Raw genomic sequence first — 57,671 nt, forward strand, 5'->3', positions numbered from 1 at the left:
AATGTACATGCTTTATTAGGGGAAGGGGGGAGTATGTTGATAGAGTTTCGTAATGTAAATAAATATTATGGTAACTTTCAAGTTTTAAAAGATATTAATGTACAAGTGAAAAAAGGTGAAGTGGTAGTAGTTGTTGGGCCGTCTGGATCAGGAAAAAGCACGTTGCTTCGGTGTATAAATCAGCTAGAGACAATTACAGACGGAGAGTTAATGGTACAAAATACGGAGGTACACAATGTAAAAACAGATATGAATGAATTACGTCGAAATATCGGAATGGTCTTTCAACATTTTTATTTATATCCACATAAAACGGTTCTTCAAAATATTACACTAGCACCGATTAAAGTAAACAAAGTTTCAAAAGAAGAAGCTGAGAAAACAGCGATGTTTTATTTAGAGAAAGTAGGAATCCCGGAGAAGGCTAGTGTATACCCGCATCAATTATCCGGAGGACAACAGCAAAGGGTAGCAATTGCTAGAGGGCTCGCAATGCAGCCGGAAATTATGCTATTCGATGAGCCTACATCTGCTCTTGATCCAGAGATGATTGGTGAAGTACTTGATGTTATGAAAACGCTAGCTAAAGAAGGGATGACGATGGTCGTTGTCACGCATGAAATGGGATTTGCTCGAGAAGTAGCAGATCGGATTTTATTTATGGATGATGGCAAGATCATTGAGGATACAACACCAGCGCAATTCTTTGTAAGTCCTGAACAAGAAAGAGCGCGTCTATTTTTAAGAAGAGTGTTAAACCATTAAAGGAGGAATTTCATGCTTAAAATGAAAAAGTTGTTTACCTTAATTGTATTCTCATGTTTATTCGTGCTTGTCGTTGCTGGATGCGGAAGTAAAAAAGATGAGGCGAAAGAAACGAATACGAAGCAAGGCGGGGCCGTGGAGCAAATTAAAAAGCGCGGGAAATTAGTAGTTGGGGTGAAGAATGATACGAACTTATTTGGATTGAAAAACCCTTCAACAGGGCAGGTAGAAGGATTTGATGTTGATATCGCAAAGGCGCTTGCGAAAAAAATTCTTGGAGATGAAAAGAAACTAGAATTAAAAGAAGTAACGTCTAAAACGCGTATTCCACTACTGAAAAACGGTGATATCGATGCAATTATCGCAACAATGACAATTACGGAAGAACGTAAAAAAGAAGTTGATTTTTCAGATGTATATTTTAAAGCAGGGCAATCGTTACTTGTGAAAAAGGGAGTTGATATTAAAGGTATTGATGATGTGAAAAAGGGTGTAAAAGTGTTAGCTGTAAAAGGTTCAACGTCTACAAATAATATTCGTCAAAAGTCACCGGAAGCGACCGTATTAGAATTTGAAAATTACAGTGAGGCGTTTACGGCGTTAAAAGCAGGGAAAGGCGATGTTTTAACGACAGATAATGCAATTCTTTACGGAATGGCAAAACAAGATTCTAATTATGAAGTTGTAGGGAAAATTTTTACGGATGAACCGTACGGAATTGCAGTGCAAAAAGGTGCAGGTGATTTAACGAAAGAGATTAATAGCTTGCTAGAAAATATGAAGGCGAGTGGGGAGTACGACAAATTGTATGAGAAATGGATTGGGCAAAAACAAGAGAAGTAAAGTGAAACTTTAATTAGTGGGTCTTTATTTCTAGTGAATAGTAAGAGTGAGAGGATGAGGGATGCTCATCCTCTTCTTGTAAAGAAAGAGGGGAGAATATGTGCCTGATTTTTCTATATTAACGAATAACATTGATATGTATGTAGAAGGCTTTAAGTATACAGTTATGTCTAGTGTAATCGCATTAATAGGCAGTTTTATTTTAGGTGTAGTATTGGCGATAATGCGTATTGCACCGATCCGCATTTTAAATTGGTTGGGAGCCACTTTTGTAGAGTTTGTAAGAAATATTCCGCTCGTATTAATTGCATTTATATTCTATTTTGCTTTACCTGTAATAGGAATCACTTTAAATGGTTTTGTAGCAGGGACAGTTACGCTTACTGTATATACTGCATCGTTTATTGCAGAAGTTATTCGCGCTGGTATTCTATCAGTCGCGAAAGGTCAAATGGAAGCAGCACGTTCCTCAGGATTGACTTATACGCAAGCAATGTACCATGTCGTTTTACCTCAAGCGATGAAAATCGTAATCCCTCCTTTAGGAAATCAATTTCTCAATTTAGTAAAAAACTCTTCCATACTCGGAATTATAGCTGGTACGGATTTGATGTATCAAGGAGATTTAATTTCAACGAAAACGTTTGTTACGTTTGATGTCTATATATTTGTCGGGATGTTTTATTTAATATTAACAATTCCGCTCAGTATGCTAGTGCGTTATTTAGAAAAACGCTTAGCAAAGGAGGCGGTGTAAATGGATTTTAAGGGAGCAATTACAGGAGATCATATTCTGTTTTTATTAAAAGGATTGCTTATAACATTAGAGGTAGCGCTCGTAGCAATTGTGCTTAGCTTTATTATTGGTAGTGTAATAGGGATATTGCGCTACATGAAAATACCTGTTGTCTCACAAGTCTTAGGAATTATCGTTGAAATGATTCGAAATTTACCACTACTTTTAATTATATTTTTCACATATTTTGCACTGCCAGAAGCAGGATTGAAATTAGAAATTATAACAGCTACAATTGTTGCTTTAACAATATTTGAAGCAGCAATGATATCTGAAATTGTTCGAAGTGGTCTATTATCTATTGAAAAAGGACAGATTGAGGCTGCAAAATCTTCAGGATTAACGTATGTTCAAGCACTTTGGCATATTATTTTACCACAAGCATTAAGAAGAATGGTCCCGCCGCTTGTCAGCCAGTTTATTTCATTGCTGAAAGATACAGCGCTTGCAGTTGTTATATCATTACCAGAGCTTATGCATAATGCTCAAATTATTAGCGGGCAGAATGTAAATTATATGATCCCAACGTTTATAGTAGTAGCTTGTATGTACTTTATCGTAAATTATAGTTTATCAATTTTATCGAGAAGATTAGAACTTCGTTAACCCTTACAATATATGTAAGGGTTTTCCCTTGTTTATCCTTATTTTCCTCTAATTAGAATCTTAATCTCGCGATAAATCAATTTTTTATATTATTTTATCAGAAAAGTTTTAATTTTATATAGAAATTGTAACCGCTTTCGTGTATATTTTTATTATCAGAAAATTTTAACAAGATATAGGGGTATCGGTAGGGGGAGGATTTAGATGCAGCAACCAACGAATGAGAAATTACATCGTACGATGAAGAGTAGACATTTATTTATGATCGCACTAGGTGGTGTAATCGGGACTGGTTTTTTCTTAGGTTCAGGTTACACCATTAATCAGGCTGGACCAGGGGGAGCCATCCTTTCATATTTAGTGGGCGGATTTATTATGTATTTAACAATGCTTTGTCTAGGAGAGTTAACGGTAGCAATGCCAGTTTCAGGTTCTTTCCAAAAGTATGCGACGAAGTTTATTGGACCAGGAACGGGCTTTATGATTGGCTGGCTATATTGGCTTGGTTGGGCAGTAACAGTAGGACTAGAATTAACGTCAATCGGTTTAATGATGAAAAGATGGTTTCCAAATGTTGATGTTTGGGTATGGTGTCTTGTATTCGGCGTTATTTTATATGCTTCAAATGCAATTTCTGCGAAAAGTTATGCTGAATTAGAATTTTGGTTCTCTAGTATTAAAGTAGTTACAATTCTTGCATTTGTTGTTCTTGGTGGTAGTGCATTATTAGGGTTTATATCATATGACGGAAAAGAAGCAGCACCTCTTTTCTCTAACTTTGTAAGCGATGGTGGATTATTCCCGAATGGACTAGCTGCCGTATTACTTACAATGATTACAGTTAACTTCTCGTTCCAAGGAACAGAGTTAATCGGGATTGCAGCGGGAGAAAGTGAAAATCCAGAAAAAACAATTCCACGTGCGATCCGTAATACAGTATGGCGCATTATGTTATTCTTCATTTTAACAATGACGATTTTAGTAGGATTAATTTCTTGGAAAGAAGCAGGGGTAATTGAAAGTCCATTTGTAGTTGTATTTGATAAAATCGGTATTCCATACGCAGCTGATATTATGAACTTCGTTATTATTACAGCGTTACTATCAGTAGCGAATTCAGGATTATATGCGGCAACTCGTATATTATGGTCACTTTCAAATGAAGGAATGGCACCAACATCTTTCAAGAAAGTAAATAAGCGTGGTATTCCAATTACAGCGCTAGTCGTAACGATTGCTGTAGCTGGTCTTTCTTTATTCACAAGTTTCCTTGCAGAAGATACAGTATACATGTATTTATTATCTATAGCTGGTTTATCAGCTGTATCAAGTTGGATCATTATTGCTTTATCGCAACTTCGCTTTAGAAGTCAGTATATAAAAGGCGGAGGAAAGTTAGAGGACTTAAAGTATAGAACACCACTATACCCGATTGTTCCAATTTTAGCTTTAATTACAAATAGCATCGTTGTTATTAGTTTAGCGTTTATTCCTGAACAACGAATGGCGTTATATTGTGGTATTCCATTTATCATTTTCTGCTATATATATTATTATATGAGTAAGAAACGGAAGAAACCGATGAAAGTGGAGATGGAAACGAAGTATGAAAATAAAAATTAAGCATGATGATATAGAGGCAGATTTATCGTATGGTCCATTAGCGATTGGAAAAGAAAATGGGTATTCACCGTTACAATTACTCGTTTCTTCTATCGCAGGATGTAGTGCAATTGTCTTTCGAACAATTTTAGAAAAGAAACGCATTACATACGATACGTTTACAATCGAAACGGAAATTGGTAGAAGTGAAGCTTTATCAAAACCAGTTGAAAGTATTCATTTGCACTATAAAATTAAAGCGGAAAACATTACAGAAGAGCAATTGGACAAGGCGTTGCAGCTTGCAGTGAAAAATTGTACGATTGTTCAATCGATAAAAGATAGTATAAAAGTTACGGAAACAATTGAACTAATAAAGTAAAACATAAAAACGTGAGAATACGACTCTCACGTTTTTATGTTTTTAATAAAGGGAGAAATATGATGGAATGTTTAGGGTGTAAATTAGCCAACGAAGAAGAAATTATATATAAAATATATGAAGATGACTATGTAACATGCTTTTTAGATCATGAACCTTTCTATTCAGGTCATACTTTAATTGTGCCAAAGCAACATGTTGTAGAAGTAGACGAATTAGAGGATGTTGTAGCGAAATCGATTATGGATGCTTCAAAGCTTATTACAAAAGCGATTAAGGCATTATATAAACCAGACGGAATTACAATTTGTCAAAATGGTGGAGTATTTAACGAGTTAACACATTACCATATGCATGTCGTACCAAGATATAAAGAGCGCTCTTTTGCTGAGTTTTATATGGTACAGCTAGGAGAGAAGGAGAATTATAACTTGGAAGAGACAAAGCATTTGTTAAAAGAAGCGATAGAGCGAATACTGCTTACTGAAAAGGCGTAAGAGGGATGTTCTTAATGGAACAGTCAGGAAAATTCTAATATAAAAAATCCCAATTTCTCAGTTACAATAGAGAAATTGGGATTTTGTTTATTCTATTATTAAATTTTATATATAAAAAGATTTTGCAGTGTCACAAAGTATAGCGCTCATTCGTTATATAGAGTGAGAGGAGGAATTATATGAAAGTTATAAATAACGATTATGAAAAGATGGAAGAGCTATATGAGTTGTATGAACAAAAAATTTATTATGTAGCGTATTCTATTTTAAATAATATTCAGCAGGCTGAAGATGCGGTTCAAGAGACGTTTATTACTCTTTATAAGAACTTGGAAAAGCTCCATAGCTTGAGCACTGAAGAGCTTAAACGCTACATTTTGAGGGTCGCGAAAAACAAGGCGATTGATAGTTATCGGAAAAATAAACGACATGAAACATTTTTAGAAGAATATGAAAGAGAATCAACAGAAGCAGTAGATGAAAATATTGAAGAGTGGGAAAAACGTAAAATGTCTGAGGTTCAAATTGATACATTGCTAAAAGAGTTAAATGAATCTAACAGACAGGTGTTTAAGTACAAAGTCTTCTATAACTTAACGTATCAAGAAATTTCAAGTGTCATGGGGATAACGGAGGCAAATGTCCGTAAACAGTTTGAACGCGCTCGAAAGCGAGTCCAAAATATGATAGGAGGTATACAACATGACGAATTCAAAGAACTCCAAAGAAATATATGAACTTGCTGAAAAAATTGCTTTAGATGATTTTGATAAACTCGAAGAACAACATGAATTTTCACATACATATACGCGCAAAAAGAAATTGTTTATGGAAGAAATGAAGCTGAAGGGCGAGCGACCACAGAAAAAGCGTAAAAGACATCGTATGTTAATCGCTGCTGCCTGTTTATTAATTGGTATGCCGACAACTGTTTTTGGTGCAGTGAAAGTCTATAATATGATTGTTCAAAAACAAAATTACGAAGTAAATGTTTCCTTAACAAATAAGGATTCGAAAAAGAGTGATCAGTGGTATAAGTTGAAGGTTGGTAAATTGCCAGAAAATATGGAAGCAATTGATGACACTGCTATGAAATATTCATTTAAAGATAACTACGCAAAGGGTGGATTTTCATTCATTCTTTGGAGAGTAGGAAAAGATTCGAATTTTAAAACACTGTACTCAAAAAGCTACGAAGAGAAAGAGATACATGGCAAGAAAGCAGTGATTGTTAATAAAGAAAATGGAAACAACAATTTAGAGTTTAACAGAGAGGTCTTTCTCTTTTTTGAGAAAGAGGGGATCATGTTACAAAGTTATATTGGAAACGATATAAACGAAGAACAAATGGTGGATGTGTTAGGGAACATTTCCCTTGAGCCTACGTCAAAAGAAAAGGCATCACATATAACAGATTATGATAAAAAGTATTTTAGCGAAGAAAGTAAGCCTAAAAAAACTAAGGTGATTCCTTTGAAAAAAGATAGTAAACGACTATTTCATATAGGACAAAAAGTTCCAGTAACGATTATCATGGATAACAGTAAAATTGAATATGTGATAGAAAAAGTTGAAGTTTTTGATTCCATTAAAGATTTTAAACAAGAAAACTTTAATGAACTTGGTTTAGGAATACTAAGCGAGAATCAGGCTTTGGATCAAGCTGGACAATTGATACCATATAGACGGGATGAATATAAATTTGGAAATGGTAAAGATTCAATTGATCAATTAGTAGAGTCAAGATTAATTCAGCCTAAATTTGTCTACTTGACAACAACAGTGAAAAATATAGGTAAACAGGAAACAAAAGAAATCTATATGCATCCATCCATACAAGTGCTTAAAAGTAAGGGGAATGTATGGAATTACGCTGAAAGAGCTGGAATTGTGGAAAAAAATATTATGACGGGCGAAGTTGATTATTTAGAACCCCACGGAGACGGGAAAAGCTTTTATAATATTGGTAGTATCCGACCGGGACAAACGGTAAAGGTTAACCTAGGTTATTTTGTAGATGAGGACAAGTTAGATTCAATCTTTTTGGATGCTTTCCGTTACAGTGGGTCTAGTGGCACTGAGAATATGAATGAGAAAAATCGTTGGTGGTTCGATATTCGTCAACAGTCAAAATAATAGAAATAAATCGACGAAAAAAGCTGCTTATATTTAGCAGCTTTTTTCGTCCCCATACATATGTAAAATTTCTTTCGCACGTATACGTAAACCATCTATCAATTCTTTCGGTTCTAACACTTTTGCATCTTTTCCAAGCCTATAAAATAAAGGCGTAATAAAATTAATTTCACCTTTATCAATTGTTGAATGTATATATCCTGTCCCGTCTTCGTTTATTACAACGAGCTCTTCAAGGTAAGGAACGCTTTTACATTGGCGTAAACCTTCTGTCGTTAGTAAAACATGTAACTGAGTAGGACTGTGTACTACGTTAGAGTTAGAGATAAACCACTCTTCTAAATTCATGAATGTATCTTCATTTTCTTCTGTGGATAATATAGAGAGAATGCGGTCGACGCGATACAGTAATATTTTTTTTCTACTAAAGTCGTAGGATGGTAAGTACCATAGCCCGTCATGCGCATATACACCGATAGGATGAACATGTTTTGTTTTTATGCCCGATTTAGATTCGTATTGAAAGTGTAAATTTTTATTTTCAATGGCCGCGGTTAACACTTCGTTTAAAAGAGGTGTATCAATAATTCTCTTCGGATTCCAAAAAGCAATATAAGAACGTATTTTATCAACTTTCGCTTTCGCATCATCTTGTAGAGAGCTATACAGTTTATGCGTAACGGAATTGATTTCTGTGTTAAATGGTAAGTCTCTGTAGTAGCTTAAAGACTGAAAAGCAAAAAAGATGGATACTGCTTCTTCTTCCGTAAATAAAATAGGCGGAATGACTCTATTCGTTAATACTTTATATCCTCCGTTACGACCTTGTTCAGCATAAATGGGTAACCCCATATCACTTAAATCTAAAATGTATCTATGAACTGTACGAACGGAAATATTAAATTCATCAGCTATTTCTTGAGCTGTAAATGTCTTTTTGGCAGAAGCAAATATAAGAATATCTAATAAGCGTTTAGCTTTTGACAAATGTATCACCTTTTTCTTTTTAACATGACATAAAATGTCATGTTTTATTGTTAGTATATTGTTTACATCATATGTTATCAAGATGAGATGCAAGGAGGAAAAGATATGTCACGTGAAATTGTTTTATTTATAGCGGCGAGCTTAGATGGATTTATTGCGAAAGAAGATGATGATTTACAGTGGTTAATGGAAACGGAAGGAGAGGGAGATAACGGTTATACAGAAATGTACGAAACAATTGATACGATAATTATGGGAAAGAGAACGTACGATTATGTAGTAGACCATACGGAAACATTCCCATACTTAGATAAAAAATGTTATGTCTTTTCTAATTCAGAAAAAGGTTCAAACGAACATGTAGAGTTTGTAAATGAAGATGTATTGGAGTTTACAAAAAGGTTGAAAGAGCAGGAAGGATCTAAAATATGGATGGTCGGTGGAGGAAGTCTACTGAGTGAGTTCTTTAAAAATAATCTAATTGATGAATATGTCGTTACGATTACACCGCATATATTAGGTTCTGGAGTTCCATTATTTCAAGACAAGAATCCGGAAATTAATTTAACTTTAACGGATACGGAACGTTTTGGGCAATTTGTAAATTTATACTATAAAGTAAAATGATAAAGAAACACGACTACCATCAATAGTCGTGTTTCTTTATAGATGGTAATGAAATGATAAAGCAAGACCCGTGATCGACTTTACTCGTGACAGTAATCGTCCCGCCGTGTAATTCTACAATTTCCTTCACGATAGAGAGTCCTAAACCAGTTCCGCCTGTAGCGCGTGTTCTTGCTTTATCAACCCGATAAAAGCGGTCGAAAATGTGAGGGAGATCTTCAGGTGGAATACCTTCACCTTCATCTTCAATTGTAATGGAAATACGTTTATGTTCTTCTATAACAGAAATGTTTATATGAGAATGCTCCTTTGAATGTCTATACGCATTATTTAAAATGTTCACCACAACTTGTTCGAAGCGTTGTTCATCTAAGTTTACTAGCAGTGTAGGAGGACAAGAAAAAGAAACTGTAATGCATTTTTCTTTATATATGGCGTTTACTTTTTCGGCTATGCGAGTCAGGAAGGTGTGTAAATATACTTCCTTTACTTGAATAGAAAAGTTATGTTGTTCCATTTGTGCAAGTGAAAATAAATCTTGAACTAAGTTTGTAATGTAATCAGACTCATCTTTTATAATAGATAAATATCGCAAACGTTGCTCAGGAGATGTGGTTTCTTTTAAAGCAATGTCAGCATAACCTCTTACGTATGTTAACGGTGTTCGTAATTCGTGAGCAACGCTTGCTAGAAATTCACTTCGCTCTGTTTTCATATAATGTAAATCATTTGCGAGCGTTTGGATAGATGATGCTAGTTCACCAACTTCATCATTTCGAGTAGTCGTTAATGAAACAGATAAATCGCCTTTACTCATTTTTTCAGTGGCATGTTTCATGTGTAACAATGGTTTTGTTAACAACCGTGATAAGAGAAAGATGGTGATGGCTGTTAATAGAAAAGTAATGGCTCCGGCAATAATGAATTGTCTTGTTAGCCCGTTAACCATTCCCTCAATTGATTCCGTTCCGAGAAACATATATACGTAGCCTTCCGTTTTTCCTGCGACTATAATGGGGCTAACTGTACATATATAATTAGATGTTTTCCAATGATTCTCTATAATTGCTCCGTCATGATCTGTCCGTGTTTGCATCTTTTCAATATGCGTTTTTATAGTAGTATTTATTTCATTGGATTTAGCTAGTACATCTTTATGTACATTTGTAATAACAACAGTAGTTTCGGCTTCGGATTCCATTAGTGCAACATGGGAGATTGTTTGCTTATCAAAATACTTTTCAAGGACATCTCGGTGACTATTTCCGCGCTTTAATAAAGCTGTCATTTCTTCATTTACTCTATTGTTGACAAGGCTATAATAAAGCAAGACAAATAGAACACTTTCAATTAAAAGTGTGACGATTAAAAAATAAAATCCGAGTTGAATAGAAATTCGCTTCATCGTTTTGCTCCTTAATCTAGAGTATCAACCCATCGATATCCGACTCCGTAAACAGTTTTTAAATGGTGATCAATAGGGAAATTTACTTTTCGTAATTTATCACGCAAATTACGAATATGTGAATCAACTGTTCTGTCTTCTGTATTTGTATTTAATCCCCAAATTCGTTCAATGAGCTGATCACGGCTTAATACGTAGTTCACATGACGCAAAAATAAGCCGAGTAAGGAGAATTCAATTGGTGTGAGAAGGAGTTCTTCATTATGTACAGAAACGAAGTGCTTCGCTTCATCCCATACAATACCGTGATACTGTATTTGTTTATGTTCATTTGTGCGCCTTAAAACAGCTTCAATTCTTGCGAAAAGCTCCTCTTCATGGAAAGGCTTCGTCACGTAATCATCTGCTCCAAGTTTTAACCCTTGGATGATATCTACAGTTTGATCACGAGCAGTTACCATAATGATAGGAACGTTACTAAATGATCGAATTCTTTTGCACGTTTCCCATCCATCCATCTTTGGCATCATAATATCGAGTAAAATAAATTTGAAGTTTCGATTTTCTATATGTGAAATAGCTTCTTCTCCGGACAATGCACATACGCAGTTATATCCGATTGGAGTAAGATAAAGTGTTAATAATTCAAGCATTCTCGGTTCATCATCTACGAGTAGTATATCGATCATAGAGTACCTCCGCATTTGTAGTTATTACTTAAATTGTAAGTCAAAATCATGAAGAAATGGTGCAGATTATAATGCATCTGCATAATTTCTTCAGAATTGCTTGTTATTGTAAAGTTGAAATTCTATTTTAGGTAATGATATTGGCTCGAAAATGATTCATATGGAGGCGGTATAGTGAAAAAAATGACCCGAGTTTTTGGGATAACAATAATTACAGCAGTTGGTCTTGCGGCATGTGGACAAACGAATACAGATCATAAAAATCATGAATCTAAAGAAGAGAAGAAAACAGAGCAGAAGGAAATGAAAATGAATCAGGAGGTAACTGCGCCGAAACAAATGAATCAAGGTGCATCGAATGATTTATTAACGACAAGTTTAAAAAATATAACGAGATTAAATACAAATGATCCTCTGCAAATGGCAGTATTAACTTCGCAAACGATATGGCCAGCAACGCATAAAGAGAATCAGCCAGGCGCTATTATTTTAGTACCAGTAAACGAGTGGCAATTAGGTATTGCGAGTGCAGACCTTATTCATCATCCGAATAACGGACCGATTTTATTTATAGAAAAAGAAAAGATACCCGAAATGACGTTAAAAGAAATAAAACGGCTAAATCCGCTCGGAACGAAAGATGGAACACAAATTATGGTGATGGGGGATGTAGGTGCATCTACCCTTGAGCAATTAAAAAATTATAAAGTAAAACAAATAAAAGAAACGGATCCAGCTATATTTGCTAAAGATGTGGATAAAGAATACGCCGATATAACAGGAAGCTACCCAAATAGTGTTATTATCGGTTCGTCTGAAGAAGAAGGCCGTTTATATACAATACCAGCTGTAAACTGGATTTCTCATATGCCAGAGCCACTTTTATATACAGAAAAAGATAAGGTGCCAGAAGCGACAATAGAGGCATTAAAAATGAGAAAAGATAAAGCCAATATATATTTACTAGGGCCAGAAAAAATTGTTTCAAAAGAAGTAGAAAAAGAGTTAAGCAAATACGGGAAAGTAACGCGTATTAGTGGAGAGACCCCTACAGAAAATTCGATTGCTTTCGCTAAATTTAAAGATGAAAAAACAAAATTTGGATGGGGGTTCACAAAACCAGGTCACGGTTTATCATTTGTTTCAAGCAAAACACCAGACTTAGCAGTTGCGGGAGCACCTTTTTCACATATGGGTAAACACGCACCTGTTGTATTGTTAAAAGAAGGGAAAGCTTCACAACCAGTGTATGATTTCCTTGCAAGCATTCAGCCGAAGTTTAAAGATGATCCAACACTTGGACCATATAATCACGGATTCTTATTAGGAAGTACGAGTGATATTTCATTTGAAACACAAGGAATACTGGATGAGAGGTTAGAAATTGTTCAGGAAAGTGGTCAAGGACACGGTGGACATTAATAAAAGGAGTAAAGGCGCTACTAAGGTAGCGTCTTTTTCTTTAGGAAACTTTTACATAGCAAAAAATCTTCTACTCGTTATATAATAGCTTTCGTGCAGTCGGCTTAGATTTTCTTATGGAGAAAATCAAATGATAAATGAGTAGAGGAGTGGTATTTTGTTTCAAACGATAAAAAATGATTGGTTCTCCAATGTGAGAGGGGACGTACTATCAGGAATTGTTGTTGCTTTAGCGTTAATCCCTGAAGCGATAGCCTTCTCTGTTATTGCAGGCGTGGATCCGACAGTTGGACTATACGCAGCCTTTTGTATTGCGGTTACCATTTCATTTGTTGGCGGAAGAACTGGAATGATTTCAGCTGCAACAGGTGCAATGGCATTATTAATGGTAACGCTTGTTAAAGATCACGGTTTGCAGTACTTATTTGCTACAACAATATTAACAGGTATTGTCCAAATTATTTTTGGCGTGTTCAAACTGAGCTCATTTATGAAGTTTGTTCCGAAATCTGTTATGAGTGGTTTTTTAAATTCACTTGGAATTTTAGTTTTTACAGCGCAATTGCCGCATTTTAAAAATGCAACTTGGCAAATGTATGCACTTGTCGCATTAGGACTTGTAATTATATATGTATTTCCACGTATTACGACGGCTGTACCGTCTACACTTATTTCAATTATTATTGTGACAAGTATTGCAATTATGAGCGGATTACAGTTAAAAACAGTAGGAGATATGGGAAGCCTGCCGAAAGAATTACCGTTCTTTAGCATTCCTGACGTGCCTTTTACACTTGAGACATTAGGGATTATTTTACCGTACGCAGTTATGCTTGCAATTATTGGTTTACTAGAGTCTTTACTAACAGCTTCAGTTTTAGATGATATGACGCATACGGAAAGTAATAAGCATAAGGAAGCACGTGGGCAAGGTATTGCAAACATTGTCGCTGGTTTCTTCGGAGGAATGGCAGGATGTGCAATGATTGGTCAATCTGTTATTAATATTAAATCAGGTGGACGCGGCCGATTATCAACATTTGTAGCGGGCGGATTTCTAATCGTATTACTATTCGTTTTAGGTGATTATGTCGTTCATATTCCGATGGCAGCTTTAGTTGCAGTTATGATTATGGTTTCAATCGGAACGTTTGATTGGAACTCTGTAACAACGATTCATAAAGTACCAAAAGGGAACGCATTTGTTATGATCGTAACAGTTGTGGTTGTCCTAATTACACATAACTTAGCGTTAGGTGTAATTATCGGAACAGTAATTAGTGCGGTTTTATTTGCATTCAATATGGCAAAGATTCACGTGAAACATTTATATATTGAAAATAAGAAAATATACGAAATTCACGGTCAACTGTTCTTTGCATCTACAGCAGACTTTATAAATAACTTTTCATTCAATGAAGATGTAAAAGAAATTGAGTTGAATTTTACCAACGCACACGTATGGGACGATTCAGCGGTAGCCGCAATTGATAAAGTTATCATGAAGTATGAGCAAAGTGGCGTGAAAGTAAGTATAACGGGATTAAATGAACGAAGCTCGAAAATCATTTCAAATTTAGCTACTTATAATAAAAGAATTGCAAGTTAGAAGCCTCCTTTTTAGGGGGCTTTATTATATAATACGAGTAGGATAACGAAAAGGGGATTCAGCATATGTACAAACAAATTATATTAGCATGTGACGGTTCTGAACATGCACTTCGAGCAGCGGAACATGCAACATATATTGCGAAATTTAATGAAGAAACAAATGTTGAAGTTGTGTACGTAGTAGATAATAGAACGGCAAAATCAGATATTATACAAGGGCAAACAGATTTAGAAACAATATCGGCTAGTCGAAAAGATAAATTAAAAGAGATTGAAGGTTTATTAAAGAAAGAGAACATTTCTTATACAATTACGATATTACATGGTGATCCTGGAGATACGATCGTTCAATATGTAAATACAGGAGATATAGATCTTGTTATCGCTGGAAGTAGAGGATTAAATACACTGCAAGAGATGGTGCTTGGTAGTGTCAGTCATAAAATAGCAAAACGTGTGAAATGTCCGGTAATGATTATAAAATAAATTGAGTGAGATATTCTGTAGTGTAAGCAAGACCTTGATGTAATTCGAGGTCTTTTTTTGCGTATAAAGTGAGAGAGTGTGGACATACTAGATATATAAGTTTAAAGAGAAATCGTTAACTTACAAATTTGTAAGTTTGTTGTCAGAAAAATCGATGTTATGAAAATTATTCCATTGGTAAAATAAAAATAACGAAGGAGAGATAGGGAGGATGAAAAAGATGAAAACACTTCAAAATTTATCATATAGCCAAGGTGTCGGTCTTATTTGTTTAGGGGGATTTGTTGCATCTGTTACGTTAGCCGTTGTAATAAAGATGATTCATCAAATTTTTTAATCTTAGAGTAGGGAAGGAATTGGTTGTTATAAATAGTAAGAAAAGGATTGTAAATAAAAAATAGCTCCTGGCATGTATCTCAGTGCCAGGAGCTATTTTATTATTTCTCTGTTTCTGCTTTATCGCTTGTTACGCTAACTTTACCCCATTTATATTGATCTTCTGGTGTATATTTATAATCTTTTACGCGATTATTTACACCTTTTAAGTCAAATTTATAATGAAGTGGAATTAATGGTACTTCATCATGAACTAATTTTTGCCATTTGTCGTAGACATCTTTACGGTACTTTTCATCAGCAGCTTCTGGAGAAATACCTTGTTTTAATAATTCTGTGTTTTTGTCAGTAGCCCAACGTGTGTAATTGAACGATGCGCCTTTAGCCCAAATACCAGAAGGATCTGGATCAGATGCAGTTCCCCAAGCGGCCGCGAAAAGATCTACTTTTGGATCATCTTTTTTAATCATATCGTAGAATGAGTTGAATTCATGTAAGCGACCATCAAGCAGCTCTACTTTTAGACCGATGTCTTTCCAAGATTGAATAAAGAATTTTGCAAGTGGTTCACTTACATCGCTACCACTCATTGATAAGAAATTAGCTTTAAATTCTTTACCATTCGGATCTTCACGGAATCCATCTCCGTTCGTATCTTTATAGCCAGCTTCATCTAATAATTTTTTAGCTTTCTCTACATCTTTATCATAGGCACCAATTTTATTGTTATGATATTTTGGTAGAGATGGTGGGATTGGTGAGTTAGCTGGATAGCGTAGGCCATGATATAACTTTTCACCAATTTCTTTTCGATCAATAGCATACGCCATTGCTTGACGTACACGAACATCTTTAAATTTCTCCTTATCCATCACTACTTCTTCTTTTTCTTTATCCATATGTCCTAATTTAAAGCCGATATAACTATAGTATAAATCGGTTTTACCGACTAATTGTGCATTTTTTAATTTACTTACATTTGGATACTGATCTGCACTTACTTCAGCAATGTCAATATCACCATTTTTTAAGGACGCGTTAACAACGGAAGGGTTAACAACTTTTAAAACCATACTTTTTAGTTTCGGTTTTCCGCCATAGTAGTCATCAAAACGTTCAAATTCAACAGATTCTCCTGGTGTAATTTTCTTCACTTTAAAAGGTCCGAAACCAATTGGATTTTTACGAATTTTATCAGATTCTGCTAATTTATCAATTGGTACATCTGCTAAATATTTTTTATGAAGAGGGTATGTCCAAAGTCCCGTTTTCACTGAAGGATTCGGCTCTTTAAATGTAATCGAAATTGTTTTCGGATCCGTTACCTTAATACCCGAAATTTTTTCGGCTTTTCCATTGTGGTAATCTTCCATACCTTCAATCATTTGCATTTGAGTGTCATAGCGAGAACCGGCATATTTTTTACTACCAATCACTAGATAAGAGTATTCTAAATCCTCAGCAGTAACAGGGTTTCCATCATGCCATTTTACATTATCTTTGATTTTTAGTGTAATTGTCTTTTTATCTTTAGAAATTTCATATGTAGCAGCGCCATCATTCGTGTATTCCCAGTTTTCGTCATTTGATAATAAAGATTCATCAAAAATTGTAATGACTTGGTTATCAGGATCTCCTTCATATACAGCGAAATTTAAAAGTCCTTCAAATGGTGTGTTAGAAACAAGACCATATGTTAATGAACCATCTTTAATTTCCTTTTTATCATTTTTAACAGATGCACTAAATTTATTTGTATCTACTTTTTTTGTGCTGCTCGTTTTTTCACTACCACCACTGCCCCCACATGCTGAAAGTAGTAATGTTGAAACTGCAAGTGTACTTAATACTTTGAAAAACTTTGGCTTATTTGTCATTTCTTCCACCCCTTATCCTTTTCTTTGTCTTGCGTCGGCCGAACGACGTAGCGCTTGACCAATAAAATTTATACACAGCATCAATGCTAAAATCATGATTGATGCGGGTAACCAAATCCACCATTTCTCTTGTAATACATCTGGATTTCTAGCATAACTAACAAGTGTACCAAGGCTTGGTGTACTTTCTGGTAGACCAAATCCTAAGAATGTTAGACCAGATTCAATACCGATGTTTCCAGCAAGATTTAATGTAACGCTAACAATGATAATGGAACTTAAGTTAGGTAGTACTTGGAAAAGAATGATTTTCCAGTTTGGTGTTCCTAAAGTTTTAGATGCAGAGACATAATCTAGTTCTTTTTCAGTTAATACTTTTGAACGAATTAATCTGGCCTTTCCTGTCCATAAGAACACGCTCATAATTAAAATGAAAGTGAAAATATTGAATGTAGGAACAAGTGTAATGAATACAATTACAAGCATTAAAAATGGTAAAACCATAACAAAGTCGATAATGCGCATAATGATATTATCAATAGCTCCTCCAAAATACCCGGCAATTAATCCAATTGAAAGTCCAATTAAACAAGAAAGAATAGTAATTGCTAATCCAATTGTAAATGAGTTACGTGTACCAATAATAAGTTGACCGAAAATATCGCGTCCTCCGTAATCTGTTCCTAACCAATGTTCAGCAGAGGGAGGAGCATAAATAGCGAATAGATCAACTCGTACAATATCTTCTTGTTTCATAATAAAAGATGTTGCGTAGACTGCTAGTAATAAGATTGCTAGGAAAATAAGTGAAAACATTGCCAATTTATCTTTACGAAGTTCTCGCCACATAATAGAGAAACCAGAAGGGCTTTTTTCGTAATGAATAACTTCAGTTTGTTTTTCAGGGTTTGCTAACATAACGTCATCTCCTTTCTTTAATCAATACGAATACGTGGATCGACGATGCTTAGAATAATATCTGAAAGGAGAGTTCCAAGTAACGTTGCAAATCCAGTAAACATAACGAGTGCAGTTATTACACTAAAATCACGTTGAGAGATAGATTGTATAAATAGTTGTCCAATTCCTGGATAGCTAAAAATACTTTCTAAAAAGATGGCACCGCCAACTAATCCCGTAATTTCATAGCCTAAGAAGGCTGCAATTGGTAAGAATGAATTTCGTAAAATATGTCTAGAATAGATTTTTGATTCTGGAACACCTTTTGCCCTTACTGTACGAACAAAATCTTTATGTTTCGTATCAATAATTTCGCTTCGTAAATATTGAACAGTACCAACTGTTGCAATTAATGCCCCGGATAAAGCTGGTAGTAGCATGTGATTCAATTTGCTTAAATAGTAAGCAAATGTACCTGTTGCAACTTGAGGATCTACGCTACCGCCGGTTGGGAATATTGCAAACTTAAATCCAAATAGGAAGAGCATAACTAGTGCAAATATAAATAGTGGTGTAGCAAAACCTAGATAGTTGTAAATGGTAATGAGTCGATCAGCCCATGTATCATTCCACCGTCCACTTATAACTCCCAGTGGTATGGCAATTAAATAAGTAAGAATAAGAATAACAAGTGCTAAAGATACTGTATTTCCAAGTCGTTCTCCAATTAACTCGGTTACTTTCATTTTATGTGCATAGGAAATACCAAAGTCACCTTGGACTGCATTTTTAATCCAGCGAACATATTGTGTTGTAACTGGGTCATTTAATCCAAGCTTTTCACGTTGTTCTTCAATTACTTTTGGATCCGCTTTTGGATTCATTGCTCTGCCGGTTAAGGCATCGCCTGGCATTGCCTTAGCTAGTAGAAAGACAAGTACACTTAACACGAATAATTGCGGGATCATTACTAAAAATCTCCGTAATATAAACTTCCACATGATTTATCACTCCCTTATGGTAATGCCACCCGATGCGTTGGCGAGATTGGTTTTAAATCGTAAGCACGGCCATTTTCATTGAAATAATTTTCGTATGATTTTTCGTATTCAGTGCTGACCTCACGACGTAATTTACGTTGTTGTTCTCGATTTTCAGGACGAATATCAGGAATTGCTGATATTAGGCGCTTCGTATAAATATGTTGCGGATTACTATAAATTTCTGCACTAGTTGCTTCTTCGACAATGCGTCCACGATACATAACACCGATACGGTCACACATATGACGAATGACACCTAAATCATGACTAATGAATAAGTATGTTAGTCCGAGCTCAGCTTGTAGATCCTGCAAGAAGTTTAATACTTGTGCCTGTACAGAGACGTCAAGCGCAGATACAGGTTCATCAGCGATAATAAGCTTCGGTTTTAATGTAAGAGCGCGTGCAATACCAATCCGCTGCCTTTGCCCACCGGAAAATTCATGTGGATATTTATAAATTGACTCTGGATTTAGACCAACTTTATCAAGATATTCTTGAACTGCTCTACGTTCTTCATCAGGTGAGAGCTTCTCAAAATTTCGAAGAGGCTCAGCAATAATGTCGAGAACACGTTTCTTCGGATTTAATGATGAATATGGATCTTGGAAAATCATTTGAATATCTTTTCGTTGTTCACGTAGCTCAGAGCGACTTAACTTTGTTAAATCTCTATTATTAAAATGAATGCTACCCTCTGTTGCTTTCGTTAAATGCATAATTGCTTTACCCGTTGTTGATTTGCCACTTCCTGACTCACCAACGATCCCGTATGTTTCACCCGGTTGTAATTCAAAACTTACACCATCGACAGCACGCACGTGATCTAATGTGCGGCCGAAGAAACCACCTTTAATTGGGAAATGTACTTTTAAATCTTCTACTTTAAGCAGTGCCATGAGTTACGTCATCTCCTTTCTTATGTTGGAAGTTGAAATGCTTGTAGCAAGTACAACGCACCCAATGGTCTGGTTTTACTTCGTGTAAAATTGGATTTTCCTCGTGTTGATCAGGTCTAATCCATGGAATTCGAGCTTGGAAACGGCAACCTGAGCGAGGAAGCTTCGCTAACGAAGGAACTACGCCTTGAATTACATGTAATTTTTCTTTTTCACCATATGCAGATGGAATTGAGTTTAATAGAGAACGAGTATAGGGGTGAAGAGGATTATTAAAAATCTCTTCAACTTTACCTGTTTCTACAACTTGTCCAGCGTACATAACGACGATACGATCAGCTGTTTCTGCAACAACACTTAAATCATGTGTAATTAAAATGATGCCCATTTTTGTTTGTTCTTGAATAGACTTTAGTAAGTCTAAAATTTGTGCTTGGATGGTTACGTCAAGTGCCGTTGTTGGCTCATCCGCAATAATGAGTGCTGGGTTACAAGCAATTGCAATTGCGATAACAATTCTTTGTCTCATTCCGCCAGATAATTCGTGTGGGTATTGTTTATATGTAAGTTCTGGTTTTGGAATACCAACTTGATGAAGTAGTTCTAAGGTGCGCTCTTTCTTTTCAATTTTTGAAAGGCTTGTGTGGTAGTCTAAGTTTTCTTCGATTTGTTTTCCAACTGTCATAAGAGGATCGAGTGCTGTAAGAGGTTCTTGGAAAATCATACCGATGTTTGATCCGCGTACTTTATTCATTTCTGCGGTCGACATAGTTAGTAAATCCTTATCTCTATAGTTAAGCTGCCCTTGTAATTTTGTATTTGCTTCATTATGCAGTCGCATAATAGAAAGGGCAAGTGCACTTTTTCCGCAACCAGATTCACCAACTATCGCGACAATTTCATTTTCATGGACAGTTAACGAGACATCATCAACTGCTGCATGATAGTGATCTTGTATGCGAAAGGAAGTTTGTAAGTTTTCAATGCGAAGAAGTGGATTCTTCATGGCTATCCCTCCATCTTTTCAGAAAAGACTAAATATTTTGTATGTTGTTGTTATTTTAATATAAATTGACAATGTTTGACAAGGATAAGTTGAAAAAATATTCAAAAATCTTTTTATATAGAGATTGGATGCAGTTGTATAAGTGGTTGGAGTGATTTGAAAACGCTAACATGAATAAGAGAGGGAAATAAATCTTTTGTAAGAAAAAAGTATTATATGTAGAAAAAAGAGAGGTGTTCTGGAAAGAACAGTCTCTCTTTTTTTGATAAGAATAATATTAGTAATTAAGCTTGTTTTGGTTTTGCAGATCCTGTCTTTAAAGTAAGAGCAAGGAAGAACATTGCAAGTACACAAGATACAAGTAATAAGATGAATCCGCCATCCCATCCGAATGCATCTACGATAAAGCCCATAGCTGCGCTAGCAAAAGTAGCTCCACCTAGGTAACCGAAGAACCCAGTTAAACCAGCAGCAGTTCCAGCAGCTTTTTTTGGTGCTAAGTCTAGTGCGTGTAGGCCGATTAACATAACAGGTCCATAAATTAAAAATCCAATTGAGACAAGTGCGATACTATCAACCATTGGATTACCAGGAGGATTTAGCCAGTAAACAAGAACGGCGATAAATACACCAACCATAAATAAAATACCGGCAGGTGCACGGCGCCCTTTAAACAGTTTATCACTCATCCAGCCGCAAAGAAGTGTACCTGGAATACCAGCCCATTCGTATAGAGCATAAGCTGTACGAGAGCTACTATGAGTGAAACTTTTTTCCTCTACTAAATAAGTAGGAGCCCAGTCTACAACGCCGTAACGTACGAAATAAACGAAAACGTTCGCGATAGCGATGTACCATAAGAATTTATTGTTTAGTACGTATGTAAATAAAATTTCTTTTACTGAAAGTTCGCGTTCTCGATCTTTTACTTTTTCATCTGATGGATATTCTCCAGTATGTTCTTCAATAGAAGGTAATCCACAAGATTGAGGTGTATCTCTCATCGTAATTAACACATAAATACCAACTAAAATTGAAAGAATACCTGGGAAGTAAAAAATACTATGCCAGTCATTTGCAAAGAAATATAACCCTAATGTTACAAGAGAAGGCATAAGTGCGCCACCGACATTATGAGCAACGTTCCAAATAGACATTTTTGTACCACGTTCACTAATAGAGAACCAGTGAACCATCGTACGACCACAAGGAGGCCAGCCCATACCTTGTACCCATCCATTTAAAAACTGAAGGACAAACATGAGTATAATGCTCGTTGTAATGAAAGAAAATGAGCCGAAAATAATATTAATGATACCTGATAAAAATAGCCCAGCTGCTAAAAAGTAGCGAGGATTACAACGGTCGGATACGATACCCATAAGAAATTTACTTAATCCGTAAGCGATAGATACTGCTGAAAGGATAACCCCAAGTTCTCCTTTACTAAAGCCTTGTTCGATTAAGTATGGCATTGCTAGTGAAAAGTTTTTTCGAACAAAGTAGTAACCTGCATAGCCGATGAAGATACCCAAGAATACTTGTAAACGTAATTTACGGTATTCGCTATCAACGCGATCAGCTGGTAAGCGTTCCGCGTGGGGTGCAGGTTTAAATAATTGTGTGAAAAACATAAAATGAAAATCCTCCCCTAATGAATTCGAAATGTTGTAAGTCAGAGAGAATATAAAAAGGCCATGAAATATAAAAAAGTTTCCTTTTTTATGATTCATAGCCTTATACTCCGATTCTCCGTGACTGTCAATATTAACTTCGTCGAAAATTATACAACTTTGTGACAGAAATGTAAACGTTTTTATAAATAAAAAGTGTTGACGTATTTTATTCGTGGTATTAATATTTAAATACGTTAAATATTTTATTGCTTAAATAAGAGGTGGATAACATGCCAAATGATATGACGCATATCGATAAAATTCAAGCTCTTGCCTTTTCGATTGGAAAGAAAATGCAGACGGAGTTATTAGAACAAATGCAAGCAACAGGACTTACACCACCGCAGTTTTATATTTTAAAGATTTTAGATCATTACGGTGCTTCAAGAGCGACAAAATTAGCAAAAAAGATGTATGTAAAGCCTAGTGCAATTACAGTGATGATTGATCGCCTAATTGACCAAGAGCTTGTAGAGCGCTATCACGACAAAGATGACCGTCGTGTTGTCATCATTGAGTTAACAAAAAAGGGGAAAGCAAGAGTAGAAGAGGCAATGACAGCTCGTAATGAGCATATTGCAAAATATTTCTCACATTTAGAATTACAAGAAAGAGAAGATTTGTTACGTCTCTTTGAGAAGTTAGAAATAATTATTTGCGGGACACAAGAGAAAAAAGAGAATAACTAAGAGGAATTGAGGAGATTACATGGAGCAACAAGAAAACATAAATAGAAAGTTGCTGTTAATCGGTTTAATAATCGCGATGCTATTTGCTGCATTAGATGGAACAATCGTTGGTACAGCAATGCCGCGTATCGTCGGTGAACTAGGCGGATTAAGCTTAATGACGTGGTTAACAACAGCTTATATGTTAACATCAACGACAGTGGTACCAATTGCAGGTAAATTAGCGGATTTACTTGGCCGTCGTAACGTATATATTACAGGACTAGTTATCTTTATGATTGGTTCGGCGTTATGTGGTATGGCAAATGGTATGACAGAATTAATTATTTTCCGTGGTATTCAAGGTCTTGGTGGCGGTATTATGATGCCAATGGCTATGATTATTATCGGAGATATGTTTACGGGAAAAGAACGTGCGAAATGGCAAGGTATTTTTGGTGCGTTATACGGTCTTGCTTCTGTAATTGGACCACAAGTGGGTGGTTGGATTGTAGATGCGGTGAACTGGAGATGGGTATTCTACATTAACTTACCAGTTGGTATTTTAGCGACAATCTTTATTGCAATGGGATTAAAATCACATAAACAAACGGGACCAATTAAAATTGATATCGCTGGAATCTTTACGATGATTCTCGGTGTTGTAAGCTTATTACTTGCGTTAACGTTTGGTGGAAAAGATTACGCGTGGGATTCTTGGCAAATTATCGGGTTGTTTGCATTAGCTCTAATTGGTATTGTTAGCTTTGTTATTGTTGAAACGAAAGCAGAAGAACCAATTTTACCGATGCATTTCTTTAAAAATCGCACATTTACAATACTGAATGCGATTGGTTTCTTTATGAGTATCGGAATGTTTGGTGCTATTATGTTCGTACCATTCTTTATGCAAGGAATTGTAGGAGTAAGTGCTGCTGAATCAGGAACAATTATGACACCAATGATGATTACAATGATTGTGATGAGTATTATCGGTGGTCAACTTGTATTAAAAGTTGGTGTGAAACCACAAATTATTACAGGGATGCTTATTATGGCTGGTGGTTTCTGGTTATTAACAACGATGGATATGCACACGACTAAACTTACTGCTACTTTTTATATGAGTATTATCGGTTTAGGAATGGGTCTTGTAATGCCGACATTAACATTAGCTTTACAAGAAAGTTTCCCGAAAAAAGATCTTGGTGTCGTAACATCATCAAGTCAGTTCTTCCGTCAAATCGGTGGAACATTTGGTATTACAATTTTAGGGTCAATCATGAATAACACTTCAGGTACAACATTAACAAATAAATTAGTACCTGTATTAGATACATTCCCGAAAGAAGCGGGACAAATGGTAACAAAATTTAAAGATATGATTCATACAGATCCACAAGGTTTATATTCGATGCTATTTAGCCCAGAGGCATTAAAACAAATGCCAGAAGCATTCGCTAGCAGCATTGTACCAATCTTGAAAAATTCTTTAGTAGACTCACTTCATACTGTATTTCTAACAGGATTAGTATTCATTGTAGTGGGCGCTATCTTTACGATTTTCTTACAGAAGATTAAACTATCGGATCGTAAAAAAGGTGCTGAAGAGCCAGCCGCAGAAGAAAAAGAACAAACTGTATCATATTCGTAATGAAAAAGCATCGCCTTATGGCGGTGCTTTTTTGAGTATAACCTTAAAAGCTTTTTCGTGAGAAATGATTGACGTATTTATAGAAATACGTTATATTATTTTCTGTAAACGGTTACATGAAATGGAGAGGGAATAGAATGAGTACGATTAAAGACGTTGCGAAATTAGCGGGAGTATCTGTTGCGACCGTTTCCAGAGTGTTAAATAAAAATGGATATGTTCATGAAGATACATTAAAGAAAGTAGAGCGAGCAATTGAGATGCTAGATTATAAACCTAGTACAGTAGCGCGTTCATTGTATAACAAGAAATCTCGTTTAATTGGCTTAGTTGTTCCGAATATCGTGAATCCATTCTTTCCAGAAGTTGCACGTGCCGTAGAAGATGTAGCGCATCAGCAAGGATACACAGTTGTCCTTTGTAACTCTGATGAGAGTCTAGAGAAAGAAAAGCAATATATTGATGTACTTAGGCAAAATAATGTGGATGGATTTATTGTAGCAACAAATCCACAAAATAGTGTTAATTACATGAAGTTGTCTGTTCCAGTTGTTGCAATTGACCGTATGTTTAATGAGCGTATTCCTACTGTATATGCAGATAACTATGCGGGAAGTCAGGCCGCGACAAAGTTATTAATAGATAAAGGCTGCAAACATATTGCACATATTCGCGGACCGCGTGACGTAAGCACAGCGAATGAACGTTTTGAAGGCTTTGTAGACGTAATTACGCAAAATAATCTTTCTTATATGATTGCAGAGAGTACATTTGATCCAGCTAATAGTGAGCGTGTAGCGGTGGAACTATTAGAAGAATACCCACATATTGATGGAATTGTTGCTGGGAATGATTTAATTGCAATAGGTATTGTAAAGGCTGCCCTTCAAAAGGGAATTTCTATTCCGGATGATTTACAAATTATCGGATTCGATGGAATTTCTTTAACAGAGATGATGTATCCATCTATTACAACTGTTGCACAGCCAATTTATGAAATGGGGAAAATTGCAACAGAACTGCTGTTAGAGCAGATGGAAGGAAATATATTAGAAGAGAAACACTATCGTTTACCGATTGAAATTATAGAACGAAATACAACGAAGTAAGGAGATGAAACAGATGCCAAATATTGCAGTAGTAGGCAGTATTTCAATGGACTTAGTGGCCGTTTCAAAAAAACGTCCGAAAGCAGGGGAAACAGTAATTGGTGAAGCATTTCATACAATTCCAGGAGGAAAAGGAGCCAACCAAGCGGTTGCTGCAGCTAGATTAGGCGCAAATGTAGCGATGGTTGGAGCGGTAGGAAACGATAATTATGGAACTGTAGTTAGGAAAAATTTAGAGAACGAACGCGTTTTTATCGACTATGTGGTACCGGTTACAGATGTGGCGACAGGAATTGCTCATATCGTTTTAGCAGAAGAGGATAACAGTATTGTTGTCGTGCAAGGGGCGAATGTTCTTGTAAATGAGTCGGTTGTAGATCGTTCAAAAGATCTTCTTATAAAAGCAGATATGGTTGTTCTTCAACTAGAGATTCCACTTGAAACAGTAAAATATGTATTGTCTATTTGCGAGGAACACAAAATCCCGGTTATGCTAAATCCAGCGCCAGCACAAGTGTTATCAGAAGCTATTTTAGAAAAGGCAACTTATATTACGCCAAATGAACATGAGTGCCGTATCGTGTTAGATGATTTCACATCACCAATTGAAGATTTACTAGCTAAATATCCAAATAAATTATTGATGACAGAAGGTTCTAACGGTGTTCGTTTCCATAATGGTACGGAGATTGTACATGTTCCTAGCATTGCTGTTGATGTAGTAGATACGACTGGAGCTGGTGATACATTTAATGGAGCATTAGCAGTTGCGCTTTCTGAAGGAGAAGCACTTCAAAAAGCAATTCGTTTTGCGAATATTGCTGGTGGTCTTTCTGTAACGAAGCTTGGGGCGCAAGGTGGTATGCCAACGAGAGATAAAGTATGTGAAGTGCAGGTGATTGTCGGATGAAAAAGCACGGTGTATTAAACAGTGAGATGGCATCAGTCCTTGCTTCACTCGGGCATACAGATACGATTGTAATCGCTGATTGTGGTTTACCAATTCCTGACGGAGTAAAACGAATTGATTTAGCTGTTGAGCTTGGAAAACCAAGTTTTTTAGACGTATTGCAAGTGGTAGCTGATGATATGGCAATTGAAAAAGTAACATTAGCAGAAGAAGTCATTAACAATAATGCGGAAGTAAATAAAGAAATAGAGCTGAAACTAATAGAACCAGCATTTGAATATGTATCTCATGAACAATTTAAAGAGCATACAAAGAAAGCGAAGGCGATTATTCGTACAGGCGAGGCTACGCCTTATGCCAATGTAATTTTACATGCAGGCGTGATTTTTTAATAAAGGGAAGTGATGAGAATGCATATTGAAATGAAAAACGTTTCAAAGGCGTTCAATGGCAATTCTGTTTTGAAGAATGCACAGTTTATGATTGAAACAGGAGAAGTCCATGCATTGATGGGGGAAAATGGAGCGGGTAAATCAACGCTCATGAAGATTTTAACAGGTGTATACAAAAGAGATGGTGGAACAATCACGATTGATGGCCAAGAACGAACTTTTAAAAATGCAAAAGAAGCTGAAGAGTACGGTATTGCATTTATACATCAAGAATTGAACATATTACCGAATTTAACGGTAGCTGAAAATATGTTTCTCGGTAAAGAGTTAATGTATGGGAAGACAGGTATTTTACGTACGCGTCAAATGAACGCGATTGCGCAGCAGCAACTAGCAGAATTAGGATTACATGTAAAAGGCGCTATGTTGGCAGGAGAGTTATCGGTTGGACAACAGCAAATTATCGAAATTGCGAAAGCGTTAATGACAAACGCGAGCGTTATTATTATGGATGAACCTACAGCTGCATTAACAGATCGTGAAATTGAAACGTTGTTTACTGTCATTAATAAATTACGTAAAGAAGGCGTTTCGTTCGTTTATATCTCACACCGAATGGAAGAAATTTTTTCAATATGTGATGCCATTACGATTTTACGTGATGGGGAATACGTAGGAAAGAGACTTATTCCGGAAACATCATTTGATGAAGTAGTGAGTATGATGGTGGGGCGCAGCATTGGTGAACGTTACCCAGAGCGAAATAGTCAAATTGGCGATGTCATTTTTGAGATGCGTAACGGAACGAAAAAAGGGAAGTTTGAAAATATTTCGTTTCAAGTGAGAAAAGGTGAAATCCTTGGTGTTGCTGGCTTGATGGGAGCTGGTCGTACAGATATTATGAAAGCGATATTTGGATACGAACCTTTAGATTCTGGCCAAATTTTTATAAATGGACAAGAAGTAAAGATTGATAGTCCGATAGATGCGATTAGACAAAGAATAGCTTTTATTACAGAGGATAGAAAATCTGAAGGGTTAGTGTTAGATTTCTCAATTCGAGAAAATTTAGCTTTACCGAATTTAGAAAGTCTTTCAAAGGGAAGTGTCTTAAGTAACGAACTAGAACAACAGTTTACAGCGGATATGATGAAACTTCTTAATGTGAAAGCAGCTAGTGGAGAGCAAACGGTGAAATCTCTTTCTGGTGGAAATCAGCAAAAGGTCGTTATTGCAAAATGGCTAGGTATCCACCCGCAGTTACTCATTTTAGATGAGCCAACAAGGGGTGTAGATGTTGGGGCGAAAAAAGAAATTTACTCTATTATGAATAAGCTTACAGAGCAAGGGGATGCCGTTATTATGGTATCATCTGAGCTTCCAGAAGTTTTAGGAATGAGTGATCGCGTTCTTGTTATTCATGAAGGAAAAGTCGGCGGCATTTTAGAGAAAGATGAGGCATCACAAGAGTCTATTATGGCACTAGCTACAGGGGGAGAGTAAGGATGGCTAAGAAGGGGAATGTATTACAACAACTCGGTTCTTTAATCGGTTTAGTATTAATTATCGTCGTAATTACAGCTTTAAATCCAGCATTTATTGAGATTCCAAATTTATTTAATATACTGCGTCAAGTATCGATTAATGCGCTTATTGCATTCGGAATGACCTTTGTAATTTTAACAGGGGGTATTGACTTATCGGTAGGTTCTATTTTAGCATTATCAAGTGCCCTTGTTGCTGGAATGATGGCAAGTGGCATGGACCCGTTCCTTGCAATGGCAGTTGGATTATTAGCTGGTCTTGTAATGGGAATTGTAAACGGTATCATCATAGCGAAGGGAAAAGTAGCCCCATTTATTGCAACTTTAGCAACAATGACTATTTTTCGCGGGTTGACGCTTGTTTATATGGACGGACGTCCGATCACTGGTCTTGGTGATCATTTAATGTTCCAAATGTTTGGCCGCGGTTATTTTCTCGGTATTCCGGTACCAGCTGTTACAATGATGGTCGCTTTCGCAGTACTGTACTTCATTTTGAAGAAAACGACATTTGGTCGCCGTACATTTGCAATTGGTGGAAATGAAGAAGCAGCAGCATTATCAGGTATTAATGTTACGAGAATTAAAGTAATGATTTATGGTCTTTCCGGAATTTTGGCAGCGCTTGCAGGTATTGTCTTAACATCACGACTAGATTCTGCACAGCCGACTGCAGGTACTTCTTACGAATTAGATGCAATTGCAGCAGTTGTATTAGGTGGAACAAGTCTTTCTGGGGGAAGAGGTTGGATTGTTGGTACATTCATCGGTGTACTTATTATCGGTGTACTAAATAACGGTTTAAATTTATTAGGCGTATCTTCTTTCTTCCAACAAGTTGTAAAAGGACTTGTAATCTTACTAGCTGTATTAATTGATCGTCGAAAAGAAGCGTAATGGAGGGACAGTTCATGAAGAAATGGTTACTTATACTCGTTGCATGTATTATGGTCATTACTGCTGGTTGTTCAATGGAACCACCAGAATGGGCAAAGGATTCTAGCGATAAAGGTCGAAATAAAACTATTAAAGTTGGATTCTCTGTTTCAACTTTAAACAATCCATTTTTTGTGACTTTGAAAAAAGGGGCAGAAAAGAAAGCGAAAGAAAGCGGCATTGAGTTGATTGCTGTTGATGCACAAAATGATGCAGCAAAGCAAACAAATGATGTTGAAGATTTAATTCAAAAAGGTGTCGATGTAGTTGTTATTAATCCAACCGATTCAGATGCTGTTGCTTCAGCAGTAAGTGCGGCAAATGCAGCGAATGTCCCTGTTATTACTGTAGACCGCGTTGCAAATTCAGGTAAAGTTGTTTCGCACATTGCCTCTAATAATATTGAAGGTGGTCAAATGGCTAGTGATTACATTCGTGAATTAGTTGGCGTGGGAGCAAATGTTGCTGAATTAGAAGGAATCCCTGGCTCTTCTGCTGCTCGTGAGCGCGGGAAAGGATTCCATAACGTAGCTGATAAGTCTTTAAAAGTAGTTGCAAAACAAGCAGCTGATTTTGATAGAGCAAAAGGATTATCTGTTATGGAAAACATTTTGCAAGCAAATGGTGATATTAAAGCCGTGTTTGCGCATAACGATGAAATGGCATTAGGGGCACTTGAAGCATTGAAGTCTTCTGGAAAAACAGATGTAGTCGTTGTTGGTTTTGATGCAACAGAAGATGCTGTAAAAGCGGTTAATGATGGGCGTATGGCTGCAACAGTTGCTCAAAAACCGGAATTAATCGGGGAGAAGGCGATGCAAACAGCAAAAGAGATCACGCAAGGTAAAAAGGTGGACAAATCTATTCCGATTGAATTAGAGCTTATTAAGAAAAACAAATAAATATAAAATGAAAATTAGGAAGGAAGAATAACAAATGAAATTCTTTATTGATACAGCAAACATTAACGAAATTAAAGAGGCAAATGCATTAGGCGTAGTAGCTGGAGTAACGACAAATCCATCACTTGTAGCAAAAGAAGGCGTAGATTTCCACGAGCGTATTCGTGAAATTTGCAGCTTTATAGAAGGACCTGTAAGCGCAGAAGTAATTAGCTTAGAAGCTGATAAAATGATCGAAGAAGGAAAAGAGTTAGCGAAAATTGCTCCAAACGTTGTTGTAAAAGTTCCAATGACAACAGAAGGTTTAAAAGCAGTAAAAGCATTCTCTGACTTAGGAATTCGTACAAACGTTACATTAGTATTCTCAGCAGTTCAAGCATTACTTGCAGCTCGTGCTGGTGCAACATACGTTTCACCATTCTTAGGTCGCTTAGACGATATCGGTCATAACGGTATGGACCTAATCCGCCAAATCGCAGAAATCTTTGCAATTCACGGCATTGAAACAGAAATCATTGCAGCATCTGTACGTCACAGTGTTCACGTAACAGAAGCAGCATTAAACGGTTCACATATTGCAACAATCCCAGCAAACGTAATTGCTTCATTAGTGAAGCACCCATTAACAGATCAAGGAATTGAGAAGTTCTTAGCTGATTGGGAAAAAACACAAGAGAAATAATAGAAAATCAAGAATCCTAGTTTAATTGACTAGGGTTCTTTTTTTATTTAAAAGAATTTTCATGCAATTTTGCATATTGTCTTTTAAATTTGTTATATAAGCTATTTAATATATATCAAATCACTTTTTATTTTTCATATTTCGACATAAAAAGGTAGAGGTTCTGACCAGAAAACTGGAGGGGCATGATTCTATAACAGAAAGCTTAACGTTTATAGAATTATGCCTTTTTATATAGGGAGGGCAGAAAATAGGGATTTCGATTTGAATGCACTGATTTATCTGAATTTTAAGTTTTATAAAAGGAGAGAAATAGAATGAGAAGAAAAGCGCCATTTAAAGTGTTGTCATCATTAGCAATTGCGGCAATTATCGGATGCACATCTGTAATGAGTACTCCGCTAGCATACGCAGAAACGCCAGCAAAAGAGAAAGAAAATGTATCTACAACACCAATTGATTACAATTTAATTCAAGAAGATCGTTTAGCGGAAGCGTTGAAAGAAAGAGGAACAATTAATCCAGCATCTTCTAAAGAAGAAACGAAAAAAGCTGTAGAAAAGTATATTGAAAAGAAACAAGGCGATCAGGCAAATAAAGAAATTCTTCCAGCGGATACTGCTAAAGAGGCCTCTGATTTTGTGAAAAAAGTAAAAGAGAAAAAAATGGAAGAAAAGGAAAAGGTAAAAAAACCTGAAAAAAATGTTAGCCCTGAGCAAAAGCCAGAACCAAATAAAAAGCAATTGAATGGACAAGTTCCAACTTCTAAAGCAAAGCAAGCACCGTATAAGGGATCTGTTCGAACTGATAAAGTATTAGTATTACTCGTTGAATTTAGTGATTATAAACATAATAATATTGATCAAACGCCAGGGTATATGTATTCGAATGACTTTAGTAGAGAGCATTATCAAAAGATGTTGTTTGGTAATGAGCCTTATACATTATTTGATGGTTCGAAAGTAAAAACATTTAAACAATATTATGAAGAGCAGTCTGGCGGTAGTTATACGACGGATGGATATGTAACGGAATGGCTAACTGTCCCAGGGAAAGCGTCTGACTACGGTGCTGATGGTAGTAGTGGTCACGATAATAAAGGGCCAAAAGGCGCACGTGATTTAGTGAAAGAAGCTTTACATGCAGCTGCTGAGAAAGGGCTAGATTTATCTCAATTTGATCAATTTGATAGATATGATACAAATGGTGATGGAAATCAAAATGAACCTGACGGTGTAATTGATCATTTAATGGTAATCCATGCTGGCGTTGGTCAAGAAGCTGGTGGCGGTAAATTAGGTGATGATGCAATTTGGTCACATCGTTCAAAATTAGCAATAGATCCAGTAGCGGTTGAAGGGACAAAATCAAAGGTAGATTACTTTGGTGGAAAAGTAGCAGCGCATGATTACACAATTGAACCAGAAGATGGAGCAGTAGGTGTATTTGCGCATGAATTTGGACATGATCTTGGCCTACCGGATGAATATGACACGAAATATACTGGAACTGGTTCACCTGTCGAAGCTTGGTCATTAATGAGTGGAGGTAGTTGGACAGGGAAAATTGCAGGAACAGAGCCAACTAGTTTCTCACCACAAAATAAAGATTTCTTGCAAAAGAATATGGGTGGCAACTGGGCAAAAATTTTAGAAGTAGATTACGATAAAATTAAGCGTGGAGTAGGAATTCCTACATATATTGATCAAAGTGTTACGAAATCCAATCGTCCAGGCGTTGTACGTGTTAACTTACCAGGTAAAAGTGTTGAAACGATTAAACCGGAGTTTGGAAAGCATGCATATTATAGTACAAGAGGCGATGATATGCATACAACATTAGAAACACCGTTCTTTGACTTAACAAAAGGAACAAATGCAAAATTCGATTATAAAGCAAATTATGAGTTAGAAGCAGAGTGTGATTTTGTCGAAGTACATGCAGTAACAGAAGATGGAACGAAAATATTAATTGATAGACTGGGAGAAAAGATAGTCCAAGAAGATAAAGATACAACAGATGGGAAATGGATTGATAAATCATACGATTTAAGTCAATTTAAAGGGAAGAAAGTGAAACTACAATTCGACTATATTACAGATCCGGCTGTAACATATAAAGGTTTCGCAATGGATAATGTAAATGTAACTGTTGATGGACAAGTTGTATTTTCTGATGATGCAGAAGAACAGTCTAAAATGAAGTTAAATGGTTTTGTTGTTTCTGATGGAACAGAAAAGAAAGCACATTATTACTACTTAGAGTGGAGAAACTATGCGGGATCAGATAATGGATTAAAAGCAGGGAAAGGCCCAGTGTATAATACAGGTCTTGTCGTTTGGTATGCAGATGATAGCTTCAAAGATAACTGGGTTGGGGTGCATCCAGGTGAAGGGTTCCTTGGTGTTGTAGATTCGCATCCAGAGGCATTTGTTGGCAACTTAAACGGAAGACCAACTTACGGTAATACAGGTATGCAAATTGCAGACGCTGCATTTTCATTTGATCAAACACCAGCATGGAGTGCAAATTCATTAACACGTGGACAGTTTAACTATTCTGGAATACAAGGTGTTACAACTTTTGATGATTCAAAAGTATATAGTAATAAACAAATTGCAGACGCAGGAAGAAAAGTTCCAAACCTTGGACTTAAATTCCAAGTTGTTGGACAGGCAGAGGATAAATCGGCAGGGGCTGTTTGGATTAAACGTTAATAAACGAAAAGCACATTCTTCATAGGAAGAGTGTGCTTTTTAAATTTGTACAGTAAGTTATTATTTTAGCTTATGTAATATAAGTGTCTGTTCACATGTAGTGTATCAAATTATGTGGGGAAAGAAAATATTTCCGAGGAAATTGTCGAAGTATCGTCGGTATTTATACACTTTTTTTGTAAAGGAAGAAATGTAGTATTGCCTTTACCATTCAATTTATTTACATTGTTAATTAGCTACACACAAAAGTAATATATTTGGCAAAAAAGAGCGCTATTGGATAGGGCTCTTTTTTATGGATAGAAAGGAGTGAGTTAAATGAAAGAAATAATTGAATGTCCACAGTGTGAAGGGAATATTACTGCGCAACATATTATGGATCTCCCGCATCCTTTTTCATTCAGGTGTCCACATTGTAAGGTGAAATTAAAAGAAATGAGGATCACACCATGCTTAATATTAGCGGCAATTTGTATCATTCCACTGTTTATTATAATTGGAGAGAGTACTAAGGAATTACTAGTAAAATATTTTTCTATTATAGATGATGTACCAACTGTACTTATTTTCTTCTTATTTTGTTATCCGTTGTATTATTTCTATGAAAAATATAATGCCATATTATTCATTAAATATGGTTTGTTGAGAGTTAAAAGTTGAATTGAATAGGAGTTTATCATTATGTTGTGGAAAATTTATTTAGTAATTGTAGCGATATTAGCTATTACTTCGTTAGTAAGAGGGATGTTTCAAACACCGATTCAAAAGTTTGATTTTGTAGTGTCTATTATTACATGGATAGGACTATTTGGATTTGTTTTTGATGTACAAATATTGACGCTGATCGTTTGGCAATGCATCTTTGTGTTTAGCATCATTTGGACTTTAACTGCAGTTTTTGTTTTACGTTTATATGAAGAGAAGGATGACCAGTTACCTTTTATATTCAAATTAATTGGTATTATTCCAACGCTGCCATTATATTACGGGCTATATCAATATGCATTTTAAAAAAAGACAATGATGGAATTATCCTATCATTGTCTTTTTTACTTTGTCTTTGCCTTTTACTTTGCTTCTGACATAAATCATTCCAGCAAATGCTACTAAGAATGCAGTTCCGATAACGAAGCTGACGCTAGGGGATGCCCCGATTGCACCAACTGTAAAGGATCCAGCAACAACTCCTAATGAGAAGAAAGCATAAAACAATCCGAATGCTTTTCCGCGCTTATCATCTGTCGTATTTTCAACAAGTAATGCATTTATGGATGGGAAAAGGATAGCAAATCCAATGCCATAAATCATCATAACGATAAAGAGCATACCTTTTGTTGCGAATAATCCAAGTAAAGATAGCGCGAATGCCATTACTGCAATCCCGATTAGCATGAGTTTTGAGCGATTAAATCGATCGTAAATACGATTTGTTGGCAGTAAGAAGAAGAGGATAGCGGTAATTCCGAATACACTTAACATCATGCCTGTTGTAGATGCTTTAAGTGCTAATGCCTCAACTTTCACTGGTAACATATAAGTCACAATCCCTTGTGAAAACATTAGTGTGAAAGCACCAATATATGCTTGTAATAACGGTTCTGATTTCAATAGTTCAATCATATTTTCTTTGTTCATCATTTGTGTTCTTGAAGTATCTTTTCTTGATACGTTATTTGGTAAGAAGAATAGAGATACGATTGTACCAAGGACCATTAAAATAGAAATAGTAATGAACACCCACTCTATACCAGCGGTAGCTTTCATAATACCACTGAAAGCTGGTCCTACAATTGCCGCTGTTCCAACAGCAGCACCAGATAGAGCCATTGCCTTACCTTGTCTTGCTGTATTTGTTTGTTTTGATAAAAACGTAAAGGCAGCAGGAATTAAAAATCCATCACTAAAGCCGTGCATAAAGCGCACAACTAATAGTTGTTCACCACTTTGAACAACGGTGTATAACAAGACTATGAAACTCGTAAGTCCCATGCTTATATAAAGTATTTTTTTTGCACCAAATTTATCGACAGCAGCGCCAGCAATAATATTACCAATCATATTAGCGAATGAGTACATACCGACAACTAGCCCAATAATAAGAGGAGATCCTCCAAGACTTTGAGCGAACGTACTCATAATAGGTAATTGTGAAAATGTATCTAGAAACGCTACGATAACAATAAAGTAAATAAAATATTTCAAGCGATATTCACCTCTCCTATGCTATTATGGCATAATGCTAATTTCAACCGCAATGAAATTAGCATTAACAGATGTGGAAAAAAGTACAAAGTGACAAAATATTGAACGTTATTTGTTAAAATTTAGTGAAAATGAGATTGTTTTTTTGAAATATATGGATGAAAGTATTATAATAGATTTGTAAACTTCACCAGGTTAAGTATATACGTAGAGAGGGATGTATAAAACATGAAAGCATTACTTTGGCATAATCAACGTGATGTACGAGTAGAGGAAGTACCAGAACCAACTGTAAAACCAGGAGCAGTTAAGATTAAAGTTAAATGGTGTGGTATCTGTGGGACAGACCTGCATGAATATTTAGCAGGACCTATTTTTATTCCAACAGAAGAGCATCCATTAACACATGTAAAAGCACCGGTTATTTTAGGTCATGAATTTAGTGGTGAGGTAGTTGAAATCGGTGAAGGCGTTACTTCTCATAAAGTGGGAGATCGCGTCGTTGTAGAACCAATTTATTCTTGTGGTAAATGTGAAGCTTGTAAACATGGACATTACAATGTTTGTGAACAACTTGTTTTCCACGGTCTTGGCGGGGACGGCGGCGGTTTCTCTGAATATACAGTAGTACCAGAAGATATGGTTCACCATATTCCAGATGAAATGACGTATGAACAAGGTGCGCTTGTAGAACCAGCAGCGGTAGCAGTTCATGCAGTACGTCAAAGTAAATTAAAAGAAGGGGAAGCTGTAGCAGTATTTGGTTGTGGTCCAATTGGACTTCTTGTCATTCAAGCAGCTAAAGCAGCAGGAGCGACTCCTGTTATTGCAGTTGAACTTTCTAAAGAGCGTCAAGAGTTAGCAAAATTAGCAGGTGCGGATTACGTATTGAATCCAGCGACTCAAGATGTGTTAGCTGAAATTCGCAACTTAACAAATGGTTTAGGTGTAAATGTGAGCTTTGAAGTAACAGGTGTTGAAGTAGTGCTTCGTCAAGCGATTGAAAGTACAAGCTTTGAAGGTCAAACTGTAATTGTTAGTGTGTGGGAAAAAGATGCGACAATTACTCCAAACAACCTTGTATTAAAAGAAAAAGAAGTTATAGGTATTCTTGGATACCGTCATATTTTCCCAGCTGTTATTAAATTAATTAGCTCTGGTCAAATTCAAGCAGAGAAATTAATTACGAAGAAAATCACAGTGGACCAAGTTGTTGAAGAAGGATTTGAAGCACTTGTAAAAGATAAAACACAAGTGAAAATTCTTGTTTCACCTAAATAATAGAGAATAGTAAAAAGTAGCTCTTTTCTAGAAATAGAAGAGGGCTACTTTTTTTCTATACAGAAAGGTGATAGACTTTCTCTTAACTAAAGGTATTTTGTTTGGAAGGGGAAGTCTAATGCTCTCATTTATGTTGACATTGAAACGGATGCTAAAAGCTTGTTTACGAGCGTGGAAAGATAAAGAATTTCAAGTGTTATTCGTATTAACATTTTTAACATTAACATCGGGTACGATTTTTTATAGTACAGTTGAAGGATTGCGCCCACTTGACGCTTTATATTTTAGTGTGGTCACGTTGACGACTGTTGGTGATGGGAATTTTAGTCCGCAAACTGATTTCGGAAAGATATTTACAATCTTATACATATTTATTGGGATTGGATTAGTGTTTGGATTTATTCATAAGTTGGCAGTTAATGTACAATTGCCGAGTATATTATCTAATAGAAAAAAAGAGTAAAGCATGTGGATGCTTTACTCTTTTTTTACATTAGTTTAGACAAGTATTTGTAGTAGCTTAATAATACTTTATTACAATAGAAGTGCATTCATTCATTATATTCACTATGTATAAAGTTATAATGATATGAACATTTGCATATTTTAATTTATTGATAGAAATTTCATGAAAGGTGGGATATTCTAGTCATAGGTTAACCAGATGATATCATAGGATCCTAACAAAAAGTTTACAATAATTCAATTATAAAATGGAGGATTTCAGATGAAAAAGAAAGTACTTGCTTTAGCAGCAGCTATTACGTTAGTAGCACCGTTACAAAGTGTTGCGTTTGCCCATGAAAACGATGGAGGACAGAGAGTAGGCGTTATTCCGCGCTGGTCTGCTGAAGATAAACATAAAGAAGGCGTAAACTCTCATTTATGGATTGTAAACCGTGCAATGGATATTATGTCTCGTAATACAACACTTGTAAAACAAGATCGAGTTGCACAATTAAATGAATGGCGTACGGAATTAGAAAATGGTATTTATGCTGCTGACTATGAAAATCCTTATTATGATAATAGCACATTTGCTTCACATTTCTATGATCCAGACAATGGAAAAACATATATCCCATTTGCAAAGCAGGCAAAAGAAACTGGAGCTAAATATTTTAAATTAGCTGGTGATTCATACAAAAATAAAGATATGAAACAAGCATTCTTCTATTTAGGATTATCTCTTCATTATTTAGGAGATGTAAACCAACCGATGCATGCGGCAAACTTTACAAACCTTTCGTATCCACAAGGATTCCATTCTAAATATGAAAACTTTGTAGATACAATTAAAGATAATTATAAAGTAACGGATGGAAATGGATATTGGAACTGGAAAGGTACAAATCCAGAAGAGTGGATTCATGGTGCGGCAGTAGCAGCTAAACAAGATTACTCTGGAATTGTAAATGATAATACGAAAGATTGGTTCGTAAAAGCAGCTGTATCACAAGAATATGCAGATAAATGGCGTGCTGAAGTTACACCAATGACAGGTAAGCGATTAATGGATGCACAACGTGTTACTGCCGGATATATTCAGCTTTGGTTTGATACGTACGGAGATCGTTAAGTATTTAAAAAAAGGTCAAATCTCATAATAGAGTATTTGGCCTTTTTATCACTATACACATGGAGGTATGAAACGTGAAAGGTAAATTGCTAAAAGGTGTACTTAGCTTTGGGATTGGCTTAGGAGTTTTATACGGAGGATCTTCAGCTCAAGCAGAAACGTCTACAAATCAAAATAATACTTTAAAAGTGATGACGCATAACGTGTACATGCTATCAACAAACTTATATCCAAACTGGGGACAAAGTCAGCGTGCTGATTTAATTGGGTCGGCAGATTATATAAAGAATCAAGATGTTGTTATATTAAATGAAGTGTTTGATAATAGTGCTTCAAATCGCTTATTAGGAAACTTGAAGAAAGAGTATCCAAATCAAACAGCGGTATTAGGTCGTAGTAACGGAAATGAATGGGATAAAACGTTAGGTAGTTATTCATCTTCAACTCCTGAAGACGGGGGCGTCGCAATCGTGAGCAAATGGCCGATCGTTGAAAAGATTCAATATGTATTTGCAAAAGGATGCGGGCCAGATAATTTATCAAATAAAGGGTTTGTATACACAAAAATTAAGAAAGATGATCGTTTCGTTCATGTAATTGGGACGCATTTGCAGGCTGAAGATAGTATGTGCGGAAAAACTTCACCTGCATCTGTACGTACAAGCCAGTTAAAAGAAATTCAAGACTTTATTAAAAATAAGAATATACCAAATGACGAGTACGTCCTATTTGGTGGTGATATGAACGTGAATAAAATAAATGCAGAGAACAATAGTGACTCAGAGTACGCATCCATGTTCAAAACATTGCACGCTTCTATTCCATCTTATACAGGACATACAGCAACTTGGGATGCGACGACAAACAGTATAGCGAAATATAATTTCCCTGATAGCCCTGCCGAGTATTTAGATTATATTATTGCAAGTAAAGATCATGCGAATCCATCATTTATAGAGAATAAAGTATTACAACCGAAATCTCCACAGTGGATTGTTACATCATGGCTCAAAAAATATACGTATGATGATTATTCTGATCATTATCCAGTAGAGGCGACTATTTCTATGAAGTAGTCCTAAAAAAGTTTCTTCTTAAATAAGAAGAAACTTTTTTATTTTGTAAGAGGAAATTTAAACTTTCTTTCCAATATGTATAAGACATATAGAGAAGAGGAGAGAAAAAATGTGGATCGAGGAATGTTTAAAGAAGTTCCATTACCGTGTGCATTTTTAGATGAAGTGGCTTTAGATAGAAATATTCAATCGATTATAGAATTAAGTGGAAATAAGAAGATTCGTATAGCGAGTAAATCGTTACGTTCTGTTCCGGTTATGCAAAAGATTTTAGCTGTAAATGATCGATTTCAAGGTATTATGTGTTTTTCACCTAGAGAGGCTTTGTTTTTAATTAAACAAGGATTCAATGATTTATTGCTCGGATATCCTGCTTATGATGAAAGAGCCTTACATGAAATAAGTTTGCTAACAAAGCAAGGGCTCATTATAACTTGTATGGTAGATTGTGAAGACCATATCGCTTATTTAGAAAAAATTGCTGAGAAGTCTAAAGGGTGTTTCCGTGTTTGTTTGGATATTGATATGAGTAGTCGTTTTTTAAAATTTCATTTTGGGGTAAACAGATCACCAGTAAAAGATGTGCAAGGTGCTTTGAAAATAGTAAAAAGAGTGAAAGAATCATTGTTTTTAATACTAGATGGTGTAATGGGATATGAAGCTCAAATTGCTGGGGTAGGGGATCACATCCCGAATCAACGAGTGAAAAGTAAAGTGATTTCGTATTTAAAGAAGAAATCGGTGTTAGAAGTTAAAGAAAGAAGAGGATATATCGTAAAAGAAATACAAAACTTAGGTATTGAACTAAGGTTTGTAAATGGGGGAGGCACAGGAAGTATAAAAACAACTGAGAAAGATAATTCAGTTTCGGAGATTACAATAGGTTCTGCTTTTTATGCCCCGAAGCTGTTTGATTATTATAAAGAGGTGCAATTTCATCCAGCTGTCGGATTTGCTTTACCAGTTGTGCGTAAACCAGCCCCATCTATTTACACTTGTCTAGGTGGTGGATATATTGCTTCAGGCGCAATTGGGAAAGATAAAGAACCTGAGATTTGGAGGCCAGATGGTGCGAAACTATTAGCTTTAGAAGGCGCTGGTGAAGTACAAACACCGATTTTTTATAACGGTGAGGAACGAGTCGAGATAGGAGATTCTATCTTGTTTCGCCATAGTAAAGCTGGGGAGTTATGTGAGCGGTTTCCTTTTTTATATCGTGTGAAAGAAGGAGAGATTGTTGGGGAGTATTCAACATATCGGGGGGATGGTCAATGCTTTCTATAAAGGGACAAAAATGGAGAAATTGGACAGGGAATGTAGAAGGGATACCGCATTATACGATGTATCCAGAAAGTATACAAGATGTAGTAGAAGTTGTAGAGCTTGCACGAAAAAAAGGGAAGAAAATTCGCGTTGTCGGTTCAGGGCACTCGTTTACACCTCTTGTACAAACGGAAGAAATTTTAGTTTCTTTAGATGAATTGAACGGTATTATGAATATTGATGCAAAGAAGATGACTGCGGAAGTGTGGGCAGGAACAAAGTTACATGATTTAGGGAGGTTACTTGAAGAAAAGGGTTATGCACAAGAAAATTTAGGGGATATTGATTCACAATCGATTGCAGGAGCGATTAGTACAGGGACTCATGGAACGGGTATTACCTTTGGAAGTTTATCAACACAAGTTATAGAGATTACCGCAGTTTTATCTACAGGTGAGAGTATAGTTTGTTCGGAATCTGAGAATGTGGAATATTGGAGAGCCTTTCAGTTGTCGCTTGGAATGTTAGGTATCATTGTAAAAATAAAATTGAAGGTTATTCCAGCCTATTCACTCGTTTATAAAAGTGAAAAACAGTCATTATCTACTGTAATGAACAAGCTAGATGAATATAAGAAGAATCGCCATTTCGAATTTTTCGTTTTTCCTTATTCAGATGAAGTGCAAGTGAAATTTACAAACGAAACAACGGGGAAAAAAAGTGATTTAAAATGGCATAAACTAAAGGTAGAGTTGCTTGAAAATAAGATGTTTTCTTTGTTATCTAAAGGGTGTAAATGGTTTCCTTCTATAAGTAAAGGAGTAAGTCGATTATCGGCTAAAGCTGTACCGAATACAAAGATAATTGGTCCGAGTTATGAAGTATTTGCTACATCGCGTGCGGTTCCGTTTTATGAAATGGAGTATAGTGTTCCTTCAAAATATATGCGGGCCGTTGTAGAAGAGATTTCAAACCTTATTGAAAAGAAAAAATATAAAGTGCACTTCCCAATTGAATGCCGTTATGTGAAAAGTGATGATATATGGCTCAGCCCAGCGTACGGAAGGGATTCAGCGTACATTGCTGTTCATATGTATAAAGGTATGAAGTATGCTGCTTATTTTGGTGAGGTGGAGAAAATTTTTTTAAAGTATGAAGGACGCCCGCATTGGGGGAAAATGCATACGTTAACGTACGAAAAATTACAAAATATATATCCAGAATTGCATTCGTTTCTAAAGGTGAGGAAGTTATTAGATGAAGCAGAAATGTTTTCAAATCCTTACACAGAAAAATTATTTACGATTATGAAAAAAAGCTGACAAAGTATTACTTGTCAGCTTTTTTTAGTACGATCGCATTTCTTGTTTGACTAATGCGCTCGTAAAATAGTAACTTATCACGACTAAATACATGTAATAAAACATGAATAATAAATAGACCGTTAATTACGAGTTGGAATAATAATATAACTAGTAATACTAAAGGCTCTTCAAGATTTAAGATAGAGCTACTAGAAAGAATATAATTGATTCCGCCTAAAACGAAGTAGAATATACCGTAACGGATGAATAGCTCCTTCAACGTAATACGATCTGATTTTCCTTTCACGTAAATACGAAGCAATGCTTTACCAATTGTCTTTCCATTCGTAAAGTATGGAATGATAATAAAGTAAATAAAGATCGAACACGTTATGAAAATGAGTTCGTATATGTTCGTGTAAGATTGAATATTAGAAACAAAGAAAGAATTTCCTTTGTTTTTAATGACAGGTACAACGATAGATAAGAGAATCCAATCAATTTGCATCGCGATAAAGCGACGAACGAATCCGACTGGTTTCGTTTCTAAATCAATATGACTATCTAATTCGTTTGCTTTCGGAAGGAAGTACGTAAATATTGGTGCAATGATAAAACCGATTACGCCGCCTAGTGTGTTTAAAAACAAATCATCGATATCAAATAGGCGATAGGCACAATTATAAATACCATATAATCCAGTCACTTGGGTTAGCTCGAAAAATAGTGAAAGACATAAAGAAATGAAAATAGTCTGCAAGAAACTACGTCGGAAATAATAACGTAAGTAAATACCGAATGGAACGGTTAATAGAACGTTAAATGCTACTTGTAAAAACGCAGATTCTTTTAATAGGTAGAAATAAGTAGCTGGTTTCGTTAAAATTGCCGAGGTATGATTACTAATCTCTTGTATGAAATAAAATGGTGATAGTTGCATGTGCTGCGTATTAGGTAGCTGTAGGCTACAAGTATCATATGTTTGTGGTAACGGCAAAATCACAAGAAAAAAGGCATTTAATAAGTAAAGTAATAATGAGTATAAAATAAATGAGCGCCATTTATTTAAATAACCATACTTTCGGTAATTAAATATTAAAAAAGGTAGTAAGAGAAACATTGCTAAAATAGGAAATAAAATAAATGCTGTTTTTACTGGAAATAAATATGCAGTCAAAATGAAGCTCCTTTCAATGAAAATTCGTTTATCATTATAACGCTAAAAGAGTCTAAAAACAAAATTAAAATATTTCGAAATAGAAAAAATTACAAATTTCAATGGAATTAAGTTATACTAAATTTAATATAAGAATATTATGATTATCATAAGTTGAGAGAGGGACAAGATATGCGATATGAGCTTTTTTCTGTAAGTGGGGATCATATTACAACTTTTGAAAGTGCATGGCATTTTCAGGAGGGAGAACAGATTTTTGTTCATGATGATCAAACAAAACGAAATTTTATTATTATCCGCCTAACGCATGATGTATTTCAACAAAATAAACATGTTATTCGTTTGTATTGCCAAGAAAAGAAAGTATACGCATAAAAGGCCCCCTCTTACTGTACAGAAAAGTAAGAGGGGCTTTATCATTATAAAGATATAAAAAAAGCGAGTCATCCTAGTTTAATAGAATGACTCGCTTTTCGCTTTGTAAGTTTCACTTTATAAGAAAATAAGAGTAAGTACACCTACGATAATACAATAGAAAGAGAAATATTTTAAATTTCCTTTTGCCATAATGTTCATAAACCATTTTAATGAAATATACGTCATGATAAATGTTGCGATAAACGCAACGATATACGGCACGAATAATGTGTCTAGATTTGGATCTTTTGCAATGTCTGTAATACTTAGTAATAAACCACCTAAGCTAACAGGGATATATAGTAAGAATGAGAAACGAAGAGCTGTTTCTTGCTTCATACCAAGTAACATCGCTGCTACGATTGTTGCACCTGATCGGCTTATTCCAGGAATTAGTGCGCAAGCTTGTGCTAATCCGACGATGATTGCATCTTTCATAGAAAGATCACCATCATTTTTACGTCCACGTAGGTTTCTAATAATCCAAAGGCCGACAGCAGTAATAAGAAGGGAAATCCCAACCATCTTCACGCCTTTTAAGTATTGATCGATGTAATCCTTAAATAAAACACCAATAACACCTGCTGGAATGGTCGCAATAACAAGGTAAATAATAAAGAAGAAATCTGATTTTGCGTCTTCAGCTCTTGTAAATATATAAGATAGACCATTCTTCGTTAGACGAATTAAATCATTTCTATAAATAAGTAATACAGCTAATAATGAAGCTGAATTAACAAGTAGTTCGAAGCTAAACCCTTCTATTTTTAGTCCTAGCAAATGCTGTGCTAAAACGAGGTGACCACTTGAAGAAATCGGAATTGGTTCTGTTAGTCCTTGGAACAGACCAAGAATTAAATATTTTAAAATGTAGTAAAATTGTTCCATAATAACCTCCTTGTTTATTAGTCGAAAGAAACAACTTGTCCATTATAACAAAGATACGGATGAATATTGAGAAGAAATAAATATTCGAAATATAATAAAAATCCCTTATAACAGTATAAGGGATTTCTATTATTAATGAGAAACTACTGTTTCTTCAAGACTATTCGTTAATTGAACATCGACTTTCTCAGCATCATGAATATGATTCATAATAGTAGTATTTAACTTTTGGAACATTTGTTGTGTATTAGCGAATTCACGTAATATATCATCATTACAAGATTTTTGGTTTTCGATGGCTTTAATAACATTTGTAGCACCGCTTTGTAACGTTTGAATCATAATTAAAATATTTTCAATTCTAGCGTTTGTATCGGCACTCATTTCTACACCTTCATCAACTAAATGCAAATTATCTTTTGTGTTATCGTATGCTTTTTCAATTTCTTCTTGAATTTTTTTCGTTAAGTTACCGATGTTTTTTGTACTTTCGGCTGTACTTTCCGCTAGTTTTCTTACTTCATTGGCAACGACAGCGAATCCTTTACCGTGCTCTCCAGCACGCGCAGCTTCAATACTCGCATTTAAAGCAAGTAAATTTGTTTGTGCTGCAATGTTTTGGATGACTTCTACAATTTGTTCGATTTCTTTTGAGCGCTCACTTAAATGATTCATACTATTAGACGTGCGCTGAGATTGTTCACCTAATTTATTAATTACAATAAGTAAACGATGAACAGATTCTTTTCCTTCATTAGAACAGTCAATGATTTCTTCAATTGACTGAATTAAGCTTTGTTCTTTTTGTAACATTTCATTATTCAATTCATTGGAATGTGTTGTACGCGTTGAAACATTTTCGAAACATGAGCTTAATTGTTGAACTAAATTTTGGAGCGTATTGTGTTGGTTATTTACAAGTTTATGTTCTTGAACAACGCTTTGTACACGATCGTGGATAGAAGAAATAGTCTCTTGTTGTTCGCTATCTTTTTGTTTTAATTCTGCTTCTAGTTCTTGTATGCGACTTTCTAATTGATCAATTTTATGTTGGAGTGATTTCTTTTGAGTAAACATATATTTATTTCAACCGCCTTTAGAAGTTATATTTTCTCTATATTTGGATTTTAGCATCTTTTATAATTTTTAAATATAGGAATTGTTAAATATTTAAGAATCTATTACATTTTATTCATAATTCCCTTTTTTTCGTCATGAAAAATAAACTGTATTTAATGGTATTGTAAACAAACTGTAAAATAAATCATGTATAACTGTATAAGAAGGGAGTCGGATTATGAACTATTTTAAGCGAATCAGTAGTCTAGTATTAGCAGGAATTATTGTTCTTTCTAGTACAGTCGCTGTAAAAGCAGAGTCAAACGACGAGAAACTTAACAACATGCAACAGCAATTGCAGCAAAACGATGCAGATATGCAAAAGAAAGAGCAAGAGAAGCAAGCTGTTAATAAAGAAATTCAAGGTATCGAAAACGAACTACATAATTTAAATAATACAATTGCAAAAAATAAAGAGGATCAAACTGCTATTCAACGTAAAATCGATGAAACACATAAGCAGATTGAGCAAAAAAAGAATGAAATTGTCGTTTTAGAGGATAAAGTCCTTGCTCGTAAGGATATTATGAGAAAACGTATGGTTTCTGTTCAAAACAGTTCAAATACAAGTTTAGTAGTAGAAGTTGTAGTAGAGTCAAAGAACTTTGCAGATTTCTTACAACGTATGAACGCAGTTTCTACTATTCTAGAAGCAGATAAAGAAATTTTACGTCTACAAGAACAGGATCTTCGTCAAATTGAAGAAGATAAGAAAACAATTGATGAAAAAGAAGCATCTTTAGTAGTAGACAAACAAAAATTAGCAAAAGCACAAGCTGAGTTGCAAGATAACTTGAAAAAGCGTCAAGATAACTTACAAACAGTTCAAGCTAAATATAATGCGATTGCAAGCCAACTTAATTTAGCAGCAGAAGAAAAGGCTAAAATTGAGTCAAATATGAAGGCAGTTCAAGAAACAATTGCTCGTGAGCAAGAAGCAGCAAGAATTGCAGCAGAAGAGCGTGCAAAAGCAGAAGCAGCTGCAAAGGCTGAGCAAGAAGCTTTAGTGAAAGCACAAGCAGAAATTGCTGAAAAACAAAAGCAAGAGAAAGCTAATAAACCAGCTGAACCTGTTGCTAATAATAATTCGAAGGTAGAACCTGCACAACCTTCTAAACCAACTGCTGGTGGAAAAGAATTTTATGTACATGCAACAGCTTATACAGCAGATCCTGCTGAAAATGGTTATGGTCCAGGTCAACAAGTATATTCTGCATGGGGAGGCTATAATCTAACTGCAAATCCAGGAATGAAATTAATTGCGGTGGATCCATCTGTTATTCCATTAGGATCTACTGTAAATGTTGAAGGGTATGGAATTGCAATTGCAGCAGATACTGGTGGTGCAATTAAAGGTCACAAAATCGATGTTTTAATGCCAGATAAAGCTTCGTCTAGTAATTGGGGCAGAAAAAATGTTAAAGTTACAATTTTAAACTAACACGTAATCCAACTTTACAATACGTAAAGTTGGATTTTTTTTGTAAAAATAATGTTAAGTTGAGTTTACATTTTGTTAAGGATAACATACAATAGAATCGAGAGGTGGTAAATTTGACCATTTTAAATAGAGTGAAGGAATTAAGAGCTCGGTTTAATTTTTCGCAAAGTGTATTAGCAGAAAAGGTTGGGGTGACGAGACAAACAATCGCTGCAATTGAAAAAGGTGATTATGTCCCTTCATTGTTATTAGCACTTACGATTTGTGATGTATTCGAGTTAAAGATGGAAGATGTGTTTGTTTTAAATAAGGAGGGGGAAGAGGATGAATAGGATTGGTTTTTCTTATATCGTAAACGTGCTTTATACTGCTTTAGCATGCTGGACATTTGTTGAATTTTATAGTGTTATTACAGAGTTAGCAGATATAATTAAAAATGAGAAATTCCCATTTGAAGTATGGTTTAATGGAGTACCATTCATTTTATTATTTATTGGAGCTATTATAGTTACAATTTTTTATAGAATTCAAAAGAAAAAATACAAGAATTTATCTTTTTGGATGTATCCATTATTATTTCCACTAGAAGATGAACGTGAAAAAGCGATTACGGATAAAGCTTGTCGAACAACATTTGTATCGTTATGGTTTGTGTTACCTTGTGCAGTTGGATTTTTAACTTTTTCGCCTATTATTAATGAATATCTTCCTGGATACCCATTGTATATTATATTTTCTATTTTCTTTATTCAAATGACAGTATTCCACGTATCGCTATACAAAAATAAATTAGCTTGAAAAGAAACCTTCTTGCATCGGCAAGAAGGTTTCTTTTCAGCTTACACTTGTACATACAGCAATATTATCTTATCATTTTATATAGCGTAAGATTTTGTAAGGGAAAGGAATTGTATATGAATAAGCAAAGAATTTATAGTATAGTAGCAATCCTTCTATTTGTTGTAGGTGGTGTATTAATCGGAAAGCCATTTTATGATGGATATCAGGCTGAAAAGAAACAGACTGAAAATGTACAGGCTGTTCAAAAAATGAATTATGAAAAACATGAGACGGAATTTGTAGATGCTTCGAAAATTGATCAACCAGACTTGGCAGAAGTAGCGAGTGCATCATTAGATAAGAAACAAGTAATTGGTCGTATTTCGATCCCGAGTGTTTCATTAGAACTTCCTGTTTTAAAATCTTCTACTGAGAAAAACCTATTATCAGGTGCAGCAACAGTAAAAGAAAATCAAGTAATGGGAAAAGGGAATTATGCATTAGCCGGACATAACATGTCTAAAAAAGGTGTTTTATTTAGTGATGTAGCCTCTTTGAAAAAAGGCGATAAAATGTATTTGTATGATAATGAAAACGAATATGAATATGCGGTTACTGGTGTATCTGAAGTAACTCCTGATAAGTGGGAAGTTGTCGAGGATCATGGGAAAGATGAAATAACGCTTATTACATGTGTATCTGTGAAAGATAATTCTAAGCGTTACGTTGTTGCTGGTGATTTAGTAGGATCGAAGGCGAAGAAATAAAAAAAGATGAGGGAAATCCCTCATCTTTTTTTATTCCATCCATTTCACTAATCTCTTAGAAATTAATAATAAAACAAAACCTAACACAATTGCTGCAGCTCCGATTACTGTAAATACTTCAGCATACCCAAGTGAAGTTGTGAAGCTTGCAAGTTGTCCACCTATAATGTTGGCGATTCCTGAGCTTGCTAACCATACTCCCATTAATAGAGAAGCAAGCTTTACTGGAGCAAGTGCACTAACCATCGATAGTCCAACAGGTGATAAGAATAGCTCACCTAACGTATGGAAAAAATACGTAAAGACGATAAATAGTAAGTTTGCTTTTTCTGTAATGTTATGTTCATCACTACCTGTTTTTAATGTAGCGATAACGAGAATGATATAACCGATACCTAGCAAGATCATACCAAGTCCCATTTTTGTTGGGATTTTTAAATCCCCTTTTTTTCTAGTTGCAAGTTTTGCCCATAATGCTGAAATGACTGGAGCAAGTAAAATAATAAATAATGGATTGACCGATTGGAACCAAGATGTTGGAACTTCCCATCCGAACACAGAGCGGTCTACAAATTTGTTTGTATATAATGTTAATGAGCTACCAGCTTGTTCAAATCCAGCCCAGAAGAAGACAACAAAGCATGTTAAAATGACGATAACTGCAGTACGTTGTTTTTCTTTTTTTGTTAACGGTGTATCTCCTACTGATGGTTGTCCAGCAGCTGTTTGTAAATCGCGAGTTGGTTTTTTACCGATATTACCAAGGAAGCGATTTGATAGTGTTGTAAATAAAATTTGTCCAATGATCATTCCAATTGAAGCTGCTAAGAAACCGTAACGGAATCCGTAATGTACAACGCCATCAACTGTTGTTTTGAATAAATTTTCTGATAAAAATCCGCAAACGAGTGGAGCTAAAAATGAACCGACGTTAATACCCATATAGAAAATGGTAAATGCACTATCACGTTTTGGATCATTCTCTTCGTATAACTCTCCAACCAGTGTAGAAATATTCGGTTTGAAGAATCCATTACCAATAATAATAAGCGCTAATCCGAGGTATAGGCCTAATTGGTTTTGCAAGGCAAATAGTGTAAGGTTACCGATTGCCATTGTTATACCACCAATTGTGATCGCTTTTCGTCTACCTAGAAAACGGTCTGTTAAGTATCCACCAATCATTGGTGTGAAATAACAGGCTCCAGTATAAAATCCGTAAATAGAGAGTGCCCATGCGGGACTAAACCCAAGACCACCACTTACTAAAGCTGTCGTTAAATATAATGTTAATAATCCTCGTAACCCATAGTAACTAAATCTTTCCCACATTTCTGTAAAGAAGAGTAAGTATAAACCTGGAGGATGTTTCTTTTTTCTTTGTTGTTCTCTTTCTAGTTGTATCGCTGATTCCATGTTATTTTCCTCCTGACACAAACAAAAACAAAGTTAATAATTTTGTACATTTAATATTTTACCTTATTAACTATTATAAGTCAATAAAGGTTGATTTTTCAGAAGAAATTGGAAAAGAGGGATAGCTATAGAATGGGTGTTTCTTTTGTGATAGACTATGGACTATGTTTTCTTTGTAAAGAAGCGGGTTATTGCACTTTTTTATATGTGGAATTGATTTCATAAAAGATGAAATTAAAGAAGGAGAAAGAAATGAAATTGTTACAGAAAAAAGAAATTTTACTGATTAGTCTTATGTTATTCTCGATGTTCTTTGGAGCGGGGAATCTTATATTCCCACCTTTCCTTGGGTATGAAGCAGGAGAACATGTGTGGATTTCATTAGTAGGATTTATTATATCAGCAACAGGTCTTCCTATATTGGGAGTTATTGCTATTGCGAAAGCAGGAAGTTTTCAAACGCTAGCGGGGAGAGTACATTCTTCATTCGCCATGATTTTTCCGTGTATCGTGTATTTATTTATTGGGCCGGGCCTTGGTATACCACGTGCAGGAAGTTTAGCTTTTGAAATGGGACCAGGTCAGTTCTTCACAGAATCGGGAAGTATAGTTTTATTATGTTATACGGTTATTTTCTTTAGTATTGTGTACTGGTTAAGTTTATCACCGTCTAAATTAATGGGGTTGTTCGGAAAGGTTTTAACACCGTTATTATTAGGTATGATTGCACTTATTTTTATAAAGAGTATGTTTACATCAGTAGGTAGTGTGAAAGAGGCTGCTGGAAACTATGGACAAGCTCCTATGTTCCAAGGCTTCTTAGATGGATATTTAACGATGGATGCGCTAGCGGCTTTAATCTTTGGTATTGTTATTGCAAATGCTTTACGTGCAAAAGGTATTGAAGATGATAAAGGATTAGCAAAATATATGAGTATTGCTGGAATTGGAGCAGGACTTTTATTATCTATTATTTACGTCATACTTGGATATGTTGGTTCAATTAGCGGTTCGTTAGGTACATTTGATAATGGGGCGAACGTGTTAGCGCAAGTGATGACAACATTATTTGGACAAGGCGGAGTCGTTTTATTAGGTCTTATTTTTACGATCGCGTGTTTATGTGTTTCAATTGGACTTGTTACATCTTGTAGTCAATTTTTCGCAAGTGCATTTCCGAAAGTAGCGTATAAAGTTTGGGCATTTATATTAAGTTTTGTTAGTATGATTTTAGCTAATTTAGGATTAACACAAATTTTAAAAGTATCAGTACCGATTCTGGGGTTTATTTATCCAGTTGCATTAACACTCATTATTCTAGGGTTATTCCATAAATATATTGGAAAGTATGCATACGTATATGCAGTAACTATTGGGATTGTAGCTGTGTTTAGTGCAGTTGATATTTTCAATAAAAATGTAATGTCGAATCAGTGGACACCAGTATTGAAATATATTCCGTTTTATACAGAAGGTGTTGGGTGGATTGTTCCAGCTATGATAGGTGCTTGTATTGGTGTTATCGTGAGTAGCGTTCTAAATAAGAATAAATGAGTAAAAAGGTGTTTTCCTATTTCGGAAAACACCTTTCTTTTTTTGGAAAAATAGTATTGAAAATGAATAGACTAAGAGTATGATAAAGGTAATTGGTAATATATAGGTTTTGAATGAATGATGAGGGGGTAGCGTATGAAGGAGGATTTAAATAAGAAAATAGAAGCACTCGAAACGGCAATTGAAACGATTCAAGAAGCACTTTTTGAATTGAAAGCAAAACAAAAAGAAATAGAAGCAGAAAATGCTCAGCAACATGTTAGTAAGGAAAAGAAAGAATATATTGAAACTGTAATAGAGGAAAAACCGAAAGAAGAAGTAGTTACAATAAAAGAGCCTGTGCAAGAACGTGAGGTAAAGCAAGTGGATATATCTGCTTTTAAACCAGAACCATTTAATATTATTAAGTTTTGCCAAACTTGGTTACCACGCATATTTGTCGGCATTATGTTACTTGGAGTAATCTGGTTATTTAAAGCAGGGGTAGATGCGGGATTATTAACACCAGCAATACGAATTGTGTTCGGTATCGCCCTATCTATCAGTTTGTATTATATAGGGGATATTCAAATTAAACGAGAGCGGCAAGCGTTAGGGTTAGTATTAGCTGGAGGAAGTATTACAGGTATTGTTTTAACGACATTTGCGGCACATTATTTATATGGATTTATTCCAGCAAGTGCTGCGTTTATTTGTAATATTGCATGGGTCATTTTAGGTATTTATGTAGCGAAGAGGTATCAATCGGAATATCTTACTATCTTTGTAGCGGTAGGAGCTTTCTTCGTTCCGTTCTTATTAAATAGTACGATTCCTAATCCGTATATTTTCTTTGGGTATGAGACGGTACTAACGCTTAGTTTATTATGGTATGCGTTGAAAAATCGTTATCAGTATTTATATATGATTTCTTATGTTGTTGCTGCTATTGTCCTTTTTGTCTTCTTTGCCATTATGTCAATGTTAGTAGAGGGTTTGCAAGTACAGTTAACAGTTGTTTATGGTTTGATTCACTTACTATTATTTTGGCATATGTTTACGAAGAGAAGTTTTATAGTAGAGCCACGCCTGGCGATATTTAGTGCGAATGCAGTTTTCTTTATATTAGCCATTTCAAAAATACCTGAATTTACAACATGGGGATTAATGATTAGTGCACTCGTGCACGCTACTATGTTCGTGTTTGAATATAGGAAGAGTAGACATTCTACATTTACAAATCTTTTATTTGGCTTCGCAATGGGTGCATTTAGTTTAGCGATTTTATATGAGTATAGTTTAGTGAATGCAGCGATTGTATTAGTATTACAAGGTTTCCTCGGTATGGTGACTGCTATTAAAGTAAAACAACAGATAAAATTGTATGTTAGTGCGACGATTTATGCGATTGGAATGATACAGACGATTTTTAGTCCGTTTGATCAATTTATTTCGGCAGGCTTTGTTGCTCATATTATTTTAATAGGAACATTCTATTATTGCATGAGACAAGCGAAAGAAGTGTTAGCGAGTTTTGGTAAGTATGTGTACTCTATAGCGCTCTACTGGTTAATGGTGATTGTATTTATTACAATCACTAGAATTGGTGAAGTTCTTTCTACAGATGGAAGTATAACTAACGTATCTGTATCGTTATTATGGATGATATATGCGTTATTTGCAGTTTGGTTTGGTCGTTATAGACAGATGAATGAAATATTATATGCTGGGTTAATCGTATTAGTAGTAACGGTAGGGAAGTTATTCCTACTTGACTTACCAGAGGTTTCGATGATGATCAGGGCAGTGTTATTCCTAATCGTCGGTAGTATAGGTATTGTTATTTCAAGAATGTTTTTCTCAAAAGAAGAGAAGTGAAAAGAAGGCAATCCATATCAGGATTGCCTTTTTCATTATTTTTTATTAATCGTTACAGTTTCATTATATTTCGCTGTTGTATTTTGACGTAGACGAAGCGTTGCTTGTCCAGTTGTATTTGGATCAATCTGTACATTTACAACTTTTTCAGCAGAACCTAAGCTGTTTGTTGTGAAAGAGAATGCACTACTATATCCAAAAGCAGATGGCCAAGTACCATTTGTATTTTGAACTTTTGCTATTTGTGTTCCGCCAGTAGTGAATATACCTAAAGAATAGTTGTTATAAGTTGTATTAGGTAGTAAGTTGTTTACTTGAATCTTGATTTGGAACACTTCATTGTTTGGTAGAATGCTAGGGTGTGTAATCACATAATCGTTTGCTGTTACGGCGCCGTTATATCCGTATGAACCAGATTTAAATGTATTTGTATTAAACCATTGGTAACCAGCGTTTGGTGCACTCCAAGGTTCTGGTTGTGGTTCTGTTGATAAGTTTGGTTGTTCAAATGTTTGTAAAGCAGTAGGTGAATCAAGTTGTAAACCGTTTACTTGATCTAAGCTTGTAAATGTCTCTTGTTTCGATAGCCAATTTACGATGTTTTCTAATAAGATAGCATCGTTTTCTTCTTTATAACCATCGTAAGTTTTCTTTGTTTGACCAGAATCTTCACGAACGTACTTTGGCGATGCATCTTCAACAGGAGAAGAATCACCAATAAAGGCAGCTTTACCAAGTCCTACTTTTGCGATTGCAGCATATGGGCCTTCTGCAATACCACCGCCATTATAAACACCACTATCAACAGCGTTATTCCATTTTGATGGATTTTCTGGAAGATAAACAAGTCCTTTTGCTAGTTTTGGGTTTGTAATTGCTAGAGTAGAACCAGCATGCATTGCTACAGACGAAACACCCTTTGTAATTCCGAAGGATTGTTCAGGTGATACAATATTTTTAGCTGAAACATCACCAATTGCATTGTAGCGGAAGCGAATACCGAAGTTGTCAGATAGCCAATCAGAGCTTTCTACTCCTTGCATAGCTTGTGAGTTTGCTTCTTCGTTAGACATTCCTTTTGCTGGATTATCCCAAGCACCGCGTCTATATCCATTAAATACTTCAGAAGAATCCCAACGATTTTTATTACGATCTGCATTATAATGATCGGCAATGAAGAAGATACTACCGCCATTTTTCACGTATTGTAACATAGCATCTTGTTCAGATTTTTTGTACGGAATATTAGCTTCTGGAACGATAAATACATTGTAATTTTTTAAATCTTCGTATGTAATAGGTGTTGATTTACGAAGTTCTTTTACATGATATCCGTTTTGGGCAATGCCGTTTCCGAAGTCAGAAAAGCCGCCGTCAATAACCCAGTCAGCTGTCCCAGCAGTTTGACCGTGTGTATTATCGAATAATACTTTCTTCCCGCTATTTTGATTTACAACTTTTGCAGCAATTTCAGGAGCTGGGTCTACTGAGCTTTCGGCATAAGTAGACGGAATGAACGAAGCCCCTATACTTAGTGTAATTGCTGTTGCTAAAGAAAATGTAATCCATTTTTTATTCTTCATAGAAGAATCCCCCTAATAATAAATATATGTGCTTTAATAATGTAATCTATTTTTTGTGTGAAAGAAAGATAGAAAATATTAAATAGTGTAAAGATAACGTTAATTTATTTGAGAAATATTTATGTGAATAATGAAAAAATCCCTTCCTAGCAAATAGGAAGGGATTTTGTGCTTAACTAATTTTTGAGTTAGGTGTTTCATCAATCTTATGAAATCCTTTCATGTAATACACGATAGCTAAGCCGATAAGCCAAATTGGGCCGACGATTAATGCAATTCGTGTATCTTCTGAATACGCCATTATACCTAATACTAGTGCAAGGAAAGCAAGTGAGAAATATGAACTTAATGGATGTAAAGGCATTTTATATGTTAGCTTGTCCTGTTTATCAGTTTGCAATCCTTTACGGAATTTAATTTGAGCGATTAAAATGATGCCCCAAGTCCAAATTGCCCCGAAAGTTGAAATACTAGTGAGCCATGTAAACACTTTTGCAGGAACAAGATAGTTTAATATAACACCAATGAGTAAAACGATAGCAGTTGCTACAATTCCTTGACTCGGAATACCGTTTTTATTTAAACGACCAAATCTTTCAGGTGCTTTCTTTTGCTGAGCTAATGTAAATAGCATACGGCCTGTACTAAATAAACCACCATTACAAGAAGAAAGAGCTGCTGTTAATACGACAAAGTTAATAATACCTGCTGCTTTTGCGATACCGATTTGCTGGAATGTTAATACGAATGGGCTTCCTTTCTCACCAAGTTCGTTCCACGGGTAAATTGCCATCATCACGAATAATGCTCCAACGTAGAAGATTAAGATTCTCCAAAATACGTTATCGATTGCTTTTGCGAGTGTTTTTTTCGGATTTTGAGCTTCACCCGCTGTAACACCGATTAATTCAACGCCTAAATAAGCGAATAACACCATTTGCATGGAGAGTAGTAACCCAGAAAAACCATTTGGGAACCAGCCACCATGTGACCAAAGGTTTGAAATGCCGGTAGCGATACCGCCGTTTCCGAATCCGAATAAAATAATACCAGCTCCAACAATTATCATACAGATGATTGTGACGATTTTGATGAGAGCAAACCAAAATTCAAGTTCTCCAAAAACTTTTACGGATAAGAAGTTGAAAGCACTCATTAATAATAGAGCGAGTAAGGCCCAAGTCCAGCGCGGGATATCTGGGAACCAGTATTGCATGTAAATGCCAGCCGCTGTAATTTCAGCCATACAAGTAACAACCCATAAGAACCAGTAGTTCCAACCGGTAATGTAGCCAGCTAGTGGTCCAATATAATCATATGCATATTTACTAAAAGAGCCGGCAACAGGTTGTTCAATTGCCATTTCTCCGAGTGCTCGCATAATGAAAAAAATAACGAGTCCAGCGATCATATAACCTAGTAGAATAGAAGGGCCAGCTAGCTTAATAGCAGAAGCGGATCCTAAAAATAGTCCAACGCCGATAGCTGAACCGAGTGACATTAAAGTAATATGTCGTTCTTTTAAACCACGGTTTAAAGTTCCAGATTTGTTTGTGTGCTGCATAAGAAGAATCCCCCTTGTAGAGTGAACGATATTTGAATGCGTTTGCTAAATATTTAACTATTTCAAATTATAAAACATTTCTATCTGTTATGCTACAAAAATAAACATGATTAACTGTACTACATCTGCACTTGTCAGACTTAAACTTAAAATTCGAACTATTATCGAATATATTGACTCTTCTTTTTATTGATTGTTAAGATTAAGTATTATATTTTCTCACATACTAGTAAGAAAAGAATGTGTGATAATAATTCAGATGTAGGAAGGGTACATAACCATGTTTCAATTACAAAAA

At 35.5% G+C, this 57,671-nt stretch carries 55 protein-coding genes and 1 pseudogene (1 of these 56 running past the window's edge); 40 read left to right on the plus strand and 16 right to left on the minus strand.

The genetic code is table 11. The features are described 5' to 3' along the window. Positions 1 to 33 precede the first annotated feature (33 nt). The 9 genes from KZZ19_RS03285 to KZZ19_RS03325 all read left to right on the plus strand — a co-directional run bounded on the left by KZZ19_RS03285 (position 34) and on the right by KZZ19_RS03325 (position 7,627). Entirely contained in the window at positions 34 to 765 is a 732-nt protein-coding gene (locus tag KZZ19_RS03285; protein WP_088095137.1) for an amino acid ABC transporter ATP-binding protein, read from the plus strand. A 12-nt stretch (positions 766 to 777) separates the two neighbouring features. Continuing rightward, positions 778 to 1,608 (plus strand): glutamine ABC transporter substrate-binding protein GlnH, encoded by an 831-nt coding sequence (gene glnH / locus KZZ19_RS03290; protein WP_237981598.1) that lies wholly within the window; start codon positions 778 to 780, stop codon positions 1,606 to 1,608. 100 nt (positions 1,609 to 1,708) lie between these two features. Then, a complete protein-coding gene (locus tag KZZ19_RS03295) occupies positions 1,709 to 2,365 on the plus strand; it encodes an amino acid ABC transporter permease (RefSeq protein WP_088095139.1) in 657 nt (218 codons plus the stop codon). Further along, on the plus strand, positions 2,366 to 3,010 hold the full coding sequence (locus tag KZZ19_RS03300) for an amino acid ABC transporter permease (protein ID WP_237981599.1): 645 nt from the start codon (positions 2,366 to 2,368) through the stop codon (positions 3,008 to 3,010). A gap of 204 nt (positions 3,011 to 3,214) precedes the next feature. After that, the gene (locus tag KZZ19_RS03305; RefSeq protein WP_237981600.1) at positions 3,215 to 4,633 is read left to right on the plus strand and encodes an amino acid permease; all 1,419 of its coding nucleotides are present in this window, start codon (positions 3,215 to 3,217) and stop codon (positions 4,631 to 4,633) included. Then, a complete protein-coding gene (locus KZZ19_RS03310; protein ID WP_237981601.1) occupies positions 4,617 to 4,994 on the plus strand; it encodes an OsmC family protein in 378 nt (125 codons plus the stop codon). Before KZZ19_RS03305 ends, KZZ19_RS03310 begins: the two co-directional genes overlap by 17 nt. Positions 4,995 to 5,056: 62 nt before the next feature. Then, entirely contained in the window at positions 5,057 to 5,491 is a 435-nt protein-coding gene (locus KZZ19_RS03315) for an HIT family protein (protein ID WP_237981602.1), read from the plus strand. A 179-nt stretch (positions 5,492 to 5,670) separates the two neighbouring features. Then, positions 5,671 to 6,228 carry an RNA polymerase sigma factor gene (locus tag KZZ19_RS03320; RefSeq protein WP_088095143.1) on the plus strand — a complete coding sequence of 186 codons (558 nt, stop codon included), beginning with the start codon at positions 5,671 to 5,673 and terminating at the stop codon, positions 6,226 to 6,228. Beyond that, a complete protein-coding gene (locus KZZ19_RS03325; protein ID WP_237981603.1) occupies positions 6,194 to 7,627 on the plus strand; it encodes a DUF4367 domain-containing protein in 1,434 nt (477 codons plus the stop codon). Before KZZ19_RS03320 ends, KZZ19_RS03325 begins: the two co-directional genes overlap by 35 nt. Positions 7,628 to 7,660: 33 nt before the next feature. Here the strand turns inward: KZZ19_RS03325 and KZZ19_RS03330 are convergent, their stop codons facing one another. Then, complete coding sequence (locus KZZ19_RS03330; RefSeq protein WP_265413114.1) at positions 7,661 to 8,614, minus strand: helix-turn-helix transcriptional regulator; 954 nt, start codon at positions 8,612 to 8,614, stop codon at positions 7,661 to 7,663. 105 nt (positions 8,615 to 8,719) lie between these two features. Here KZZ19_RS03330 and KZZ19_RS03335 point away from each other — a divergent pair, with 105 nt between their 5' ends. After that, positions 8,720 to 9,241, plus strand: a complete 522-nt coding sequence (locus KZZ19_RS03335; RefSeq protein WP_237981604.1) for a dihydrofolate reductase family protein — start codon at positions 8,720 to 8,722, stop codon at positions 9,239 to 9,241. 19 nt (positions 9,242 to 9,260) lie between these two features. Here KZZ19_RS03335 and KZZ19_RS03340 read toward each other — a convergent pair whose 3' ends face one another. Together KZZ19_RS03340 and KZZ19_RS03345 are read right to left on the minus strand one after the other, a co-directional pair. Beyond that, positions 9,261 to 10,646 (minus strand): sensor histidine kinase, encoded by a 1,386-nt coding sequence (locus tag KZZ19_RS03340; protein WP_237981605.1) that lies wholly within the window; start codon positions 10,644 to 10,646, stop codon positions 9,261 to 9,263. A gap of 11 nt (positions 10,647 to 10,657) precedes the next feature. Then, on the minus strand, positions 10,658 to 11,335 hold the full coding sequence (locus KZZ19_RS03345; protein WP_237981606.1) for a response regulator transcription factor: 678 nt from the start codon (positions 11,333 to 11,335) through the stop codon (positions 10,658 to 10,660). A gap of 174 nt (positions 11,336 to 11,509) precedes the next feature. Between KZZ19_RS03345 and KZZ19_RS03350 the strand changes: the two genes are divergently transcribed. The 4 genes from KZZ19_RS03350 to KZZ19_RS03365 all read left to right on the plus strand — a co-directional run bounded on the left by KZZ19_RS03350 (position 11,510) and on the right by KZZ19_RS03365 (position 15,191). After that, positions 11,510 to 12,757, plus strand: coding sequence for a cell wall-binding repeat-containing protein (locus KZZ19_RS03350; RefSeq protein ID WP_098343627.1), 1,248 nt, complete (start codon positions 11,510 to 11,512; stop codon positions 12,755 to 12,757). A gap of 157 nt (positions 12,758 to 12,914) precedes the next feature. Beyond that, complete coding sequence (locus KZZ19_RS03355) at positions 12,915 to 14,366, plus strand: SulP family inorganic anion transporter (RefSeq protein ID WP_237981607.1); 1,452 nt, start codon at positions 12,915 to 12,917, stop codon at positions 14,364 to 14,366. A 65-nt stretch (positions 14,367 to 14,431) separates the two neighbouring features. Further along, a complete protein-coding gene (locus KZZ19_RS03360; RefSeq protein WP_061676350.1) occupies positions 14,432 to 14,854 on the plus strand; it encodes a universal stress protein in 423 nt (140 codons plus the stop codon). Positions 14,855 to 15,065: 211 nt separating this feature from the next. Next, the gene (locus KZZ19_RS03365) at positions 15,066 to 15,191 is read left to right on the plus strand and encodes a DUF4027 family protein (protein WP_237981608.1); all 126 of its coding nucleotides are present in this window, start codon (positions 15,066 to 15,068) and stop codon (positions 15,189 to 15,191) included. A 100-nt stretch (positions 15,192 to 15,291) separates the two neighbouring features. On the opposite strand, the gene opp4A is transcribed toward KZZ19_RS03365, so the two are convergent. The 6 genes from opp4A to glpT form a co-directional block, all read right to left on the minus strand. After that, the gene (gene opp4A, locus KZZ19_RS03370; RefSeq protein ID WP_237981609.1) at positions 15,292 to 17,067 is read right to left on the minus strand and encodes an oligopeptide ABC transporter substrate-binding protein; all 1,776 of its coding nucleotides are present in this window, start codon (positions 17,065 to 17,067) and stop codon (positions 15,292 to 15,294) included. A gap of 12 nt (positions 17,068 to 17,079) precedes the next feature. Next, positions 17,080 to 17,985 carry an ABC transporter permease gene (locus tag KZZ19_RS03375; protein WP_237981610.1) on the minus strand — a complete coding sequence of 302 codons (906 nt, stop codon included), beginning with the start codon at positions 17,983 to 17,985 and terminating at the stop codon, positions 17,080 to 17,082. Positions 17,986 to 18,002: 17 nt separating this feature from the next. Then, complete coding sequence (opp4B, locus tag KZZ19_RS03380) at positions 18,003 to 18,968, minus strand: oligopeptide ABC transporter permease (RefSeq protein ID WP_098090640.1); 966 nt, start codon at positions 18,966 to 18,968, stop codon at positions 18,003 to 18,005. A gap of 14 nt (positions 18,969 to 18,982) precedes the next feature. Continuing rightward, positions 18,983 to 19,909: an ABC transporter ATP-binding protein gene (locus KZZ19_RS03385; RefSeq protein WP_237981611.1), complete on the minus strand. Its 927-nt coding sequence runs from the start codon at positions 19,907 to 19,909 to the stop codon at positions 18,983 to 18,985. Beyond that, positions 19,896 to 20,915: an ABC transporter ATP-binding protein gene (locus KZZ19_RS03390; protein ID WP_237981612.1), complete on the minus strand. Its 1,020-nt coding sequence runs from the start codon at positions 20,913 to 20,915 to the stop codon at positions 19,896 to 19,898. The genes KZZ19_RS03385 and KZZ19_RS03390 overlap by 14 nt, the downstream gene beginning before the upstream one ends. 284 nt (positions 20,916 to 21,199) lie before the next feature. After that, positions 21,200 to 22,549, minus strand: coding sequence for a glycerol-3-phosphate transporter (glpT, locus tag KZZ19_RS03395; RefSeq protein WP_237981613.1), 1,350 nt, complete (start codon positions 22,547 to 22,549; stop codon positions 21,200 to 21,202). Between the two features lie 272 nt (positions 22,550 to 22,821). Here glpT and KZZ19_RS03400 point away from each other — a divergent pair, with 272 nt between their 5' ends. From KZZ19_RS03400 to KZZ19_RS03455, 12 genes are all read left to right on the plus strand, one after another. After that, positions 22,822 to 23,280: a MarR family winged helix-turn-helix transcriptional regulator gene (locus KZZ19_RS03400; protein ID WP_237981614.1), complete on the plus strand. Its 459-nt coding sequence runs from the start codon at positions 22,822 to 22,824 to the stop codon at positions 23,278 to 23,280. 19 nt (positions 23,281 to 23,299) lie between these two features. After that, positions 23,300 to 24,913 (plus strand): MDR family MFS transporter, encoded by a 1,614-nt coding sequence (locus KZZ19_RS03405; protein WP_237981615.1) that lies wholly within the window; start codon positions 23,300 to 23,302, stop codon positions 24,911 to 24,913. 137 nt (positions 24,914 to 25,050) lie between these two features. Beyond that, the gene (rbsR, locus tag KZZ19_RS03410; protein WP_237981616.1) at positions 25,051 to 26,022 is read left to right on the plus strand and encodes a ribose operon transcriptional repressor RbsR; all 972 of its coding nucleotides are present in this window, start codon (positions 25,051 to 25,053) and stop codon (positions 26,020 to 26,022) included. A 13-nt stretch (positions 26,023 to 26,035) separates the two neighbouring features. Further along, positions 26,036 to 26,932 (plus strand): ribokinase, encoded by an 897-nt coding sequence (gene rbsK / locus KZZ19_RS03415; RefSeq protein WP_237981617.1) that lies wholly within the window; start codon positions 26,036 to 26,038, stop codon positions 26,930 to 26,932. Further along, positions 26,929 to 27,324 (plus strand): D-ribose pyranase, encoded by a 396-nt coding sequence (rbsD, locus tag KZZ19_RS03420; RefSeq protein ID WP_237981618.1) that lies wholly within the window; start codon positions 26,929 to 26,931, stop codon positions 27,322 to 27,324. Before rbsK ends, rbsD begins: the two co-directional genes overlap by 4 nt. Positions 27,325 to 27,342: 18 nt before the next feature. Continuing rightward, positions 27,343 to 28,827: a ribose ABC transporter ATP-binding protein RbsA gene (gene rbsA, locus KZZ19_RS03425; RefSeq protein ID WP_237981619.1), complete on the plus strand. Its 1,485-nt coding sequence runs from the start codon at positions 27,343 to 27,345 to the stop codon at positions 28,825 to 28,827. 2 nt (positions 28,828 to 28,829) lie between these two features. Further along, positions 28,830 to 29,765, plus strand: coding sequence for an ABC transporter permease subunit (locus tag KZZ19_RS03430; protein WP_001074645.1), 936 nt, complete (start codon positions 28,830 to 28,832; stop codon positions 29,763 to 29,765). Positions 29,766 to 29,779: 14 nt separating this feature from the next. Continuing rightward, positions 29,780 to 30,706 carry a ribose ABC transporter substrate-binding protein RbsB gene (gene rbsB, locus KZZ19_RS03435; protein WP_237981620.1) on the plus strand — a complete coding sequence of 309 codons (927 nt, stop codon included), beginning with the start codon at positions 29,780 to 29,782 and terminating at the stop codon, positions 30,704 to 30,706. Positions 30,707 to 30,740: 34 nt separating this feature from the next. Next, positions 30,741 to 31,388: a fructose-6-phosphate aldolase gene (gene fsa / locus KZZ19_RS03440; RefSeq protein WP_000667669.1), complete on the plus strand. Its 648-nt coding sequence runs from the start codon at positions 30,741 to 30,743 to the stop codon at positions 31,386 to 31,388. 317 nt (positions 31,389 to 31,705) lie between these two features. Next, positions 31,706 to 34,105, plus strand: a complete 2,400-nt coding sequence (gene inhA2 / locus KZZ19_RS03445) for a M6 family metalloprotease immune inhibitor InhA2 (protein WP_237981621.1) — start codon at positions 31,706 to 31,708, stop codon at positions 34,103 to 34,105. A 318-nt stretch (positions 34,106 to 34,423) separates the two neighbouring features. Continuing rightward, positions 34,424 to 34,765, plus strand: a complete 342-nt coding sequence (locus tag KZZ19_RS03450; RefSeq protein WP_237981622.1) for a hypothetical protein — start codon at positions 34,424 to 34,426, stop codon at positions 34,763 to 34,765. 21 nt (positions 34,766 to 34,786) lie between these two features. Beyond that, a complete protein-coding gene (locus tag KZZ19_RS03455; RefSeq protein ID WP_237981623.1) occupies positions 34,787 to 35,116 on the plus strand; it encodes a hypothetical protein in 330 nt (109 codons plus the stop codon). A gap of 18 nt (positions 35,117 to 35,134) precedes the next feature. Here KZZ19_RS03455 and KZZ19_RS03460 read toward each other — a convergent pair whose 3' ends face one another. Next, positions 35,135 to 36,307 carry an MFS transporter gene (locus KZZ19_RS03460; RefSeq protein WP_237981624.1) on the minus strand — a complete coding sequence of 391 codons (1,173 nt, stop codon included), beginning with the start codon at positions 36,305 to 36,307 and terminating at the stop codon, positions 35,135 to 35,137. 228 nt (positions 36,308 to 36,535) lie between these two features. Here KZZ19_RS03460 and bdhA point away from each other — a divergent pair, with 228 nt between their 5' ends. From bdhA to KZZ19_RS03490, 6 genes are all read left to right on the plus strand, one after another. Continuing rightward, on the plus strand, positions 36,536 to 37,588 hold the full coding sequence (bdhA, locus tag KZZ19_RS03465; RefSeq protein ID WP_088095164.1) for a (R,R)-butanediol dehydrogenase: 1,053 nt from the start codon (positions 36,536 to 36,538) through the stop codon (positions 37,586 to 37,588). Positions 37,589 to 37,706: 118 nt separating this feature from the next. Beyond that, positions 37,707 to 38,051 (plus strand): potassium channel family protein, encoded by a 345-nt coding sequence (locus KZZ19_RS03470; protein WP_000948236.1) that lies wholly within the window; start codon positions 37,707 to 37,709, stop codon positions 38,049 to 38,051. A gap of 264 nt (positions 38,052 to 38,315) precedes the next feature. Then, on the plus strand, positions 38,316 to 39,167 hold the full coding sequence (gene cerA, locus KZZ19_RS03475) for a phospholipase CerA (RefSeq protein WP_237981625.1): 852 nt from the start codon (positions 38,316 to 38,318) through the stop codon (positions 39,165 to 39,167). A 74-nt stretch (positions 39,168 to 39,241) separates the two neighbouring features. After that, entirely contained in the window at positions 39,242 to 40,243 is a 1,002-nt protein-coding gene (gene sph / locus KZZ19_RS03480) for a sphingomyelinase C (protein ID WP_088095166.1), read from the plus strand. A gap of 111 nt (positions 40,244 to 40,354) precedes the next feature. After that, complete coding sequence (locus KZZ19_RS03485; protein WP_237981626.1) at positions 40,355 to 41,527, plus strand: amino acid deaminase/aldolase; 1,173 nt, start codon at positions 40,355 to 40,357, stop codon at positions 41,525 to 41,527. Continuing rightward, complete coding sequence (locus KZZ19_RS03490; RefSeq protein ID WP_237981627.1) at positions 41,515 to 42,828, plus strand: D-arabinono-1,4-lactone oxidase; 1,314 nt, start codon at positions 41,515 to 41,517, stop codon at positions 42,826 to 42,828. Before KZZ19_RS03485 ends, KZZ19_RS03490 begins: the two co-directional genes overlap by 13 nt. Before the next feature lie 7 nt (positions 42,829 to 42,835). On the opposite strand, the gene KZZ19_RS03495 is transcribed toward KZZ19_RS03490, so the two are convergent. Then, positions 42,836 to 43,987, minus strand: a complete 1,152-nt coding sequence (locus tag KZZ19_RS03495) for a VanZ family protein (RefSeq protein ID WP_237981628.1) — start codon at positions 43,985 to 43,987, stop codon at positions 42,836 to 42,838. Between the two features lie 171 nt (positions 43,988 to 44,158). On the opposite strand from KZZ19_RS03495, the gene KZZ19_RS03500 reads away from it, so the two are divergent. Next, the gene (locus tag KZZ19_RS03500) at positions 44,159 to 44,362 is read left to right on the plus strand and encodes a hypothetical protein (protein WP_001268328.1); all 204 of its coding nucleotides are present in this window, start codon (positions 44,159 to 44,161) and stop codon (positions 44,360 to 44,362) included. A gap of 117 nt (positions 44,363 to 44,479) precedes the next feature. Here KZZ19_RS03500 and KZZ19_RS03505 read toward each other — a convergent pair whose 3' ends face one another. Then, positions 44,480 to 45,292, minus strand: a complete 813-nt coding sequence (locus tag KZZ19_RS03505; RefSeq protein WP_000434782.1) for an undecaprenyl-diphosphate phosphatase — start codon at positions 45,290 to 45,292, stop codon at positions 44,480 to 44,482. 132 nt (positions 45,293 to 45,424) lie between these two features. Then, positions 45,425 to 45,943, minus strand: a pseudogene (locus KZZ19_RS31150) (methyl-accepting chemotaxis protein); the annotation flags it as partial. A 646-nt stretch (positions 45,944 to 46,589) separates the two neighbouring features. Here KZZ19_RS31150 and KZZ19_RS03515 point away from each other — a divergent pair. The 4 genes from KZZ19_RS03515 to KZZ19_RS03530 all read left to right on the plus strand — a co-directional run bounded on the left by KZZ19_RS03515 (position 46,590) and on the right by KZZ19_RS03530 (position 49,399). Beyond that, entirely contained in the window at positions 46,590 to 47,852 is a 1,263-nt protein-coding gene (locus KZZ19_RS03515; RefSeq protein WP_237981630.1) for a 3D domain-containing protein, read from the plus strand. Between the two features lie 113 nt (positions 47,853 to 47,965). After that, positions 47,966 to 48,184: a helix-turn-helix transcriptional regulator gene (locus tag KZZ19_RS03520; protein ID WP_000154009.1), complete on the plus strand. Its 219-nt coding sequence runs from the start codon at positions 47,966 to 47,968 to the stop codon at positions 48,182 to 48,184. After that, positions 48,177 to 48,650, plus strand: coding sequence for a DUF2178 domain-containing protein (locus tag KZZ19_RS03525; RefSeq protein ID WP_237981631.1), 474 nt, complete (start codon positions 48,177 to 48,179; stop codon positions 48,648 to 48,650). The genes KZZ19_RS03520 and KZZ19_RS03525 overlap by 8 nt, the downstream gene beginning before the upstream one ends. Positions 48,651 to 48,766: 116 nt before the next feature. Further along, a complete protein-coding gene (locus KZZ19_RS03530) occupies positions 48,767 to 49,399 on the plus strand; it encodes a class A sortase (protein WP_237981632.1) in 633 nt (210 codons plus the stop codon). A 30-nt stretch (positions 49,400 to 49,429) separates the two neighbouring features. Here the strand turns inward: KZZ19_RS03530 and KZZ19_RS03535 are convergent, their stop codons facing one another. Continuing rightward, entirely contained in the window at positions 49,430 to 50,815 is a 1,386-nt protein-coding gene (locus tag KZZ19_RS03535) for a peptide MFS transporter (RefSeq protein ID WP_088095175.1), read from the minus strand. Positions 50,816 to 51,067: 252 nt separating this feature from the next. Here KZZ19_RS03535 and brnQ1 point away from each other — a divergent pair, with 252 nt between their 5' ends. Together brnQ1 and KZZ19_RS03545 are read left to right on the plus strand one after the other, a co-directional pair. Further along, the gene (brnQ1, locus tag KZZ19_RS03540; protein WP_237981633.1) at positions 51,068 to 52,369 is read left to right on the plus strand and encodes a branched-chain amino acid transport system II carrier protein BrnQ1; all 1,302 of its coding nucleotides are present in this window, start codon (positions 51,068 to 51,070) and stop codon (positions 52,367 to 52,369) included. Between the two features lie 135 nt (positions 52,370 to 52,504). Further along, positions 52,505 to 54,226 carry a DUF2339 domain-containing protein gene (locus KZZ19_RS03545; protein WP_237981634.1) on the plus strand — a complete coding sequence of 574 codons (1,722 nt, stop codon included), beginning with the start codon at positions 52,505 to 52,507 and terminating at the stop codon, positions 54,224 to 54,226. A gap of 35 nt (positions 54,227 to 54,261) precedes the next feature. On the opposite strand, the gene KZZ19_RS03550 is transcribed toward KZZ19_RS03545, so the two are convergent. Further along, positions 54,262 to 55,809, minus strand: coding sequence for a DNA-binding protein (locus tag KZZ19_RS03550; protein ID WP_237981635.1), 1,548 nt, complete (start codon positions 55,807 to 55,809; stop codon positions 54,262 to 54,264). Between the two features lie 172 nt (positions 55,810 to 55,981). Further along, a complete protein-coding gene (locus tag KZZ19_RS03555) occupies positions 55,982 to 57,373 on the minus strand; it encodes an amino acid permease (RefSeq protein WP_237981636.1) in 1,392 nt (463 codons plus the stop codon). Between the two features lie 280 nt (positions 57,374 to 57,653). Here KZZ19_RS03555 and KZZ19_RS03560 point away from each other — a divergent pair, with 280 nt between their 5' ends. Beyond that, positions 57,654 to 57,671 carry the start of an NCS2 family permease gene (locus KZZ19_RS03560; protein ID WP_088095180.1) on the plus strand. It continues 1,275 nt past the right edge of the window, so only the first 18 of its 1,293 coding nucleotides appear in the window; the start codon lies at positions 57,654 to 57,656; the stop codon falls past the right edge of the window.

Origin of the sequence: Bacillus thuringiensis, from assembly GCF_022095615.2 — a bacterium.
In the GTDB taxonomy this organism is placed as follows: Bacteria; Bacillota; Bacilli; order Bacillales; family Bacillaceae_G; genus Bacillus_A; species Bacillus_A cereus_AG.

Coding starts and splice junctions, on each gene's coding strand:
- KZZ19_RS03285 (WP_088095137.1), top strand. CDS start 34: ATGTTGATAGAGTTTCGTAATGTAAATAAATATTATGGTAACTTTCAA.
- glnH (WP_237981598.1), top strand. CDS start 778: ATGCTTAAAATGAAAAAGTTGTTTACCTTAATTGTATTCTCATGTTTA.
- KZZ19_RS03300 (WP_237981599.1), top strand. CDS start 2,366: ATGGATTTTAAGGGAGCAATTACAGGAGATCATATTCTGTTTTTATTA.
- KZZ19_RS03305 (WP_237981600.1), top strand. CDS start 3,215: ATGCAGCAACCAACGAATGAGAAATTACATCGTACGATGAAGAGTAGA.
- KZZ19_RS03310 (WP_237981601.1), top strand. CDS start 4,617: ATGAAAATAAAAATTAAGCATGATGATATAGAGGCAGATTTATCGTAT.
- KZZ19_RS03315 (WP_237981602.1), top strand. CDS start 5,057: ATGGAATGTTTAGGGTGTAAATTAGCCAACGAAGAAGAAATTATATAT.
- KZZ19_RS03320 (WP_088095143.1), top strand. CDS start 5,671: ATGAAAGTTATAAATAACGATTATGAAAAGATGGAAGAGCTATATGAG.
- KZZ19_RS03325 (WP_237981603.1), top strand. CDS start 6,194: ATGACGAATTCAAAGAACTCCAAAGAAATATATGAACTTGCTGAAAAA.
- KZZ19_RS03335 (WP_237981604.1), top strand. CDS start 8,720: ATGTCACGTGAAATTGTTTTATTTATAGCGGCGAGCTTAGATGGATTT.
- KZZ19_RS03340 (WP_237981605.1), bottom strand. CDS start 10,646: ATGAAGCGAATTTCTATTCAACTCGGATTTTATTTTTTAATCGTCACA.
- KZZ19_RS03345 (WP_237981606.1), bottom strand. CDS start 11,335: ATGATCGATATACTACTCGTAGATGATGAACCGAGAATGCTTGAATTA.
- KZZ19_RS03360 (WP_061676350.1), top strand. CDS start 14,432: ATGTACAAACAAATTATATTAGCATGTGACGGTTCTGAACATGCACTT.
- KZZ19_RS03365 (WP_237981608.1), top strand. CDS start 15,066: ATGAAAAAGATGAAAACACTTCAAAATTTATCATATAGCCAAGGTGTC.
- opp4A (WP_237981609.1), bottom strand. CDS start 17,067: ATGACAAATAAGCCAAAGTTTTTCAAAGTATTAAGTACACTTGCAGTT.
- KZZ19_RS03375 (WP_237981610.1), bottom strand. CDS start 17,985: ATGTTAGCAAACCCTGAAAAACAAACTGAAGTTATTCATTACGAAAAA.
- opp4B (WP_098090640.1), bottom strand. CDS start 18,968: ATGTGGAAGTTTATATTACGGAGATTTTTAGTAATGATCCCGCAATTA.
- KZZ19_RS03385 (WP_237981611.1), bottom strand. CDS start 19,909: ATGGCACTGCTTAAAGTAGAAGATTTAAAAGTACATTTCCCAATTAAA.
- KZZ19_RS03390 (WP_237981612.1), bottom strand. CDS start 20,915: ATGAAGAATCCACTTCTTCGCATTGAAAACTTACAAACTTCCTTTCGC.
- glpT (WP_237981613.1), bottom strand. CDS start 22,549: ATGTTTTTCACACAATTATTTAAACCTGCACCCCACGCGGAACGCTTA.
- KZZ19_RS03400 (WP_237981614.1), top strand. CDS start 22,822: ATGCCAAATGATATGACGCATATCGATAAAATTCAAGCTCTTGCCTTT.
- KZZ19_RS03405 (WP_237981615.1), top strand. CDS start 23,300: ATGGAGCAACAAGAAAACATAAATAGAAAGTTGCTGTTAATCGGTTTA.
- rbsR (WP_237981616.1), top strand. CDS start 25,051: ATGAGTACGATTAAAGACGTTGCGAAATTAGCGGGAGTATCTGTTGCG.
- rbsK (WP_237981617.1), top strand. CDS start 26,036: ATGCCAAATATTGCAGTAGTAGGCAGTATTTCAATGGACTTAGTGGCC.
- rbsD (WP_237981618.1), top strand. CDS start 26,929: ATGAAAAAGCACGGTGTATTAAACAGTGAGATGGCATCAGTCCTTGCT.
- rbsA (WP_237981619.1), top strand. CDS start 27,343: ATGCATATTGAAATGAAAAACGTTTCAAAGGCGTTCAATGGCAATTCT.
- KZZ19_RS03430 (WP_001074645.1), top strand. CDS start 28,830: ATGGCTAAGAAGGGGAATGTATTACAACAACTCGGTTCTTTAATCGGT.
- rbsB (WP_237981620.1), top strand. CDS start 29,780: ATGAAGAAATGGTTACTTATACTCGTTGCATGTATTATGGTCATTACT.
- fsa (WP_000667669.1), top strand. CDS start 30,741: ATGAAATTCTTTATTGATACAGCAAACATTAACGAAATTAAAGAGGCA.
- inhA2 (WP_237981621.1), top strand. CDS start 31,706: ATGAGAAGAAAAGCGCCATTTAAAGTGTTGTCATCATTAGCAATTGCG.
- KZZ19_RS03450 (WP_237981622.1), top strand. CDS start 34,424: ATGAAAGAAATAATTGAATGTCCACAGTGTGAAGGGAATATTACTGCG.
- KZZ19_RS03455 (WP_237981623.1), top strand. CDS start 34,787: ATGTTGTGGAAAATTTATTTAGTAATTGTAGCGATATTAGCTATTACT.
- bdhA (WP_088095164.1), top strand. CDS start 36,536: ATGAAAGCATTACTTTGGCATAATCAACGTGATGTACGAGTAGAGGAA.
- KZZ19_RS03470 (WP_000948236.1), top strand. CDS start 37,707: ATGCTCTCATTTATGTTGACATTGAAACGGATGCTAAAAGCTTGTTTA.
- cerA (WP_237981625.1), top strand. CDS start 38,316: ATGAAAAAGAAAGTACTTGCTTTAGCAGCAGCTATTACGTTAGTAGCA.
- KZZ19_RS03490 (WP_237981627.1), top strand. CDS start 41,515: ATGCTTTCTATAAAGGGACAAAAATGGAGAAATTGGACAGGGAATGTA.
- KZZ19_RS03500 (WP_001268328.1), top strand. CDS start 44,159: ATGCGATATGAGCTTTTTTCTGTAAGTGGGGATCATATTACAACTTTT.
- KZZ19_RS03505 (WP_000434782.1), bottom strand. CDS start 45,292: ATGGAACAATTTTACTACATTTTAAAATATTTAATTCTTGGTCTGTTC.
- KZZ19_RS03515 (WP_237981630.1), top strand. CDS start 46,590: ATGAACTATTTTAAGCGAATCAGTAGTCTAGTATTAGCAGGAATTATT.
- KZZ19_RS03525 (WP_237981631.1), top strand. CDS start 48,177: ATGAATAGGATTGGTTTTTCTTATATCGTAAACGTGCTTTATACTGCT.
- KZZ19_RS03530 (WP_237981632.1), top strand. CDS start 48,767: ATGAATAAGCAAAGAATTTATAGTATAGTAGCAATCCTTCTATTTGTT.
- KZZ19_RS03535 (WP_088095175.1), bottom strand. CDS start 50,815: ATGGAATCAGCGATACAACTAGAAAGAGAACAACAAAGAAAAAAGAAA.
- brnQ1 (WP_237981633.1), top strand. CDS start 51,068: ATGAAATTGTTACAGAAAAAAGAAATTTTACTGATTAGTCTTATGTTA.
- KZZ19_RS03545 (WP_237981634.1), top strand. CDS start 52,505: ATGAAGGAGGATTTAAATAAGAAAATAGAAGCACTCGAAACGGCAATT.
- KZZ19_RS03550 (WP_237981635.1), bottom strand. CDS start 55,809: ATGAAGAATAAAAAATGGATTACATTTTCTTTAGCAACAGCAATTACA.
- KZZ19_RS03555 (WP_237981636.1), bottom strand. CDS start 57,373: ATGCAGCACACAAACAAATCTGGAACTTTAAACCGTGGTTTAAAAGAA.